The sequence below is a fragment of the Tritonibacter aquimaris genome (assembly GCF_009617595.1).
Classification (GTDB): Bacteria; Pseudomonadota; Alphaproteobacteria; order Rhodobacterales; family Rhodobacteraceae; genus Epibacterium; species Epibacterium aquimaris.
Genome location: NZ_WIXK01000010.1, coordinates 1 through 57,671, shown reverse-complemented (window position 1 = coordinate 57,671; position 57,671 = coordinate 1). Strand labels below are relative to the sequence as shown.

51 protein-coding genes, 3 tRNA genes and 1 riboswitch (1 of these 55 running past the window's edge) are annotated in these 57,671 nt (G+C 55.1%); of the genes, 35 read left to right on the top strand and 19 right to left on the bottom strand.

Going from position 1 to position 57,671, the window contains the following annotated elements:
• Nucleotides 1–1,508, top strand: partial view of a class I SAM-dependent methyltransferase gene (locus GG681_RS15585; protein ID WP_153548959.1) — the 3' portion only. Its footprint begins 37 nt before the window's first position; the window shows 1,508 of its 1,545 coding nt (coding positions 38–1,545); its start codon lies beyond the left edge, outside the window; the stop codon is at nucleotides 1,506–1,508.
• A 67-nt stretch (nucleotides 1,509–1,575) separates the two neighbouring features.
• Here GG681_RS15585 and gap read toward each other — a convergent pair whose 3' ends face one another.
• Nucleotides 1,576–2,580, bottom strand: a complete 1,005-nt coding sequence (gap, locus tag GG681_RS15580; RefSeq protein WP_153548958.1) for a type I glyceraldehyde-3-phosphate dehydrogenase — start codon at nucleotides 2,578–2,580, stop codon at nucleotides 1,576–1,578.
• Between the two features lie 154 nt (nucleotides 2,581–2,734).
• Between gap and GG681_RS15575 the strand changes: the two genes are divergently transcribed.
• Complete coding sequence (locus GG681_RS15575) at nucleotides 2,735–3,739, top strand: LacI family DNA-binding transcriptional regulator (RefSeq protein ID WP_153548957.1); 1,005 nt, start codon at nucleotides 2,735–2,737, stop codon at nucleotides 3,737–3,739.
• A 51-nt stretch (nucleotides 3,740–3,790) separates the two neighbouring features.
• Here the strand turns inward: GG681_RS15575 and GG681_RS15570 are convergent, their stop codons facing one another.
• From GG681_RS15570 to GG681_RS15540, 7 genes are all read right to left on the bottom strand, one after another.
• Nucleotides 3,791–4,936 carry an iron-containing alcohol dehydrogenase gene (locus tag GG681_RS15570; protein ID WP_153548956.1) on the bottom strand — a complete coding sequence of 382 codons (1,146 nt, stop codon included), beginning with the start codon at nucleotides 4,934–4,936 and terminating at the stop codon, nucleotides 3,791–3,793.
• Nucleotides 4,933–6,312, bottom strand: coding sequence for an aldehyde dehydrogenase family protein (locus GG681_RS15565; protein WP_153548955.1), 1,380 nt, complete (start codon nucleotides 6,310–6,312; stop codon nucleotides 4,933–4,935). The genes GG681_RS15570 and GG681_RS15565 overlap by 4 nt, the downstream gene beginning before the upstream one ends.
• Nucleotides 6,309–7,670: a glutamine synthetase family protein gene (locus GG681_RS15560; protein WP_153548954.1), complete on the bottom strand. Its 1,362-nt coding sequence runs from the start codon at nucleotides 7,668–7,670 to the stop codon at nucleotides 6,309–6,311. Before GG681_RS15560 ends, GG681_RS15565 begins: the two co-directional genes overlap by 4 nt.
• A 108-nt stretch (nucleotides 7,671–7,778) precedes the next feature.
• Nucleotides 7,779–8,813, bottom strand: a complete 1,035-nt coding sequence (locus GG681_RS15555; RefSeq protein WP_153548953.1) for a TRAP transporter substrate-binding protein — start codon at nucleotides 8,811–8,813, stop codon at nucleotides 7,779–7,781.
• 50 nt (nucleotides 8,814–8,863) lie between these two features.
• Complete coding sequence (locus tag GG681_RS15550) at nucleotides 8,864–10,186, bottom strand: TRAP transporter large permease (protein WP_153548952.1); 1,323 nt, start codon at nucleotides 10,184–10,186, stop codon at nucleotides 8,864–8,866.
• Nucleotides 10,186–10,782 (bottom strand): TRAP transporter small permease subunit, encoded by a 597-nt coding sequence (locus GG681_RS15545; RefSeq protein WP_153548951.1) that lies wholly within the window; start codon nucleotides 10,780–10,782, stop codon nucleotides 10,186–10,188. The genes GG681_RS15550 and GG681_RS15545 overlap by 1 nt, the downstream gene beginning before the upstream one ends.
• Complete coding sequence (locus GG681_RS15540) at nucleotides 10,775–11,551, bottom strand: N-formylglutamate amidohydrolase (RefSeq protein ID WP_153548950.1); 777 nt, start codon at nucleotides 11,549–11,551, stop codon at nucleotides 10,775–10,777. The genes GG681_RS15545 and GG681_RS15540 overlap by 8 nt, the downstream gene beginning before the upstream one ends.
• Nucleotides 11,552–11,707: 156 nt before the next feature.
• On the opposite strand from GG681_RS15540, the gene GG681_RS15535 reads away from it, so the two are divergent.
• Complete coding sequence (locus GG681_RS15535; RefSeq protein ID WP_328593416.1) at nucleotides 11,708–12,577, top strand: MurR/RpiR family transcriptional regulator; 870 nt, start codon at nucleotides 11,708–11,710, stop codon at nucleotides 12,575–12,577.
• Nucleotides 12,578–12,768: 191 nt separating this feature from the next.
• Here the strand turns inward: GG681_RS15535 and GG681_RS15530 are convergent.
• A tRNA-Thr gene (locus GG681_RS15530) sits at nucleotides 12,769–12,843 on the bottom strand.
• A gap of 85 nt (nucleotides 12,844–12,928) precedes the next feature.
• Here GG681_RS15530 and GG681_RS17720 point away from each other — a divergent pair.
• The 11 genes from GG681_RS17720 to GG681_RS15480 all read left to right on the top strand — a co-directional run bounded on the left by GG681_RS17720 (nucleotide 12,929) and on the right by GG681_RS15480 (nucleotide 19,752).
• Complete coding sequence (locus tag GG681_RS17720; protein ID WP_194287202.1) at nucleotides 12,929–13,084, top strand: hypothetical protein; 156 nt, start codon at nucleotides 12,929–12,931, stop codon at nucleotides 13,082–13,084.
• A gap of 6 nt (nucleotides 13,085–13,090) precedes the next feature.
• Nucleotides 13,091–14,365: a UDP-N-acetylglucosamine 1-carboxyvinyltransferase gene (murA, locus tag GG681_RS15525; protein WP_153548948.1), complete on the top strand. Its 1,275-nt coding sequence runs from the start codon at nucleotides 13,091–13,093 to the stop codon at nucleotides 14,363–14,365.
• Nucleotides 14,362–14,841 carry a DUF2948 family protein gene (locus GG681_RS15520; protein WP_153548947.1) on the top strand — a complete coding sequence of 160 codons (480 nt, stop codon included), beginning with the start codon at nucleotides 14,362–14,364 and terminating at the stop codon, nucleotides 14,839–14,841. Before murA ends, GG681_RS15520 begins: the two co-directional genes overlap by 4 nt.
• A gap of 68 nt (nucleotides 14,842–14,909) precedes the next feature.
• On the top strand, nucleotides 14,910–16,211 hold the full coding sequence (gene hisD / locus GG681_RS15515; RefSeq protein ID WP_153548946.1) for a histidinol dehydrogenase: 1,302 nt from the start codon (nucleotides 14,910–14,912) through the stop codon (nucleotides 16,209–16,211).
• A 123-nt stretch (nucleotides 16,212–16,334) separates the two neighbouring features.
• The gene (locus tag GG681_RS15510; protein WP_153548945.1) at nucleotides 16,335–16,814 is read left to right on the top strand and encodes a UPF0262 family protein; all 480 of its coding nucleotides are present in this window, start codon (nucleotides 16,335–16,337) and stop codon (nucleotides 16,812–16,814) included.
• Between the two features lie 2 nt (nucleotides 16,815–16,816).
• Nucleotides 16,817–17,275 carry an arsenate-mycothiol transferase ArsC gene (locus tag GG681_RS15505; protein ID WP_153548944.1) on the top strand — a complete coding sequence of 153 codons (459 nt, stop codon included), beginning with the start codon at nucleotides 16,817–16,819 and terminating at the stop codon, nucleotides 17,273–17,275.
• A 217-nt stretch (nucleotides 17,276–17,492) separates the two neighbouring features.
• Nucleotides 17,493–17,711 (top strand): translation initiation factor IF-1, encoded by a 219-nt coding sequence (infA, locus tag GG681_RS15500; protein ID WP_005620785.1) that lies wholly within the window; start codon nucleotides 17,493–17,495, stop codon nucleotides 17,709–17,711.
• Between the two features lie 100 nt (nucleotides 17,712–17,811).
• Nucleotides 17,812–18,396 (top strand): Maf family protein, encoded by a 585-nt coding sequence (locus GG681_RS15495; RefSeq protein ID WP_153548943.1) that lies wholly within the window; start codon nucleotides 17,812–17,814, stop codon nucleotides 18,394–18,396.
• A complete protein-coding gene (locus GG681_RS15490; RefSeq protein ID WP_153548942.1) occupies nucleotides 18,393–19,415 on the top strand; it encodes a ribonuclease E/G in 1,023 nt (340 codons plus the stop codon). Before GG681_RS15495 ends, GG681_RS15490 begins: the two co-directional genes overlap by 4 nt.
• Entirely contained in the window at nucleotides 19,412–19,597 is a 186-nt protein-coding gene (locus GG681_RS15485) for a DNA gyrase inhibitor YacG (RefSeq protein ID WP_153548941.1), read from the top strand. The genes GG681_RS15490 and GG681_RS15485 overlap by 4 nt, the downstream gene beginning before the upstream one ends.
• 80 nt (nucleotides 19,598–19,677) lie before the next feature.
• Nucleotides 19,678–19,752: transfer RNA gene (locus tag GG681_RS15480), tRNA-Phe, on the top strand.
• A gap of 158 nt (nucleotides 19,753–19,910) precedes the next feature.
• Here the strand turns inward: GG681_RS15480 and GG681_RS15475 are convergent.
• Nucleotides 19,911–20,096: a hypothetical protein gene (locus GG681_RS15475; protein ID WP_153548940.1), complete on the bottom strand. Its 186-nt coding sequence runs from the start codon at nucleotides 20,094–20,096 to the stop codon at nucleotides 19,911–19,913.
• A 303-nt stretch (nucleotides 20,097–20,399) separates the two neighbouring features.
• A riboswitch (cobalamin riboswitch) is annotated at nucleotides 20,400–20,604 on the top strand.
• Between the two features lie 111 nt (nucleotides 20,605–20,715).
• Between GG681_RS15475 and GG681_RS15470 the strand changes: the two genes are divergently transcribed.
• Entirely contained in the window at nucleotides 20,716–21,945 is a 1,230-nt protein-coding gene (locus GG681_RS15470) for an aromatic ring-hydroxylating oxygenase subunit alpha (protein ID WP_153548939.1), read from the top strand.
• 4 nt (nucleotides 21,946–21,949) lie between these two features.
• Nucleotides 21,950–23,035, top strand: coding sequence for a hybrid-cluster NAD(P)-dependent oxidoreductase (locus tag GG681_RS15465; RefSeq protein WP_153548938.1), 1,086 nt, complete (start codon nucleotides 21,950–21,952; stop codon nucleotides 23,033–23,035).
• Between the two features lie 172 nt (nucleotides 23,036–23,207).
• Here the strand turns inward: GG681_RS15465 and cynS are convergent, their stop codons facing one another.
• The 3 genes from cynS to GG681_RS15450 all read right to left on the bottom strand — a co-directional run bounded on the left by cynS (nucleotide 23,208) and on the right by GG681_RS15450 (nucleotide 26,319).
• Nucleotides 23,208–23,660 (bottom strand): cyanase, encoded by a 453-nt coding sequence (gene cynS / locus GG681_RS15460; protein ID WP_194287201.1) that lies wholly within the window; start codon nucleotides 23,658–23,660, stop codon nucleotides 23,208–23,210.
• A 28-nt stretch (nucleotides 23,661–23,688) separates the two neighbouring features.
• Complete coding sequence (locus GG681_RS15455) at nucleotides 23,689–25,416, bottom strand: protein kinase domain-containing protein (RefSeq protein WP_214645155.1); 1,728 nt, start codon at nucleotides 25,414–25,416, stop codon at nucleotides 23,689–23,691.
• Between the two features lie 63 nt (nucleotides 25,417–25,479).
• A complete protein-coding gene (locus tag GG681_RS15450; protein WP_153548936.1) occupies nucleotides 25,480–26,319 on the bottom strand; it encodes a formate/nitrite transporter family protein in 840 nt (279 codons plus the stop codon).
• An 835-nt stretch (nucleotides 26,320–27,154) separates the two neighbouring features.
• Between GG681_RS15450 and GG681_RS15445 the strand changes: the two genes are divergently transcribed.
• Together GG681_RS15445 and GG681_RS15440 are read left to right on the top strand one after the other, a co-directional pair.
• Entirely contained in the window at nucleotides 27,155–28,900 is a 1,746-nt protein-coding gene (locus GG681_RS15445) for a NirA family protein (protein ID WP_194287200.1), read from the top strand.
• Between the two features lie 29 nt (nucleotides 28,901–28,929).
• Nucleotides 28,930–30,687 (top strand): diflavin oxidoreductase, encoded by a 1,758-nt coding sequence (locus GG681_RS15440; RefSeq protein ID WP_153548934.1) that lies wholly within the window; start codon nucleotides 28,930–28,932, stop codon nucleotides 30,685–30,687.
• Between the two features lie 332 nt (nucleotides 30,688–31,019).
• On the opposite strand, the gene GG681_RS15435 is transcribed toward GG681_RS15440, so the two are convergent.
• Nucleotides 31,020–32,843: a BCCT family transporter gene (locus GG681_RS15435; protein ID WP_153548933.1), complete on the bottom strand. Its 1,824-nt coding sequence runs from the start codon at nucleotides 32,841–32,843 to the stop codon at nucleotides 31,020–31,022.
• Nucleotides 32,844–33,127: 284 nt separating this feature from the next.
• Between GG681_RS15435 and GG681_RS15430 the strand changes: the two genes are divergently transcribed.
• The 6 genes from GG681_RS15430 to GG681_RS15405 all read left to right on the top strand — a co-directional run bounded on the left by GG681_RS15430 (nucleotide 33,128) and on the right by GG681_RS15405 (nucleotide 39,106).
• A complete protein-coding gene (locus GG681_RS15430) occupies nucleotides 33,128–33,862 on the top strand; it encodes a GntR family transcriptional regulator (protein ID WP_153548932.1) in 735 nt (244 codons plus the stop codon).
• Nucleotides 33,863–33,989: 127 nt separating this feature from the next.
• A complete protein-coding gene (locus GG681_RS15425) occupies nucleotides 33,990–35,264 on the top strand; it encodes an ABC transporter substrate-binding protein (RefSeq protein WP_194287199.1) in 1,275 nt (424 codons plus the stop codon).
• A gap of 59 nt (nucleotides 35,265–35,323) precedes the next feature.
• Complete coding sequence (locus GG681_RS15420; protein WP_153548930.1) at nucleotides 35,324–36,511, top strand: ABC transporter ATP-binding protein; 1,188 nt, start codon at nucleotides 35,324–35,326, stop codon at nucleotides 36,509–36,511.
• Nucleotides 36,511–37,398, top strand: a complete 888-nt coding sequence (locus tag GG681_RS15415; RefSeq protein WP_153548929.1) for a carbohydrate ABC transporter permease — start codon at nucleotides 36,511–36,513, stop codon at nucleotides 37,396–37,398. Before GG681_RS15420 ends, GG681_RS15415 begins: the two co-directional genes overlap by 1 nt.
• Entirely contained in the window at nucleotides 37,398–38,267 is an 870-nt protein-coding gene (locus GG681_RS15410; protein ID WP_153548928.1) for a carbohydrate ABC transporter permease, read from the top strand. The genes GG681_RS15415 and GG681_RS15410 overlap by 1 nt, the downstream gene beginning before the upstream one ends.
• Nucleotides 38,267–39,106, top strand: coding sequence for a phosphodiesterase (locus GG681_RS15405; RefSeq protein ID WP_153548927.1), 840 nt, complete (start codon nucleotides 38,267–38,269; stop codon nucleotides 39,104–39,106). The genes GG681_RS15410 and GG681_RS15405 overlap by 1 nt, the downstream gene beginning before the upstream one ends.
• Nucleotides 39,107–39,127: 21 nt before the next feature.
• On the opposite strand, the gene GG681_RS15400 is transcribed toward GG681_RS15405, so the two are convergent.
• From GG681_RS15400 to GG681_RS15390, 3 genes are read right to left on the bottom strand one after another with little or no spacing between them, the layout of a single operon-like run.
• Nucleotides 39,128–42,460, bottom strand: a complete 3,333-nt coding sequence (locus GG681_RS15400) for an error-prone DNA polymerase (RefSeq protein ID WP_235900011.1) — start codon at nucleotides 42,458–42,460, stop codon at nucleotides 39,128–39,130.
• 5 nt (nucleotides 42,461–42,465) lie between these two features.
• Nucleotides 42,466–43,920 (bottom strand): Y-family DNA polymerase, encoded by a 1,455-nt coding sequence (locus GG681_RS15395; RefSeq protein WP_153548925.1) that lies wholly within the window; start codon nucleotides 43,918–43,920, stop codon nucleotides 42,466–42,468.
• Nucleotides 43,835–44,413, bottom strand: coding sequence for an ImuA family protein (locus tag GG681_RS15390; protein WP_194287198.1), 579 nt, complete (start codon nucleotides 44,411–44,413; stop codon nucleotides 43,835–43,837). Before GG681_RS15390 ends, GG681_RS15395 begins: the two co-directional genes overlap by 86 nt.
• Before the next feature lie 672 nt (nucleotides 44,414–45,085).
• On the opposite strand from GG681_RS15390, the gene dctP reads away from it, so the two are divergent.
• The 7 genes from dctP to GG681_RS15355 all read left to right on the top strand — a co-directional run bounded on the left by dctP (nucleotide 45,086) and on the right by GG681_RS15355 (nucleotide 52,762).
• Nucleotides 45,086–46,084 (top strand): TRAP transporter substrate-binding protein DctP, encoded by a 999-nt coding sequence (dctP, locus tag GG681_RS15385; RefSeq protein WP_153548924.1) that lies wholly within the window; start codon nucleotides 45,086–45,088, stop codon nucleotides 46,082–46,084.
• A gap of 174 nt (nucleotides 46,085–46,258) precedes the next feature.
• Complete coding sequence (locus GG681_RS15380) at nucleotides 46,259–46,816, top strand: TRAP transporter small permease (protein ID WP_153548923.1); 558 nt, start codon at nucleotides 46,259–46,261, stop codon at nucleotides 46,814–46,816.
• Complete coding sequence (locus GG681_RS15375; protein WP_328593414.1) at nucleotides 46,813–48,102, top strand: TRAP transporter large permease; 1,290 nt, start codon at nucleotides 46,813–46,815, stop codon at nucleotides 48,100–48,102. The genes GG681_RS15380 and GG681_RS15375 overlap by 4 nt, the downstream gene beginning before the upstream one ends.
• A gap of 444 nt (nucleotides 48,103–48,546) precedes the next feature.
• Complete coding sequence (locus GG681_RS15370; protein ID WP_153548922.1) at nucleotides 48,547–49,506, top strand: dihydrodipicolinate synthase family protein; 960 nt, start codon at nucleotides 48,547–48,549, stop codon at nucleotides 49,504–49,506.
• Nucleotides 49,497–50,426: a 4-hydroxyproline epimerase gene (locus GG681_RS15365; protein ID WP_153548921.1), complete on the top strand. Its 930-nt coding sequence runs from the start codon at nucleotides 49,497–49,499 to the stop codon at nucleotides 50,424–50,426. Before GG681_RS15370 ends, GG681_RS15365 begins: the two co-directional genes overlap by 10 nt.
• A gap of 60 nt (nucleotides 50,427–50,486) precedes the next feature.
• Nucleotides 50,487–51,725, top strand: a complete 1,239-nt coding sequence (locus tag GG681_RS15360; RefSeq protein WP_153548920.1) for an NAD(P)/FAD-dependent oxidoreductase — start codon at nucleotides 50,487–50,489, stop codon at nucleotides 51,723–51,725.
• A gap of 11 nt (nucleotides 51,726–51,736) precedes the next feature.
• Nucleotides 51,737–52,762 carry a trans-3-hydroxy-L-proline dehydratase gene (locus GG681_RS15355; RefSeq protein WP_153548919.1) on the top strand — a complete coding sequence of 342 codons (1,026 nt, stop codon included), beginning with the start codon at nucleotides 51,737–51,739 and terminating at the stop codon, nucleotides 52,760–52,762.
• Between the two features lie 32 nt (nucleotides 52,763–52,794).
• Here GG681_RS15355 and GG681_RS15350 read toward each other — a convergent pair whose 3' ends face one another.
• Entirely contained in the window at nucleotides 52,795–53,811 is a 1,017-nt protein-coding gene (locus tag GG681_RS15350) for an Ldh family oxidoreductase (protein ID WP_328593413.1), read from the bottom strand.
• A gap of 151 nt (nucleotides 53,812–53,962) precedes the next feature.
• Between GG681_RS15350 and GG681_RS15345 the strand changes: the two genes are divergently transcribed.
• From GG681_RS15345 to GG681_RS15330, 4 genes are all read left to right on the top strand, one after another.
• Nucleotides 53,963–54,643: a GntR family transcriptional regulator gene (locus tag GG681_RS15345; RefSeq protein WP_153548994.1), complete on the top strand. Its 681-nt coding sequence runs from the start codon at nucleotides 53,963–53,965 to the stop codon at nucleotides 54,641–54,643.
• A gap of 86 nt (nucleotides 54,644–54,729) precedes the next feature.
• A complete protein-coding gene (locus GG681_RS15340; protein ID WP_153548918.1) occupies nucleotides 54,730–56,241 on the top strand; it encodes an aldehyde dehydrogenase (NADP(+)) in 1,512 nt (503 codons plus the stop codon).
• 527 nt (nucleotides 56,242–56,768) lie between these two features.
• A tRNA-Cys gene (locus GG681_RS15335) sits at nucleotides 56,769–56,842 on the top strand.
• 292 nt (nucleotides 56,843–57,134) lie between these two features.
• Nucleotides 57,135–57,299: a LamB/YcsF family protein gene (locus tag GG681_RS15330; protein WP_328593420.1), complete on the top strand. Its 165-nt coding sequence runs from the start codon at nucleotides 57,135–57,137 to the stop codon at nucleotides 57,297–57,299.
• A gap of 142 nt (nucleotides 57,300–57,441) precedes the next feature.
• Here GG681_RS15330 and GG681_RS17785 read toward each other — a convergent pair.
• Nucleotides 57,442–57,671, bottom strand: a 230-nt coding sequence (locus GG681_RS17785) for a hypothetical protein (RefSeq protein WP_214645154.1), incomplete at its 5' end; no start/stop codon positions are given.

Below are 57,671 nucleotides of genomic sequence, written 5' to 3'. Positions count from 1 at the left end.
ATTACACATTTGATTTTCAAAGAGAACTGACACCATCCTTTTTGCAGTTCTGCGCAACGTCAAAAGGGGCCAAACATCCATTCGACCGCAAGGATGTAACCTATTGTGAGTTGGGCTGCGGCTATGGCATGGCAGCAAATCTTTTGGCTGCGGCCAATCCCCATATCGATTTCTACGCTATGGATTTTAACCCAGCGCATATTGCCAACGCAGATGAGCTGGCGCAGGAAGCCGGGCTGGAGAATTTGAAATTCTACGAACAGTCCTTTGAAGAGTTTCAGACCGAGCCGTCTTTGCCAGATCAATTTGACGTGATCTCGCTGCATGGTGTGTACACGTGGGTGTCAAAGGAAAATCAGGACATCCTGATCAACTTTATCAGCAAACGCCTGAAGCCGGGTGGTTTTGTCTATGTGAGCTACAATACGCTGCCGGGCTGGGCATCGGCCTTTCCACTGAGCCGTTTGTTTGGTGACAAAATCGAAGCTGGCCAAGGCACCATCGAAGAGCGGATTGAAGCGGCATTGGAGTTCTGCGAAAAACTGCAGGCGTCAGGTGCAAAGTACTTTGTTGACAATCCCGGTCTGGAAAAGCGTCTGAAGAAGATGCGTTCCATGTCCAAAAACTATCTGGCGCATGAATATCTGGCACAGGATTGGCGCCCGATGCATTTCGCCGATATGGCGGCGGATATGGGGCAGGCCAAACTGTCCTTCCTCGGCTCAGCCAACCCAATTGATCATGTGGATGTTGTCAATTTGACTGAGGCGCAACAGGGGCTTTTGGCGCTTGAGGTTGATCCGATACGTCGTGAAGGCCTGCGCGATGTCTTGGTGAATGAGCAGTTCCGCACCGATATTTTCTCACGCGGGCATCTGCAACATACCGAACGCGGTGCTGTTGGGGCGTGGTTCAACACCACCTTTGCGTTGACGCGGCCCTTTGATGGTGAAGCGCCCAAGATCAGCTGGCGACTGGGTGAAGTTCCCGTTGATGTGGCAGACTGCGGCCCGATCCTGCGCGCATTGTCACAAGGTCCGGCCAGCGTCAAAACGCTGTTGGATCAGGGCGTATTTGGTGAGATGACCTTGATTGAGATCACCACGATGCTGACCATTCTGGCAAGTGCGACCCACATCACTCCGTGCCTGCCCCTAGAGGGCCTGAACGAGCGGGTCGAGAGCTGCCGCGCGATGAATGCGGCGGTGGCAAAGCGCGCCGAAGACAGCGAGAACATTCATTTCCTAGCATCGCCGGTGACAGGTGGTGGCATACAGGTCAATCGTTTCGAACAGCTGTTCCTGATTGCGCTTAGCGAAGGGCGTCAGAGCCCGGCGGAGTGGGCCGATCTCGCCTGGACCATTTTGGCGCCGCAGGGGCAGCGGGTGCTGAAAGACGGTCGTCATTTGGAAACGCCTGAGGAAAACCTGCGAGAGCTTGCTGCACAGGCAGAAGAATTTGCAGTGCTTCGCCTGCCCATTCTGAAAACTCTGGGTGTTCCGTTTTAAGGCATCGACATAGAAATACAAAAGGCCGCGCAAACGCGCGGCCTTTTGTGGTTTTGGGCAAGGTCGTTTAGGACAGGAATTGCCCCATCGCGCGACCAGTGTCGAGCATGCGGTTTGAGAAGCCCCATTCGTTATCATACCAGCTGACCACACGTACCAGGCCTTCGGAGGTGACAGATGTCTGCGCCGCCGCATAGGTGGAAGAGTGGCTGTCGTGGTTGAAATCGATCGAGACCAGCGGTGCATCGCTGTAGGCCAGAACACCTTTCAGCGCACCCTCTGCAGCGGTTTTCACGGCTGCATCAATCGCGTCCACGGATGTCGCACGTTCTGGCATGAAGGTGAAATCCACCAGAGAGACATTCGGTGTTGGCACACGGATTGCAGAGCCTTCCAAACGGCCTTTCAGGTGAGGGAGAACCTCTGAAATAGCGCGTGCGGCACCAGTTGAGGTGGGGATCATCGACATGGCGGCTGCGCGCGCGCGGTAGAGATCCTTGTGGCTGGTGTCATGGGTTGGCTGATCGCCGGTGTAGGCATGGATCGTGGTCATGTAACCAGTTTTGATGCCAAAGGCGTCGTCCAGAACCTTTGCAAGCGGTGCCAGACAGTTGGTGGTGCAAGAGGCGTTGGAAACGATCACATCGGATGCGGTCAGATCCGTATGGTTCACCCCGTAGACAACGGTGCGGTCACTGTCTTTACCGGGCGCGGAAATCAGAACCCGCTTGGAGCCATTTTTGAGGTGCAGCGCAGCCTTGTCACGCGCGGTGAATAGCCCGGTGCATTCATAGGCGATGTCAACGTCACCCCAGGGCAGCTCTTCGGGATTGCGGATCGCTGTCAGGCGAATGGACTGATTGCCTACAGTCAAAACATCGCCTTCGACGCTGACCTGGGCGTTCAGCCGGCCATGAATACTGTCGTATTGCAGCAGGTGCGCCAATGTTTCCGGCGGCGACAGATCGTTGATGGCAACAACGTCGATGTCTTGAATGTCATTTTCCAGAATCGCGCGCAGTACATTGCGGCCGATACGGCCAAAACCGTTGATAGCAATTTTTAGGGTCATGGAGCCTCCTCCGGTCTTTTACCGGGCAAAACACACTCTGGATGAGCGGTTGTTGTATCGATTGCGGTACCGGTAGCGTTAACATAGAGGAAAATCAAGTCCTGAAATTTTGCGTTAGTTGTCGCATTATGGGGAAAATCGGGTATGAACAGGCATGGCCAAGAAGCTTGTACTAAAAGATATTGCACGTCTGGCGGGGGTTAGTGAGATGACCGCATCACGCGCTTTGCGTGATGCGCCTGATGTGTCAAAAGCTACGAAGGCCAAAGTAGAACAGATCGCTGCAGCCAATGGCTATGTGCCAAACCGAATAGCAGGATCACTTTCGTCACAGTCCGTGAACCTTGTTGCGGTTGTGGTTCCTTCGTTGAACAGCTTTGTGTTTCCTGAGGTTTTGTCCGGTGTCTCAGCAACCTTGGCTGCAAGCCCGTTGAAACCAGTGGTTGGCATCACCGGATACGACCTTGAAGAAGAGGAAGAGGTCATACGGGAGATGCTCAGCTGGCGACCATCCGGTTTGATCGTTGCAGGGCTTGAGCACACCGATACCACACGACGGATGATGGAACAGGCCTCTTGCCCGGTGGTTGAGGTAATGGATACCGATGGTGATCCGGTCAGCCATTGCGTTGGGATTTCCCACCATCTGGCCGGCTATGAAATGGGACAGGCCATTCTAGCCCGCAATTACACGCGTATCGGTTTTATTGGAACAAAGCTGCCGCGGGATTTTCGGGCGGCGAAGCGGATGCAGGGCTTTGTTCAGGCTCTAAAAGAAGCCGATGTCGCGCTGGTGGAACAGGTCACCTACTCAGGAGATTCATCGATCCATACCGGGCGGGAACTGACGGCGCAGATCCTCGGAGATCATCCAGATATCGAATGTCTGTATTACTCAAGTGATGTGATGTCGGTTGGCGGGTTGATGCATTGTCTGGCCACAGGGCTTTCGGTGCCCCAAGATATTGCATTGGCCGGTTTTAACAATCTTGAGATTTTGCAGGGCCTGCCCCTTGCGCTGGCAACAACGGATGCGCGGCGGCGCGAAATCGGAGAGCGAGCGGCTCAGATCGTGCTCAAAGCGCGAGAAGCGCGCAGCCCGCTTGCGCCGATCCTTGAGGTCCTGTCTCCAACCACCAACCTGGGGCAGACACTATAAAGCCCCCTCCAGTGGCTGGAAGGGGCTCGGATTACATGCGGGTCTGGTTGATCAGAGTGCTGCGTTAAAGAGACCGGTTAGGTTTTCTTTCGTCAGCTCAATCGGGTTACCACCACAAGATGGATCAATCAGCGCGCCTTTTACCAATTCCGGGATGGCTGCCGTCGTGACACCCAGTTCGGACAGTTTACGTGGAATACCAAGGCTATCGTTGAGTTCCTGCACATAGGTACGGAAACCTTCAAATCCGCCCTCGATTCCCAGATAGGCGGCTGCCTGATCAAAGCGTGCGGCAATTTCCGGCGCGTTGAATTCCAACACCGCAGGCATACAGACCGCGTTGGTGGTGCCGTGGTGGGTGTTGAACACTGCACCAATCGGGTGGCTCATGGCGTGAATGGCACCGAGGCCTTTTTGAAATGCGGTTGCACCCATGGCCGCTGCCGACATCATGTGGGCGCGGGCTTCAAGGTCGCTGCCATTTTCATAGGCGCGGGGCAGGTATTCTTTGACCAGACGCATACCTTCGAGCGCGATACCCTGTGACATCGGGTGATAAAACGGCGAGGAATAGGCCTCAACACAATGGGCAAAAGCATCAAGCCCTGTGCCTGCGGTGATGAACTTCGGCATGCCCACGGTCAGTTCGGGGTCGCAGATCACAATGGTTGGCAGCACCTTGGGGTGAAAGATGATTTTCTTCACATGGGTTTCGGAATTGGTGATGACGCTTGCGCGACCCACTTCAGACCCGGTGCCCGCAGTGGTCGGTACGGCGATAATTGGCGCAATTGCATCCGCGTCTGCACGGGTCCACCAATCGCCTACATCTTCGAAATCCCAGATCGGGCGGGTTTGACCGGCCATAAAGGCCACCATTTTACCCAAATCAAGCCCTGAGCCGCCGCCAAAGGCAATCACACCATCATGGCCGCCTGCATTATAGGCCTCAACACCTGCTGCGAGGTTCAGTTCGTTTGGGTTCGGGTCCACATCTGAAAACAGGCCACGACCGAGGCCAGCAGCCTCTAAGATATCAAGCGTGGCTGCGGTGATCGGTAGATCGGCCAGGCCTTTGTCTGTGACCAGCAGCGGTTTTTTGATTCCGGCGGTTGCACAGGCCTCAGCCAGTTCCTTGATCCGACCGGCGCCAAATTTCATTGCGGTGGGATAGCTCCAGTTTCCAACAAGGTTCATGATGTCACCTTTTTCAGATGGTAAGATTTCGGACGTGTAAGGTTTTGGTAGCCGATGACAGACAAGCCGCCCCCGCGCCCGGTGTTTTTACAGCCGGTCCAGCACAGACCAGGATCAAGGTAGTCGGCCCGGTTCATAAATACGGTGCCGGTTTCGATCTGATCGCCGACGGTGATGGCGCGGTCGAGATCTTTGGTCCAAAGCGAGGCAGTCAGGCCAAACTCGCTGTCGTTCATCAGCTGAATGGCTTCTTCGTCCGAGGAGACCTTCATGATGCCAACAACCGGACCAAAGCTTTCATCGCGCATCACCCGCATGTCGTGGGTGACATTTGTCAGGATCTGGGGCGTGAGATAGGCGCCACCGTCATCTTCCGCGAACGGGTCAATATGGGCGCTGGCGCCAGCTGCAACCGCCTCGCGGATCTGGGCGCGGACTTCTTCGGCAAAGCGCACATTGGCCATTGGGCCCATGGTGGTTTCCTCATCAAGCGGGTTGCCCAGCTTGTAGGAACTGACCACTGCAACCGCTTTGGCAACGAAATCGCTATAGATGCTTTCATGCACATAAATGCGTTCAATTCCGCAGCAACATTGGCCTGCGTTGAACATGGCACCATCGATCAGAGTGTCGACCGCAGCGTCAAGATCTGCGTCTTCCATAACGTAGCCCGGATCTTTGCCGCCCAATTCGGTGCCAACCCCGGTGAAAGTGCCTGCTGCTGCGCGTTCCATGGCCTGACCACCGCCAACTGAGCCGGTGAAATTGACAAAGTCAAAGGCATTGCCTGCAATCAATTCACTGGTGGTGTCGTGATCAAGGAACAGATTTTGGAACACATCCGTAGGCACGCCAGCGGATTTAAACGCCTTGGCCATACGTTCCCCAACCAAAAGGGTTTGGGTTGCGTGTTTCAGCACAACGGTGTTGCCTGCAATCAGGGCAGGGGCGACGGTGTTGATTGCGGTCATATAGGGGTAGTTCCAGGGCGCAACCACCAGCACCACACCATGTGGCACGCGTTTGATATAGCGTTTGAAGGTGGCATCTTCACCAACTTCGATATCGGCGAGTGCCTCGGATGCGATGGTTGCCATATGGGACGCGCGCTCATTAAAGCCGCCAAATTCGCCGCCATAACGCACCGGGCGGCCCATCATATGGGCGAGCTCTGGCACAATCTCATCGTTCATTGCGCCAACGGCGGCAACGCCTGCCATCACCAGATCAATACGTTCCTGCAGCGGGCGTGCGGCCCAGGATTTTTGCGCGTTGCGGGCGGTGGCGACGGCATCACGTGCTGCCTCTGGCGACAGCGTTTCACGCTCGGCAAAAACCGATCCATCAATCGGAGAGATACATTTGAGGGTGCTCATGCTTTTTCCAAACCTCGTGCAATTTCGTAGTCGGTGACCACGCGGTTGAATTCTTCGATTTCCCATTCGGCCGCGCGGGCATAGTGGGTGATGACATCTTCGCCCATGGCTTCTTTGAGCATGTCAGATGCCAAGAGCGCCTCACGGGCGTCGCGTAAGCTGCGCGGAATATGGAGCGCGTCGTCATCGCTATAAGCGTCGCCAGTATAGGGTGTGGGCAGTTCCAGCTGTTCTTCGATACCTTTGAGACCAGCGGCAAGCATCGCGGCCTGGGCCAGATAGGGGTTCATATCAGCACCGGGCACGCGGCATTCCACCCGCACTGCTTTGGTGCCAGCTCCACAGAGGCGGAAGGCGGCGGTGCGATTGTCCACGGACCACACGGTTTGTGTGGGGGCAAAGGAACCTTTGGCAAAGCGTTTATAGCTGTTGATGTAGGGTGCCATGAAATAGGTGTAATCAGCAGCGTATTTCAGCAGCCCTGCCATATAGTGCTCCATCAGGCGGGATTTACCCAGGGGCTGCTCAGCATCAAAAAACGCATTTTGGCCGTTTTTCCAAAGCGACTGATGCACATGGGCGGCAGAGCCGACGCGATCCTGATGCCATTTGGGCAGAAAGCTTGCAGCAAAGCCCTGCTGATGGGCGATTTCTTTGATGCCGTGTTTGGACAGCGTGTGGTGATCCGCAGTTGCAAGCGCTTCGGCGTATTTGACGTTCAGCTCTTCCTGACCGGCTTCTGCCTCACCTTTGGAGCCTTCAACAGGAATACCCATGGCGCGCAGGTGATTGCGGATCGGGCGCATCACCGGCTCTTCCTTGGAGGTTTGAAAGATGTGGTAGTCTTCGTTGTAGTTTGAAATCGGCTGCAGCTTGAAGTCGTTTCGCGCGATTTCATCATGGGTGCCCTGAAACAGGAAAAACTCAAGCTCTGTTGCCATGATCGGCGTGAGCCCCAAAGCCTCAGCGCGTTTGATCTGTTTTTTCAGCATTTCGCGCGGGGCAAAGGGCACGGGCTTATGGTGGTGATGGTCAAGCACATCACAAAGCACCATCGCGGTGCCTTCAAGCCAGGGCACCGGGCGGATGGTGGCAAGATCCGGTTTCATCACATAATCGCCATAGCCGCTCTCCCAGCTGGTGGAGGCAAAGCCATCGGGCGTGGCCATCGCGAGGTCGGTTGCCAGCAAATAGTTGCAGCAATGGGTTTCGTCTTCAGCCATTTCAAGAAAGGCTTCGGCGTGGAACCGTTTGCCCATAAGGCGGCCCTGCATGTCGATCATGCAGGTCAGGACGGTGTCGATCTGGCCGTTTTGGACTTCGGCGCGCAGGGCATCAAGACTGAGGGTGCCGGACATGAGCGGGATCTCTTTTGTTATCAAGCGGAGACCAAGCCAGGGGATAAATCCCCCGGCTTGATCGCAGGTTGAGCCCTGCAATCCCATGGGGGATTGCAGGCAGTTTCATCAGCCGTAGCGGTAGGGGCGCCCGGCCTTCTGCATATCGGCGTTGTATCTTTTGAAGATTTCAACAACGCGGGCCTTTGTGGGGCTTTCTGCGGCCACTTCATCCCAGAATTTTATGGCTGCGTCTTCGACCTGCTTCCACTCATTGTCTGGAATGGTGGTGAGCTTCATATCGCTTCCGTTCACACGCAACGCGGCCTCGCCGCCCCAGTACCACCACTGGCGATAATAGTGCGATTGATCACAGCAGACCCGGAACAGGGTTTGCAGATCCTCTGGCAGCTCGTTCCAGCGACCCTGATTGGCAAAGAAAGAACCAGCCCATGCGCCAGAGATGTTATTGGTGAGGAAGTAATCCGTCACTTTGGACCAGCCAACGGTGTAATCTTCAGTAATGCCAGACCAGGCGATCCCGTCGAGTTCACCGGTTTGAACCGCAACTTCGATGTCTTCCCACGGCAGGGTAACAGGCACCACACCGAACTGGCTGAGGAAACGGCCAGCCGTTGGGAAGGTAAAGACGCGTTTGCCTTTCAGGTCCGCCAGAGAGTTGATCGGATCCTTGGTGGCAAAGTGGCAGGGATCCCAGGCGCCGGCGGAGATGTGTTTGACACCAACTTTGGAATATTCTTCGTCCCAGATTTCGTTCAGGCCGTACTGGTTGAACAGCACAGGCACATCTAGGCTGTAGCGTGAGGCAAAGGGGAAGTAGCCGCCAAAGACGGTCACCTCGGTCGGGGAGGCCATGGAGTCATCGTCTGACTGCACCGCATCAATGGTGCCGCGCTGCATCGCGCGGAACAGTTCGCCAGTGGGGACCAGCTGGTCGGCGTAAAACAGCTCGATCTGCATGCGGTCGCCTGCGATCTTGTTGAACATATCGATGGCGGGTTTCACCACATGTTCGGCCAGCGCAGCCCCGGCATAGGTCTGCATACGCCATTTGATGGTAGATTGCGCCAGCGCAGGTGTTGCCAATGGCGCGGCCATGGCCCCAACACCGGCGGTTTGCAGAAACTTACGTCTTGATGTCATTTCCATACTCCTTGTTGAAGGTTAGGCCCATTGGTTGGGCTCTTTTTGGGTTATTTTCCGTAGACATATTCCGGCAGCCACAGGGCGATCTGCGGGAAGATCATAATCAGGGCGAGCGCCACAACCATCACCGCTGCAAAGGGGATGATTGAGATATAGATATCCTTGAGGCCAATTTCCGGTGGCGCCATTGCCCGCATCAGGAAGAGGTTGTAGCCAAAAGGCGGCGTCATATAGGCGATCTGGGTCGTAATTGTATAAAGCACCCCATACCAGATCAGATCAAAACCAAGCGCGCCCACCAGCGGTACATAAAGCGGGGCAACGATCACCAGCATCGCGGTGTCATCAAGGAATGTGCCCATGATGATGAAGCTGAGCTGCATCAGGATCAGGATCATCCAGGGGCTGAGGCCCAATTGATCGGTGAACAGATCTTCAATCGCTTTGACCGCACCGAGGCCATCAAAAATTGCCCCAAAACCAAGCGCCGCCAGAATGATCCACATGAACATGCAGGAAATGCCCAATGTGGAGCGCACCGAAGTTTCAAACACCTCTTTGGTCATACGACCTTTGAGAATTGCAGCAAGAAAGGCGGTCATGGCACCGATCGCTGAACTTTCGACAAGCGAGGTCCAGCCATTGACAAAAGGCACCATCATTGCGGCAAAGATACCAATTGGCAGCAGGCCCGCGCGCAGCAGGCGTAGTTTTTCTGCGGTGGGTACATTGCGCTCATGTTCGGGCAAGGTGGGGCCAAGTTCAGGCTGAATGCGGCAGCGCACGTAGATGTAGATGATGAACATCGTGGCCATCAGTAGCCCCGGAACCACACCCGCAAGCCAAAGCTGGCCCACCGGTTGCCGGGCGATCATCGCATAGAGCACCAACACAACAGAGGGTGGCACCAGAATGCCCAATGAGGATCCGGCCTGAATAACGCCGGTCACCATGATCTTATCGTAGCCACGGCGCAATAGCTCAGGCAGTGCGATGGTTGCGCCAATCGCCATGCCCGCCACGCTGAGCCCGTTCATTGCGGAAATCAGCACCATCAGGCCGATGGTGCCAATGGCAAGGCCACCGCGCACCGGACCCATCCAGACATGGAACATCTTATACAGATCATCCGCGATCTTTGATTCCGACAGGATGTAGCCCATGAAAATAAACATCGGCAGGGTCAGAAGCGGATACCATTTCATCAGCTTCATTGCGGCCGAAAATGGAATTTCCGACCCGCCCGTACCCCAAAGCAGCAAGCCCGCAAGCGCACCGATAAAGCCAATTGCACCAAAAACGCGCTGACCGGTCATTAGCATCAACATCATGCCCGAAAACATGAGGATCGCGATCATTTCGTATGACATCAGAGGTGCACTCCACGCAGGCGACCGATGTCGCGAAATAGTTCAGCAAGGCACTGCAACAGCATCATAAAGACACCAAAACAGAGAATGGTTTTGACTGGCCACAGGAAGGGGCGCCAGGCGGTGGAGGATCTTTCGAGATAGCCGATCTTGTCCTGCGCGCCGCTGAGGCCTTCGGTCAGCAGCGTTTTGAATAGCTCCCAGAAGAACTGGAACGGCTCCATTCCGAAGTAGCCCAATGAGTAGGCGGTTGAGCTGACGGCGCCCATGAACAGCACACCGAGATAGAACATCAAAAACAGCACGGTGAATGCGTCAAACAACGCCTTGGTGCGCAAAGACCATGACCCGTAAAACAGGTCCATCCGTACGTTGGATCCCATCTGAATGGAGTAGGGGCCGCCCAGCACATAATAGGCAACCATTACAAATTGAGCGGTTTCTAAGGTCCAATGAGACGGGTTGAAAAACGTCTTCGAGATGGAGGACCATAGTAATACCCCAATCAGCGCAAAGATCAGATACATGGCAACGCGACCAATCCAGCGGTTCATGGTATCGATGGCGCGCACATAGGCGCGGATCCAACTAGGCATCTTTTGCCTCCCCATCTGACAGCGCGTTCAAAGCTGGGCGCAGCATGCTCAGCAGCTCATCAGCGATGGCGCGGATATCTTTTGGCGTCTTTAGTAAGTCATTGCGCACTTCGATCATCACATTTGGCAGACCGTTTTGAATGCCGTGCAGCTTTAGCGAATGGGTCACGCCATCTTCTGGCCCATAGGGGGCGTTTCGTTGAATGCAGCGGTGAGGCAGATTGGCCGCATTGGCCAGCATCAGATCCACCATTTGGCTGTCGCTGTCGTGGAGTAGCCCAATTTCAACCTCACGCGTCGCGCCAAAGTAAACCGGGGTGAAGCTGTGTATGGTCACAAGCGCGACCGGGGGGTCGGCACGTTTGGAAAGGACGTCTGAAACTTTGGTGCAAAACGGGACGTAGACTGTTTGAACCCGCTCGGTGCGGGCAGCGTCAGACAGGTTGCGATTGCCGGGGATCTCGATCAGTTCCGATTTCTCTGGCATTGCGCTTTTGGCGCTGGGCGGGCGATTGCAATCATAAACCAAGCGCGAAACGCAGCTACAGACAAAGGCTGCATCAAGTTCATTGGCCAAAATAAGGCCCAATTCCCGCGCGCCTGGATCCCAAGCAGCGTGGCTTTTGGTGTCTTTGTCATCAAGTCCCAATCCGTTGTAGCGCTCTGGAATGTGACTGCTGGCATGTTCGCACAGCAAAACGACATTTCCCGAACCCAATGGGTTGATGATCTCAACAGCAGTGCCGCTCGCGTTAGAATCGGCTGGCATGCCTGTTCTCCCCGTTTGTTTGGATAAATGTTTCCACGGGTCGAAATTTCTGTCAATATATTTCCAGAATTATTGTTTCAGAACGTTGGGCTTTGAAAATATCTGTTCAATGGATAATCACTGAGCTGAGCGAAATGCGCCAAGAGGAAACTGACCGTGTCTAAACCCGCAGCCACAGTGCGCGAATTGATTCGCCAACATTACGCTTCGTTGACACAGAGCGAGCGCAAGTTTGCGCAGGCGTTGTTGGACAATTACCCGGTGGCTGGATTGGCATCGATCACCATCGTTGCGCAAAGCGCAGATGTATCTACGCCAACCGTTGCGCGCACAGTGCAAAAGCTTGGGTTTAAAGGATATCCTCAGTTTCATCAGGCCCTGCGCGAAGAGCTGGAGGCCAAGGTTTCTGGCCCTACACAACGTCGCGATAATTGGATCTCTGAGGTGCCAGAGGGCCATATGCTCAATCGGTTTTCTGAGGCTGTGACCAACAATCTTGGGCAGACGCTTTCTAATCTGGATACCGAAGCGTTTGATCAGGCGGTTGAGCATCTGGCCGACACCAAGGGGCGTCTTTATGTTGTTGGTGGTCGTATCACGCGTGCTTTGGCTGATTATGCCTTTACCCATTTTCAAGCGGTGCGCCAAAGAGTGACGCATATGACATCGTCATCGGCGACTTGGCCACACTATGTGCTGGATATGGTGGAAGGCGATACTTTGCTTATGTTTGATGTGCGCCGATATGAAACCAATTTGCAAAGGTTGGCTGAGCTTGCGCGCGAACGAGGTATCTATGTGATCCTGCTGACCGATCAATGGGGCAGCCCCATTGGTGAGGTTGCGGATCAGAAGTTCAATTGCTGGGTTGAGATTCCCTCGGCGTGGGATTCCAATATTTCCACCATGATGTTGCTGGAAGCGATGATTGCGGCCACACAAGAAAAAAGCTGGGATGAAACTCGGACCCGATATGAACGGCTAGACGATCTGTTTGATCTGACGAAATTGTTCCGAAAGTTCTGAGATTTAACGCAAAGCCGAAACCAATGTTTGCCCCTAATCGTGAGCGGTCAGTGGTGGACTTTATGGGAATGGCTAGGGTGCGCGAATTCGCGTTTGACCTGTGTGCGATCTTCAGAACATGCCGAGCTCGATCGACCAGGGGGAGGCGACGCCCAAGTCTATGTTATCACTACATCTATTCGGGATTTTACTGGTGCTGCTGGAGAGAATCGAACTCTCGACCTCTCCCTTACCAAGGGAGTGCTCTACCTCTGAGCTACAGCAGCGCCGGTGAAGGGGCTTTTATGCAGAAATGATTTCGGGTGCAAGAGCAATCTGGACGGTTTTTTCGCATTCCGATACAGAAGTTTTATGGCAGATCCAAAAACACCAAAAAAACAAGACGCGGCGACCCAGCGCGAAGACCGATTGAAGGCGGCGCTAAAGGCGAATATGGCGCGACGCAAGGCTCAGGCGAAGGCGCGGGTCGCTAAAAAAGATGATTCAACAGGCAATTCTGAAGGGTAGTTAATTATGGATTCGATTCTTGTAACAGGTAATGGCCCGCTGAATGGCCAGATCGCAATCGCAGGCGCAAAAAACGCCTGTCTGACGTTGATGCCTGCAACTTTGCTCACCGAAGAGCCGTTGACACTGACCAATGCGCCCCGGCTGAGCGACATTCGCACCATGACCGTTTTGTTGCAGTCGCTTGGCGCGGAGGTCTCGGCGCTGCAGGATGGTAAAGTGCTGGCGATGTCGAGCCACGATATCAACAACCATGTGGCTGAATATGACATCGTGCGCAAAATGCGCGCGTCTATTCTGGTGTTGGGGCCGATGCTTGCGCGTGACGGGCACGCTGTGGTGTCCTTGCCCGGTGGCTGTGCCATTGGCGCGCGTCCGGTTGATCTGCACCTCAAGGCGCTTGAAGCGTTGGGTGCGGAACTTGAGCTGAAAGAAGGCTATGTGCACGCCAAAGCGCCGGGTGGGCGCCTTAAGGGTGGGGTGATTGAATTTCCTTTTGTCTCTGTTGGGGCTACGGAAAATGCGCTGCTGGCAGCGGTTCTTGCCAAGGGCACGACTACGATTAAGAACGCGGCCCGCGAGCCAGAGATTGTCGACCTCGTTGAATGCCTGCGCAAAATGGGTGCTCATATTGAAGGCGAGGGTAGCGATACGATCCTGATTGAGGGGGTTGATCGCCTGAATGGCGCGACACACCCTGTTGTCACCGACCGCATCGAGCTGGGCACTTATATGCTGGCACCCGCGATCTGTGGCGGTGAAGTTGAGCTTCTGGGTGGGCGACGGTCGCTTATTGGGGCCTTTGTTGAAAAGCTCGAAGAAGCAGGCGTGACAGTTGAAGACACCGAGAACGGATTGCGTGTAGCCCGCAACAATGGGCGTGTACGTGCCGTGGATGTTACGACCGAGCCGTTCCCCGGCTTCCCGACCGACCTGCAGGCCCAGATGATGGCGCTGCTGTGTACCGCCGAAGGTACGAGCGTGCTGGAAGAAAAAATCTTTGAGAATCGCTTTATGCATGCGCCAGAATTGATACGCATGGGGGCAAATATTGATGTCTCCGGTGGCACGGCTAAAGTGACCGGGACCGAAAAGCTTAAGGGCGCGCCGGTGATGGCAACGGATCTGCGCGCGTCTGTTTCGCTGATTCTTGCGGGTCTCGCAGCCGAAGGGGAAACCACAGTCAGCCGGGTGTATCATCTGGATCGCGGATATGAGCACGTGGTGCGCAAATTGTCCGGGGTTGGCGCAAAGATCGAACGGATCAAGGGGGACGGATGAGCGACGCCAGTTTTGAAGACGGCCGTGAAGCGCCGCTGAACATAGGTGCCGTAGATGCTGAGGATCTGAATGTGATCTCATCTTTGGTGCAGGACGCGGTGTTTCCGATTACGGAAATGTCCTGGCGCGCCAAAGAGCGGCGTTTTGTGATCTTGTTGAATCGGTTTCGCTGGGAAGATCAGACCGCAGCCGAACGTCGCGGCCGTGCCTTTGAACGGGTGCGGTCAATTCTGGCCGTCGACAACGTGCTGGGCGTGGCGTCGCAGGGGGTGGATCGATCAGACAAGGATCTGATTCTTTCGCTGCTTTCGGTGAACTTTGAAGCAGGGGCCGATGGCGAAGGCTTCTTGCTGCTTACCTTTGCGGGGGATGGCGTGCTGCGACTTCATGTCGAAGCGTTGGAAGTCTCGCTGAAAGATGTGACGCGCCCCTACAAGGCTCCATCGGGGCAGATGCCGCAACACGACAACGCATAACACGCGTTTCTGCCATACCTTGAGCCTTTTGTCGCTGACAGGTATGGCAGCATCAAAGGAGATCCAGCATGCCCGTTTTTCTGAATTCATCTGACGTCGATTTCGAAACGCAGTTCACGGCTTTGTTGGGTGCAAAGCGTGAGGATAGCCCGGATGTGGATGCAACTGTTGCAGCCATTATTGCGGATGTGCGCGCGCGCGGCGATGAAGCTGTTGTGGAACTGACCAATCGTTTTGACCGGGTCACACTAACGGCGGATCAATTGCGGTTCAGCGCGGACGAAATCGATGCGGCGATTGCTGAGGTTTCAGACAAGGATCGCGCGGCGCTGGAGCTCGCAGCAGAACGCATCCGCGCATATCACGAACGCCAGATGCCTGCAGATGATCAATGGACCGATGCGGCAGGGGCAACTTTGGGCTGGCGCTGGTCTGCTGTGTCTGCTGCCGGCCTTTATGTGCCTGGCGGGCTGGCCACCTATCCCTCATCGGTTTTGATGAATGCAATCCCCGCCAAGGTCGCGGGAGTTGAACGGCTTGCGATCACCGTGCCTACGCCTGATATGCAGGTGAACCCATTGGTGTTGTTCGCTGCCAGGCTTTCGGGGGTGGATGAAATCTATCGGGTTGGTGGTGCGCAAGCCGTGGCAGCCCTGGCCTATGGCACCGAGAGCATTCCTGCGGTGGATAAGATCACCGGCCCCGGCAACGCCTTTGTTGCAGCCGCCAAACGGCGTGTGTTTGGTAAAGTTGGCATCGATATGATCGCCGGGCCTTCTGAAATTCTGGTAATTGCTGACAAAGACAATACCCCAGATTGGATCGCCCTGGATCTGTTGAGCCAAGCTGAACACGACGAAAGTGCGCAATCCATCCTGATTACCGATGATGCTGACTTTGGTCGTGCGGTTGCAGATGCGGTCGAAAAGCGTTTGGAAACACTGGAACGCCGTGAAATCGCAGGTAAAAGCTGGCGCGATTATGGTGCAGTTGTAACGGTGCGTGATCTGGATGAAGCGGCGGCCCTGTCGAATCGGATCGCGCCTGAACACTTGGAACTCTGCGTGGCAGATCCCGTGGCGCTTAGCGAAAAAACCGTACATGCTGGTGCGATCTTCCTTGGCCAATATACGCCCGAAGCCATTGGGGATTATGTTGGTGGTCCAAACCACGTGTTGCCCACCGCGCGTTCCGCGCGTTTCTCTTCCGGGTTGTCGGTGATGGATTTCCTCAAGCGCACCACGTTGAGCCAAATGACTCCTGCGGCGCTGAAAGCCATCGGGCCTGCGGCCGAATCCCTGGCGATCAGTGAAAGCCTTGAGGCGCATGGCTTGTCGGTACGGGCGCGATTGGATGCGTTGAACGAATAAGTTGATCACAGCGTGCCACCCGTTCTAACACCTAGGGTGGATTGTGCTGCGCTGCAGCATGATGTATCTACCAATGATCAGTGACCGCCGTGTTAAGGTCCATCATGTGATGAGGTCCACAAAATGAGCTACATTAGTCAAATTGAACTGGACGACCGCAATCTGCCTGCGCCGACACCTGAAATCGCGCAGGAGCGCAAAGTGGCGATCTTCGATCTGATCGAAGAGAACAGCTTTGTGCTGCCGGAACGGGAAGGGCGTGAAAACGTCGATGGCCCCTATCGGCTTGGGCTTGCCATTCGTGACAAGCGCCTGGTGTTTGATGTGAACAACGAGGCTGGCGAACCCGCGGCTGAGTTTCACCTGTCGCTTTCGCCGTTTCGGCAGGTGGTGAAGGATTACTACCAGATCTGCGAAAGCTATTTTAACGCTGTGAAAAATTTGCCGCCGAGCCAGATCGAAACCATCGACATGGCGCGTCGGGGCATCCACAATGAAGGCAGTCGCGTGTTGCAGGAACGACTGGATGGGAAGGCTGAGATCGATACCGATACTGCCCGCCGCCTGTTCACGCTTATTTGTGTTCTGCATTTTGGAGCTTAATTTTGGATAAGTTACCGCAGTCGGTCCTGTTTTGTTGTGACCACAACGCGGTCCGGTCCCCGATGGCCGAAGGGATCATGAAGCGTTTTTACGGCGCAGGCACCTATGTGCAGTCTGTTGGTGTGAAAAACGATATGGAGATCGACGGTTTCTCCATCGCGGTTTGCCAAGAGATGGACGTGGAACTGAGTCGCCATCGCTCGCGATCCTTTGATGAAATGGAGCAATGGGGTGATGACTTGTCATCTTTTGATCTTGTCATTGCCCTGTCTCCAGCAAGTCAGCGTCGTGCCCTGGAATTGACCCGTTTTTTTCACCTCGATGTGGAGTATTGGCCCATCATGGATCCGACGGGTATGGGTGAAACACGTGAGGCCAAACTTAGTATGTATCGCCAATCACGCGACCAGATCATTGAACGCCTGAAGGCGCGTTGGGGCGAACCTCTTTCCGTTTCCTGAAATATTGCACATGGCTGGCGTAGACGCCCACGCACTTGTGCGATTCGCAAGTTGCGAAAAAAAACGCTCAGCTTGGGCTTGGATTCGCGACGAGATGCAGTGGTTTATGTGACAAAGTCGTCGCTTAGCCTGAATGCGCCCTTGAAAAAAAGGCAAAAAGCCCTCATTTAAGCGCACGTCCCACGAATTGTGTGGGAAGTTGTGTAAAGGAGAGACCATGGCCAAGGAAGATACGCTCGAATTTCCCGGTGTCGTAAAGGAACTCCTGCCGAATGCGACGTTTCGGGTCGAGCTGGAAAACGGCCATGAGATCATCGCACATACGGCAGGTAAAATGCGCAAAAACCGCATCCGCGTTCTGGCTGGCGACCGGGTTCAGGTGGAAATGACCCCCTATGACCTGACAAAAGGTCGGATCAACTACCGCTTCAAGTAAGCGCGATCCGCACCCATCACAGAGCCCGGCCAATGCCGGGCTTTTGTTTTTTGGTGGGGCCGCGTATCACCGTTTCAAATAGAGTTGCGAAGGGAACGATATGGCGTTCATTCTTGGATCGGGCAGCCCGCGTCGGCTGGAACTGTTGCGCCAGTTGGGGGTTGAGCCTTCTTCGGTGCGCCCGCCAGATGTGGATGAAAGCCCGCTCAAGAATGAACAGCCACGCCCTTATTGCCGCCGCGTGACCCGCGCCAAAGTGGAAGCGGTTGAGGCACGTGCGGAAGATGTTGTGCTGTGTGCCGATACCACCGTTGCGCTTGGCCGTCGCATTCTGGGAAAACCCCGTGATGCGGGCGAGGCGGCTGAATTTCTTCTGGCGCTATCGGGGCGGCGGCATCGGGTGATCACTGCGGTTGCTGTACGTAAGGGCGATCAGATCTGGGACTGTGATGTGGTCAGCCAAGTAAAGATGAAGCGCTTGTCCGACGAAGAACTGAACGTCTATCTCGCGAGCAATGACTGGGATGGCAAAGCGGGCGCCTATGCAATTCAGGGGCCTGCGAGCGCGTTCATTCCATGGATTAGCGGCTCGTTTACCGGAATCGTTGGTCTCCCCCTGGCAGAGACCGCCAATTTGTTGCGCGCAGCTGGCGTGCCAATCTTTCAGCAGGAGGCCGCACAATGAAGGGGCGTATGATTATTCTGGACCATCTGGGTGACCGCGAGGCTGCGGCTCTTATGGTTGATGGGGTCCTCGAAGACTTCTTGGTTGAGGGAGAGGCCCCTGCACCGGGCACAATCTACCGCGCCCGTGCTGATCGTCCGGTCAAAGGTCAGGGCGGCATGTTCCTGACCACTCCGGATGGACCGGCGTTTTTGCGCCAGGTTAAGGGTCTGTCGCCTGGGCAGATGCTGCTTGTGCAGGTCACAGGTTACGCCGAACCCGGAAAAGCAATTCCAGTCACGCAGAAGCTGCTGTTTAAAAGCCGCTATGCCATTGTCACACCCGATGCGCCGGGCCTGAATATCTCTCGCAGCATTCGCGATGATGACGAACGCGATCGCCTGCTTGAAGTCGCCCATGAAACGATGGGGGATCTGCCTTACGGGCTGATATTGCGTTCCGTTTGTGCGGGAGCGGAGCCTGATGACATCGCCGAAGATATCGCTGCGATGTGCGATCTCGCGCAGCAAGTTATGGATGACAGCGGAGACAGCCCCGAGGTGCTCTCAGAAGGGGACGCGCCTCACCTGTTGGCTTGGCGCGATTGGGCTGAACCCGCCAGTATCGAACAGGATGCGGATGGGTTTGAACGTCACGGCGTGCTGGATGCATTGGATATCGCGCGCACAATCAAAGAACCTTTGACTGGTGGTGCTTTCCTGTTTGTGGAGCCAACTCGCGCCTTTGTGGCCGTGGATGTGAACACGGGGCAGGACACTTCGCTGGCTGCGGGCGTCAAAGCAAACATCGCTTGCGCCAAAGCATTGCCGCGAATCCTGCGTGTGCGCGGACTTGGCGGGCAGATCGTGCTTGATCTGGCTCCGATGCCCAAGAAAGACCGCCGCATGTTTGAAAGCAGTCTGCGGGCTGCGTTGAGATCTGACAGCGAAGAAACCATCATGCTGGGCTGGACCAATCTTGGCCATTTCGAACTGCAACGCAAACGCGGCCGTGTTGCACTGATGGATGTTTCAAGATGAGCTGCCCAATCTGCAGTGAAAATACCCAGCCAGCATTTCGCCCTTTCTGTTCAAAGCGATGCGCAGATATCGACCTGGGTCGCTGGATGACAGGAGCGTATGCGGTACCGGCCGCAGAGGCTCCTGATGGGGATGAATTCGACGGGTTTGAGGTGGAGAAGAGTTTTGACAAACAAAATTGAAAAAACCCGCAAAAAGCCTCTGGACACCACCCAGCGGACAGCATAGAACGCCTCCACCCAAGGCGATAAGCCGAACCCGTGCCCGGGTAGCTCAGGGGTAGAGCAGTGGATTGAAAATCCTCGTGTCGGTGGTTCGATTCCGCCCCCGGGCACCACTTCCTTTAAGGAAGAAATCATCAACCAAATGTAGTGCTTGCCCCTGTCGGATTGGTGAGCTGAATTTGAGCAGCCTCATCTGAACTGACCTCAGCCAATACCGACGGCGCGACGTGCTCACCTAGGCAGCGTAGCCTGACCGGCAACAGCCCGACGGTCAGGACGAGCAGGTCCGCCACCAAGGCGGAAAGAAACGTTTGATCTTGTATATGATAGCCTCCAGCAACACCTGGAACAATCCGCAGATCAGTGCAATTTCGAACATTGCGACCGTGCCGATGGTATCGCCGATAAAGACCAGAACCGGGATGAAGCCCAAACGGCTGCCCTGAAACACGAGCAATCACGCGTCAATTGGGCCAACGCCCACCGTCTGGATCACGGTCGCAGCCCCGACCGTCAGCGTGCAGATCTGGATCAGCAGGAAATATTCACCCGGGGCCGAAAGAGCTTAAAAACGCCTGTCATGGTGAACAGCACCGTGACGTTGTTCGCAAATATCGCCAGCACATGCTGCAGACCCAGCTGTTCCGGCTACAGGACTGGAGTGTGTGCCGCTAGAATGTCGGCGTGAAAGGTTTCCTGGGTTTGGTGCGTTTTCTGATCATGTGATGTCGCTTGCATTCTAGCGGCAGCGCATGGCTTTCTTATCATCTCCCTGTAAGGTGCTACTGCTCGCTTTGTGAGTGGTGGAGAATTGGGAAGCCGGTGTGAAACCGGCACTGCCCCCGCAACGGTGACGAAGATGCGACGCGGCTCAGGGCCACTGGAAGGAAGGTTCCGGGAAGGTGCAGCGTCAAAGGTGAAAACCTCTTCCAAGTCCGGAAACCAGCCTTGCAACTATGTCAAACCGCGGGTGGCCGTGGGGGCCTGATTGGCGGAGACGTGCCTTCCACGTTTCCGAACAGCTCCCTCTTGCCAGTCGCACCAGCCAAGATCGCCGGATCCGGTAGGAGAGCTAGATGGTGAGCAAGATAAACACTTTGTTGGCACGCAGAACACGTGGCCATGCGTTGGAACAGGCCTTTTATACAGATCCGGAGGTGTTTCAGGCAGATCTTGAATCAATTTTCTACCGTGAATGGTTGTTTGCGGCTGCTGCCTGTGAGCTTGAGAAAGCCGGTAGCTATGTTTCGCATAAGGTCGGTGAGTATCGCGTGATTATTATCCGCGGTGCAGATGGCCAAATTCGCGCGTTCCACAACACATGCAGACACCGTGGATCCATTTTGTGCAAAGCGGCAAAAGGCCATGTGCCCAAACTGGTTTGCCCTTACCACCAATGGACCTATGAGCTGGATGGATCCCTCATGTGGGCGCGGGATATGGGGCCAGACTTTAACCCAAAAGATCATGGGCTAAAGACCGTACATTGCCGTGAAATCGCGGGTTTGATCTACATTTGCTTGGCCGATGACGCGCCGGATTTTGACGCTTATGCCAATCGCGTCGGGCCCTATCTGGAGCCTCATGATCTCAGCAATGCGAAGGTGGCCTATGAGAGTACGATTGTCGAAAACGGCAATTGGAAGCTTGTTTGGGAAAACAACCGCGAATGCTATCACTGTGGCGGCAATCACCCGTCTTTGTGCCGAACATATCCGGATGACCCCAGCGTCACAGGCGTTGGTGAAGGCGGCGAGACGCCGGATCACCTTCAAGCACATTTTGACCGCTGCGAGGCCGCGGGTTTGCCGGCGAATTTCCACCTCAGCGAAGACGGCCAGTACCGTGTTGCACGTATGCCGCTGAAGGAAGGAGCCGAGAGCTATACAATGGATGGCAAGGCAGCTGTGCGTCGCTGGCTTGGGCGTGTGCCCTTTGCTGATGCGGGTGCATTGCTCCAATTCCATTACCCAACAACGTGGAACCATTTCATGACCGATCATTCGATCGTGTTCCGTGTGACCCCGATCAGCCCAACAGAAACCGAAGTGACCACAAAATGGCTGGTCCACAAGGATGCAGTTGAGGGCGTTGACTATGATCTGAAGCGTCTCACCGAAGTCTGGGTCGCCACCAATGACGAAGACCGCGAGGTGGTCGAGGATAACCAGATGGGCATCAATAGCCCCAGCTATGTTCCTGGACCTTATTCGCCGATCCAGGAAAGTGGCGTTTTGCAATTCGTAGACTGGTACTGCGAGACCATTGCAGATCGCCAGGAACCCCAACCTTTGGCAGCGGAATAAGAATATGAGCGCACTTGATTCAAACGTTTCCTCCGCGATTTGGAAAGACAGTGAAATGCTTGAATGCGTTTCTGTCGTACCAGAGGTGCCGGACACTGCAAGCTTCAGCTTTCGCGCACTTTCTGGTGCGCTTTTCTCCTATGAGCCCGGCCAGTTTCTGACGCTCGAGATCCCCGCGCCCGGTCAACCCGGTGGGGTGGTACATCGTACCTATACAATCTCTTCGTCTCCGTCGCGGCCAAGGTCCATCACCATCACCGCCAAAGCGCAGGCGGATAGTATCGGCACGCGCTGGATGCTGGACAATCTGCAGCCTGGTATGCGCATGAAAGCGATCGGGCCTGCCGGGCTTTTTACCAATGCGGGCAGCTCAGCGAAGAAATACCTTTTCATCTCAGCGGGTTCTGGCATCACGCCGATGATGTCGATGACCACATGTATGTGGGATGAAGGGCGCGACCTTGATATTGTATTTATCAATTGTGCCAAACGCCCTTCTGAGATCATCTTCCGCCAGCGGCTTGAACATATGGCGAGCCGAACGCCAGGTCTGGATCTGAAATTTGTTGTTGAACAACCAGATCTCTACCGCCCTTGGACAGGTTATCAGGGTCAATTTAACCAGTTGATGCTTGGCCTGATGGCGCCTGATTACCTGGATCGCGAAGTGTATTGCTGTGGTCCTGAACCGTTTATGCAAGCGGTGCGAGAGGCGCTTGCAGGTCTCGGCTTTGATATGGAGCAGTATAATCAGGAGAGCTTTGGTGCGCCTGTTGAAAAAGAATCAGAGCAGCCGCCACTTGATGACGTTGTGCCTGATGATGATGCAAAGGCCGAAGTTGTATTTGCCTCATCAGGTGTCACGGTAAAGGTCGCGGAGACAGAGACGATCCTGGCTGCAGCGCGCAGTTCTGGTCTCAATATTCCGTCCGGCTGTACCTTTGGTGTCTGCGGCACCTGTAAGGTCAAAAAGACCAAGGGTGAGGTGCATATGGTGCACAACGGCGGCATCACCGAAGATGATATCGAAGCGGGCTATATTCTTGCCTGTTGCTCAAACCCGATCGGCAATGTCGAAGTCGAAGTTTGACGAAGAGATCGAGAGCGCCCTTAGGGCGCTCTCATGTTTTCTAAAGGCTTTATTGAGCGCAGTTCGACCTGCGGGACCGCGATCCGAAACACTACCTAAGCTGGGTCAGTGATGCGTTTGGCGGGAGGATCTGATTGCCCCGCCAAGCGACGTAAAATGACCCAAGGTCCGGTTACCAAGCGTTGTAAGAGAGATATTTCCCGGACATTTCCACCTTCACACGGTCCCCTTTGGGGTGTTCAACGCGGGTGACCTGCATATCGAAATCGATTGCAGACATAATTCCATCGCCAAATTTCTCCTGGATCAGGGCTTTGAGGGTTGGGCCATAAACGCCAACGATTTCATAGAACCGATAAATGCAGGGGTCTGTGGGCACGGATTGTTCCCAGATTTTTGTCGGACTTTCCTCCAGAACTGCGGCCGCCTCTTGTGGGAGGGCAAGCGCCTGAACCAGTGCCTGGGCTTTGTCTGCTGGCATTGCGTTCATGCCCATTGCGGCGGAATGTGTCCAAACCGGTGACATATCAATGCTTTGTGCAATGCCCTCCCATGTCAGCCCGGCCTGTTTTTTGGCAGATAAGATCATCGCGGTGACGTCTTCTTTGGTCATCTCAGTGGTCATGTGTTGGTTCCTTTTGATGGAGGGGGGATCAATTGGCGAGCACAGCAATCAGGATCAGTGCTAAAATGGCAGATAGCGCTTGCCAGAAACGCAGTGGATCGCGCTTGATCAACGGAGTTGGCCCCTGAGCGCTCAGGTGTTGCGGGGGCGCGCGCAAGGCCTCTTCAAATTCAGAGAAGGCGCCGAAACGTTTGGCTGGATCCGGGTGCGTGGCCCGTTTCAGGGCGTGGTCGATCCAATAGGGAATGGTGTTGGAGCCATCGCGCGCGTCGCGGTAGCTCAACCGGGCTACATCGCGCCTCGTTTCAACCCGAGCCGCATCCGCGCGATAGGGCAGGCGACCCGTGAGCATTTCGTAGATCACAAGGCCTAGCGAAAACTGATCAGATGCCGCGGTGGGAATGTCGCCAACAATATACTCCGGTGCGGAGTATTGCAGCGTGCCAAGCATCTGTTCCAACTCTGAAGGGCCTGCCTCCTGTACGCCTGCGATCCGGGTTGAGCCGAGGTCGATGATTTTTACAGTGCCATCAGTCGTGATCATGATGTTTTCAGGGCGAAAGTCCTGATGAAGCATGTCTTTTCGGTGAAAAGCACGTAGCCCTTTGATCATCTGTTGGGCGATGTCGCGCACCAGGTTGATTGGCGGGTTCGGATTGTCTGCCATCCATTGTCGCAGTGTCTGTCCATCGATAAATTCGGAGACCACATAAAGGCTGGAACGCGTTTCTGGTGTTTCGGCAGCTTTTATCACATGGGGGGAGTTGAGCCGCCTCGCGATCCATTCCTCCATTATAAAACGGCGCATGTAGACAGGATCTTTTTGGGTTTCGGTCGCTGGAAATTTAAGAGCTACACGCTGTCCGTTTGCGCCTTCAGCCAGATAGATATGGCTGCGGTTGTTGGAATGGATCAGACGGATAATACGAAACCCATCCACCATCGCGCCTTCGCTTTGATGTTGCAGAATGGGCAGATCACTGTTGAGCCCAAGTGCAACAGGGCCCAAAGTTTCAGGGAGCTGCTCAATTCTGACGATTTGCAGTGTTAGATTGTCTGTACTGCCAGCGTTTAGCGCATCAGCGACGATATGATCCGCTGCGGCTTGAAGATCGGGTGCCGCTTTGATCGTTGCGACGGCCTGTTGAATATTCCAGAAGTCGTGAACACCGTCGCTCGTTAACAGAAAAATATCGCCTCGTGTGAGGTTCAATTTTTGATAGTCGGGCTCAATTTGATCATAGAGCCCAAGTGCGCGCTTTAAGACGGTCTCACCGATTGAAGAGCGCGCCACATGATCTTGCGTCAGGGGCTCCAGTGTTTCTCCTGAGACGCGCCAAATGCGGCTGTCACCCACGTGCAGGATATGGGCAAAGCCTCCCTTCAAGATAAGCGCTGAAAGCGTGCAAATGCGCCCATGATCGGCGGTGTCAAGCAACGCGCGCCGGTTGGCGGCATAGAGCCAGGCATTTATGGCTGAGATTACCCGCGAGGCTGCAGCGCGAACCGCCCATGCATCAGACGTGTGGTAATAGTCTTCCAGCATTGCACGCACCGAAAGCTCTGCAGCTTCGCGGCTAACGGGGCTGCTGGAAATACCATCGGCCACGGCCAGGGTAATCCCTTTCAGTGTAAGGGCCTTACCCTCAGGGATCAGCGCACCGTGAAAGTCTTGGTTTTCGGCCTTGATCCCAGTGTGAGAGCATTGAGCGATCGAAACCCTGAGACCTTGATGAGAGGAGCGTTGAACGTTCACGGGGAAACTCTTTGCCAGGACAGAGGGGGGATGGGGCCAACTTTTTGGCTGGCCCCGATTGGCTTATTCGCCCGGTACGCCAACACCGTCTGATTTCACAGAACGCGATGGCGAGGTTTTGTAGTAGGTTGTGTAGAGCATTGCGCCCACAAAGGTCAGACCACCCACGAGGTTGCCCAGAACGGTTGGGATCTCATTGTACAGCAGGTAGTCACCCCAGGTGAAATCCGCACCAAGAAGCAGGCCGATTGGGAACAGGAACATATTCACGATCGAATGTTCAAAACCCATGTAGAAGAAGATCAGAATCGGCATCCACATCGCCATGATCTTACCAGATGTCGAGGTCGACATCATTGCGGCAACGACACCGGTGGAAACCATCCAGTTACACATGACAGCACGTACAAAAAGCGTCAGCATGCCACCGCCGCCTGCTTCGGCGTAGCCAACTGTTCTTGCGTGCCCAATATCCATGAGCTTTTGCCCCACCGCATTGGGTTCAAGCGTGAAGCCCATGGTGAGAATCGTGGACATGAAAATAGCTGTGGTCATTGCGCCAGCAAAATTGCCGAGGAACACGAGCCCCCAATTGCGCCACAGCGCTTTCATATCGACGCCGGGGCGTTTGTCGATCAATGCCAATGGGACAAGAGTGAACACCCCGGTGAGAAGGTCGTACCCCAACAGATACAGGGTGCAAAAACCAACCGGGAACAGCAGCGCACCAATGATGAAATGGCCGGTGTTGACGGCGACGGTCACAGCAAATGCGGCGGCAAGCGCCAGAATAGCCCCGGCCATATAGGCGCGGATGAGCGTATCTTTGGTCGACATCAAGGCTTTTTTAGCGCCCGCGTCGACCATCTGAGCTGAGAACTCTGGTGGGGTTACATATGACATTTCGGTTCCTTTGAAGACTCTGGAGGGAAGAGGTTTTCAGGTGCGCACCGAACACAAAGTGACGGCGCAGCGGCAACGGAGAGAAGGGGCAAGCCAAGGCAAGTCGATCAAAAACAAGGTGTTTTTTCACGGTCTTTGTGAATTCCAACCTAGGTTTTCACACTGCTGTGGATGTGTTCTCATGCTGTGCAGCACCGTTGCTGCGCCTTTTTGCTGACGGTCATGCAGAGCGCGGCAAAAAGGTGGTGTGACGCAGGCAGCTTCATCGCTGCGTGCTACTCAAACGCAGCCGGAGGGGCGCGCTGAGTCAACTTTTAAACGAAATCAGTGCGAGCCTCGGATGCTTTGCCTAAAAACGCAGCGGAGTTTTCTGCACCTGCACAAAAACAAACCGCCTAATGCGCGGCGGATGCGCAGGCGTGGTCAATCTATGGCTCGCGGTCATGATGACCCGGCACGCCGCGCCCACATGCTGTGACGGTACAGGAAGCGACAAAAAAAGCGGCGAATGCCTAGTTTTTTGACTCTTGATAGAGATTGGCGCTGTTCATTGGCGCAAATGCCGCCCAGCCCTTGCTTGCTGAGATAGCCGACGCATTAATGACTGCAAAAGCTATCCGCTTATCTGTGCAATGGTCCGGCAATGGCGTCGGGCTTGGACATTGTCCAAGGCACAATCTGGGCAATGTAGTTCAGAAAACGTTCGGTGATGACTGTCTTTGGGCATCAGCCGTTTCGCACTTTATCTCCCCATTATCCGTGCAGACGCACGGGACACATGTCTGAGCGAGCCTTTTCGCGATGGGGCAAGCCAAAATACACAGGATGTACGCACATGTCACATACAGACGCAGGGTTTACCGCTGAACAGCAAGAGTATCTGATCGGCGTTTTGACCAAGCTCAACTTGCATCGGGCATTCACCGGCGGCGCAAATGGCGCGGCCTCCGAGCCCGAAACTGTATATGGCGTACCGCTGGAAGATCTCTGCAAAGAGGAAGTGGCAAAGCATAATTTGCACCCCGTGGATATGTGGCGCCAGGTTGAACAATGGGAAGCAGAAGGGCATTTGGCGGCAGGCTTGGACCAGTTTCTGTTGCGCCATCTGGGGTTTTTCAATGTGGAACCAGCGAGCGCTGGATACATGATGCGACTGCGCTGTCCCGGCAATATCATGCGCGGTGATCAGATGTCGGTCTTTGGGGCTATTTCTGAAGACCACGCGGGTGGATATGCCCATGTTACGACCCGCGGCAGCTTGCAACTGCGTGAGATCATGCCGGGCAACATAATCCCCATCGTTGAAAAGCTTCAGGAAGTTGGGCTGACGGCACAGGGTACGGGTGCAGATTCCGCGCGCAATCTTACCTGCTCACCTACTGCGGGCGTGGATCCGCAAGAATTGCTCGACACCCGTCCGATGGCCAGCCGTTTGTCGCTGCGTATTCTGCGCACCAAAGAGCTGCAGGCGATCCCTCGGAAGTTCAATATTTCCTTTGACGGTGGTGGCGTGATTTCCTGCGTATCAGATACCAATGACATCGCGTTTCAGGCGGTGGATGTGCCGCAAAACGATCAAGGCATTGAACCGGGCGTATGGTTCCGCATCGCGTTGGGCGGTATCACCGGCCACAAGGATTTTGCCAAAGACACCGGTCTGGCCTGCCGTCCTGATCAGGCCGTCGACGTTGCCGAAGCCATGATGAGGGTCTTTGTGGATCACGGCAATCGGACCAATCGCGGCAAGGCGCGACTGAAATACCTGCTCGACTCTAAAGGAGCGGATTGGTTCTGCGCCCGCGCTCAAGAGAAGCTGGATGGTTTTGGTACTGAGGTTGTGCTTGCAAGTTTGCCCAAGGGTATTGAAGCACCACGAGCGCCAATCGATCGCCAGGGTCACATTGGTGTGCAGCCGCAAAAACAGGATGGCCTGAACTATATCGGTGTGGCGCTTGAACTGGGACGGCTGAGCCCCGAGCAGATGCGTGGCTTGGGCCGAATTGCCATGATGTATGGCAGCAATGATATTCGTCTTACAGTTTGGCAAAACCCTCTGATCCTTGGCGTGCCCGATGAGCTGATTGCAACGGTTCAGGGTGAGCTTGACGCGCTTGGACTGGGCACGCGTGCGACTGCCTTTGCTGCCGGGGCTGTGGCATGTACCGGCAAATGGGCGTGCAAACTTGGACTGGCCTACACCAAACAGGACGCTCTGGGCATTGTGCGTCATCTCGAAAGCAAGTTCACGCTGGATCACCCGATTAACATCCATCTAACCGGCTGTCCGAACTCCTGTGCGCAGCACTATATCGGGGATATCGGGCTTGTTGGCACCACCGCACCGGGCGGGGGCGAGGGCTATAATATCGTGCTGGGTGGTGGATCTGACCAAGATCAGGGGTTGGCACGCCCTTTGTGTGGTCCCGTTGCTTCCGAGGATGTTTTGCCAATCCTTGAGCACGTTGTGGGCACTTATCTTTCAAAGCGGGCACCCGATCAGACCTTCCTTGCATTCAGCCGAAGCCTCGAAGACGAGGCGCTAAAGGCACTCCTGCCAGCTGAGCTGGTGCTTGCTGCTTAACCAATGACATCGATGAACCGGACTAAATCATGACCGCACAAGATCCAAATATCCTCAAAAACCTCGCCGTGGCCATCGGTCAGAGCCATGGGGGAGCGCCAGCGGCTTTTATCACCGAAGATGCCCCGTTTGATCCATCCCAGCGACACTGGCTGAATGGGTTGCTCAGCGGGCTGCATGCCATAGCAAGCGCAGCAACGGCAGAAGATGCCTCTGAGGTTGGGACTGCATTGACCATTCTATACGGATCGCAGTCGGGTAATGCCGAGGCGCTATCAAAAGACCTGCGCAAATTTGCCAAGACACAGGGGTTTGAAGCGAGCGTGGCCGCATTGGATGATGTGCAGCTTTCTGATCTGTCAGCTATCAACCATCTATTGATTGTGACCGCGACATTTGGCGAAGGTGAACCCACGGATAACGCAGCAAAATTCTACGCTGCCTTGATGGATGAAAATGCGCCAGCATTGCCCGAAACATTGAATTTCAGCATCTGTGGCTTGGGCGATTCAAGCTATGCGGAGTTCAACAAAGCTGCGATGGACATTGATGCACGTCTTGCAGAGCTCGGGGCGTTGCGTGCGAACGATCCGGTATTTTGCGATGTGGATTTTGAGGATGACTATGCAGAATGGAAAACAGCTGCGTTTGACAGCGAAGCATTTAAATCTGCCGCTGGAGTAGGTTCCGCGCCTGAGCCAGCCGGTGCCGCACCAGGTTTTGACAAAAATCATCCCTTCATGGCGACATTGATGGCGTCTGAGCGTTTGAGCGGTGAAGATTCTGCTAAATGTGTCAATCATATTGAACTGTCGCTGGCTGGAGGAGGAGAAGATCTCGACTATGCGGTTGGTGATGCGCTTGGAGTTTGGCCGCTCAATTGTCAGAACGAAGTGAGCGCGATCTTGGCGGCCTGTGGATTTTCCGGGAAAGAATCGATTGAGCTCAAATCTGGCCCTGCGCGTCTGAAATCTGCTCTTCTTACTCGACTGGACCTGACAACGGTTACTCCCAAAACGCTGGAGGCCTGGGGGATAGAAGGTGTTTCCCAAGATATGCAGATCATTGATGTGCTGCGCAGCGGAGACGTTGCAGAGTTGAACCCGCAGGTCTTGGTTGATGGCTTGCGTCCATTGCAGCCGCGGCTCTACTCGATATCCTCCAGCCCGAAAAAACACCCCGGAGAAGTGCATTTGACCGTTGGTGAGGTGCGCTACAATCTAAATGAAACTGCGCGAAAAGGGGTCGCGTCGACCTATCTGGGGGAGCGGCTGGGCGACGGCGGGATGGTTGGTGTTTATGTTCAAAAATCAGCTCATTTCCATATTCCTGCCGATGATGCTGCACCGTTGATCATGATTGGGCCGGGCACAGGTATCGCGCCGTTTCGCGCCTTTCTCGAAGAGCGGGAAATGCGCGAGGCACCTGGCAAAAACTGGCTGTTTTTTGGCGACCAACACGAAGCTTGTGATTATCTCTACCGCGAACAAATTGAAACGTGGCAACAGTCGGGTCTTTTGAACAAAGCAAGCCTCGCCTGGTCGCGAGATGGCGCAGACAAGGTCTATGTTCAGACGCTTTTGAAACAAGATGGGCAGGAGATCTTCCAATGGCTCGAAGATGGAGCTGCGATCTATATCTGTGGTGATGCCAGCCGAATGGCCGCTGATGTCGACAAAGCGCTGCGAGACATCCTTCAGCTCAACGGTGGTAAGAGCAAAGAAGAGGCAGATGCCTATATGGACATGCTGGTGGCAACACACCGATACCAGCGCGACGTATACTGATCCCAATTTCTGCGCATTCTGCCTGAATGCAGTGCGCGTGGATCAAGATAGCCCTCGGTGCGATGAAGCGCCGGGGGGACGTTTAGAACCTGATACTACTTGTGATTCTGCTACTTTGTGTCGACGAAGGGGCGATCGCGCCCACTGGAAAAGGTGTAATACCTTAGGCCCTGGGCGTGGTGCTAAAACCATCCCTTGCAGGGCTGCCATTCGACCTGTCGGGTGAGTTTATACGGTTTCAGCAAACCGACAATCTAAATTTTGAACAGGCTGATCGTTTTGTTGAAAGGTCGCATCCAGCGCAAAGGCGCTGGATGCCGTTTTATGATCCGTTAGGTGGTTTTTTCCTGCAGGTATTTTTCACGCATGCTGTCGCGGATGATTGCTTTTGCCAGAGAGACGCACATCAATCCCATTACCATGGTGAATGGCAGCGCCCCGATGATCATCGCGCTCTTCAACGCTTCCATTGGGTCTGCACCACCGTTGGTTTTCCCAGCAAAGAGCAGAGTACCGATGACTGCCGTCAGAACCAGGCCCCAAACGATCTTGTGCTTGTTGCCAACGTCCTGATCACCACCCGACATGATGGTGTTCATAACCAAAATGCCAGAGTCAGCGGATGTGACGAGGAAGGTCAATGTCAGCACAACACACATTACGGCGATAATGCTAAAGAATGGGCCGCTGAGCATTTGGCTCAGAGTGACGAACAGTTTTGCCGTGTTTGACGCACCGATGATGGCACCATCTGCATTGCCTGTCAGCTCAAGGTCGATGGCTGTCCCACCCAGAATAGTCATCCAGGCAAAACACACCAACGTGGGCGCAATAACACAGCCCAGGATGAACTCACGTACTGTACGTCCGCGGGAAATACGCGCCAGGAACAGACCAACAAAGGGAGAGAACGCAATCCACCAGGCCCAGTAGAATGTGGTCCAACCTGCTTGCCAGCCAAACTGGCGTGCGGGTTCACCTGCGGCATAGGCCGCTTGAAGCACAGCGTCATCCAGCTGTGCGGCTTCACCGGTCAAGCCAGATTTAAAACCATCAAACGAGCCCCAGGCATTGGTTGCACCACCTTTAAGCGCGTCGGCAAATGGTGCGGCCTCTTGCGGCAAGGCCTGCGCAAAAGCATCTGCGGATTGTGGGCCATAGGCATTAAAGCTGAGGCTCACGAAGTGCATCAGATAGTCCACCAGCGCGCTGGCATAGGTGGTTGCTGCGAACAGGAAAGAGCCAAAGATGATGAAGACACTCAGAAGAATGACCGAAAGAACAAGGTTGATATTGGAGAGGTATTTGACACCGCGGCCAACGCCGGAAACCGCAGAAATGATCGACAGCGCCATGATCATCATCAGGCCTGTGATCAAACCAACTGTGTTGGGTACAGGTGCATCGCCGCTCAGATCCATGATCCATTCGATACCGGTCACGGCATAAAGCCCGTCAACCAGCTGAGACACACCAAAGCCGATGGTTACCGACACGCCCAGAATGGTTGCGACCACGCCGAGCACATCTACGATGTGGCCCAGAAAGCCATTCATCAGCGAACCAAACAGTGGGGTCAGCGCCGAGCGAATGGTCAGTGGCATACCGCGAGTATAAGCATAATAGGCCAGCGACAAGCCGGTCACGACATAGATTGCCCATGCGTGAATGCCATAATGTGCAAAGGTCCAGATATAGGCCGAGCTCAGTGCTTCTGGCGAATTGGCCTCAACCGCACCGGAGAGAACAACCGGGTTCGATCCCCAAAGCCCCAAAGGTTCTGCGGTCGCAAAGACCATCAGTCCGACGCCAAGGCCTGCACCAAACATCATCGAGAACCATGAGAAGTTCGAGAACTCTTTTTTCTCCCCTGGTTGTCCCATAACTTTGCGGCCGGTCGCGGGGATCAGAGCGAGTGCCAGCAAGAAAAAGACAAACGCGCCAACGATGATAATGTAGAATGCATTGAAGTCTTCAAGAAGACGCCAGTTCAAGCTCCCCAAGACACCGTTTGCATTTGCGGGCCAGATCAGAGCCCATAGAACCAGTGCAACCATGATGGTTTTGCTGAGGAGGGCAATGATCACGCTGTGGCCCTCGTAGAAGCCTGATTGGGCGCGTTCGACGTCCACATCTTTGAAAGGTGGCTTTAGCATCCTAGTTTTCCCATTCCCTGTTGAGTTATCTTCCTATGTTTCAGTCTGCACCCCATGCACTGTTGGCAAATAGCGTCAAGAAAAGGGCTATAAGCGACAATGAAGGGCGAGCTCGGCCATTGAAACACTGCCAGCGTGTTAACTGTTGTTGAGGCTCTCTCCAAGGTGTGCTGATTTAATTTCTCGGTCTTCCGATTTTCATTACTTTCGCGGATGAGCGAAAAGCCGTGTTTTCGGGAAGCTGTTACACAGTGGCTGTACTCTTTATTTGGAGGGTTGAGCCGATGTCGCGTGAACAAAATTGGAAAGATGTCTATCAGGCGTTGGTTGCTGATCTGCGCGCAGCGACATTCCCAAATGGGAGTAAACTGCCGTCTCAGAGAGAGCTGTGCCAACGGTATATGTCTTCGCGCCATGCGGTGCGGCGCGCGCTCAAGAACCTTGAGGACGAAGGCGCGATTTCGTCGTGGCAGGGGCGCGAAGCGGTCGTGGTGGGACAACCGATTTTATATCGCATCGATCGCAAGACACGTTTTGCCACCTGCGTCAGAGAGCAAGGCCGCGATGTGAAAGTGAGCGTTGTGCGGATCAGTGAGCGCGAACGGTTTCCTGCGCGGGTTGCGGCACAGCTTCAGCTGGCACCGGGGTCTCGCGGCGCGTTTGCGGAATTCATGCATCACGTTGATGGTGTGCCAACGGCTCTTGGGCGCCATTTCTTCAATTCCCACCGGTTCCCGGATATTTTGCATGAGGCGGCGAAATCGCAACCGTCGGTTCCCACGGCGTTTCGTAATAGCGGTGTAACGGACTATTTCCGATCATCAACATTGGTCGAGGTGCGCCAGCCCACCGCGCCGGAAGCCATGGCGCTTGAAATTCCGCCCACCCAATCTGTGCTGAATCTTTGGGGGCAGAATGTTGATGAGCGCGGAGCCCCCATTGAAGTGACCGAGGCCGTGGTGCGCACCGATACTGTTCGGCTGGAAATTAACGCGCACCAAGTGGCGGACTTGGTGTGAAGAGTCGGTGACATGCTTCTGTGTGCCGAGTTGCGTCAAACTCCCTTCACATATCAGTGATTAGCCATGCAACGAACCCTGCGGCCGGGGGTGAGACCTATTTGAAGATGTACCAATGGAGATTCCGATGATCCGCTTTACTCTGGCAGCAGCCGCTGCGCTGACGCTTGCTGGTGCGGCTGCTGAAGCCAAGGTGACAATCACCTGCCTCACCAATGCCGGCCACCTGACCCGTCAGCACGAGCCGCTGATGAAAGAATTCAATGCCATGCAGGACGAGATCGAAGTCCAGTATGCCGCGCCAGCCAAAAACTATGGCGACACGCACCTGAAACTGTTCCGCGGCTCGGCCACCAACACCCTGCCGGATTGCGCATTTCAGGCCTATAACCAGTTGCCCTCGCTGGCACGTGCACTGGCAAAACGTGGCCAGATCGTTGACATGGGGCCTCTGATGGCAGGCGAAGGCGAAGGCTGGAGTGCCGAGAACTATTCGCCCGCGATGCTCGATCTTGGCCGTGTTGATGGGGTGCAGTATGGCATGCCGTTCAACGCGTCTGTTATCCAGTGGTACTACAATGCCGATCTGTTCAAACAGGCTGGTCTGAACCCCGACGAATTCCCCAGCGATTGGGACGGCTTGATTGACGCGGCGCAAAAAATTGATGGCCTTGGCGATGATATCCTGCCGATGTTCATGTGGCTGATCAATGGCGATGACTGGGGTTTCCAGACGCTGATCCTGCAGCAGGGTGGCCGTATGATGTCCGAAGACGGGCAGGACGTTGCATTCCACGAAAAAGATCACGCGCTGGAAGCCATGAAGATGGCCAAACGCCTGCATGATGAAGGTGGTCTGCGTACCGATCTGGATCGCGAAACCCAGTTTGCTGCCTTCACCGAGGGTCGTATGGGGCTTTGGGGTCTGTCCCCTGCCGGCGCGCGCAACATGCAGGAACGTGTTGGTGGTGCCTTTGATCTGCGCTCGCACCCGTTCACCGTATGGAATGATGCCGACGGCAAACTGCCCACCGGTGGCAATGCGGCGATTATCACTGCTTCAGATCCCGAAAAAGCTGCGGCGGCTTGGGAATATATCAAATTTGTCACCGGCCCGCGCGGGCAGCAGGTTACGGCTGAGATCACCGGTTACCTGCCGACCAACCGTCAGGTGCTTAAGACCGAATACATGGGCGCTTTCTACGAGGCAGAGCCTTATTATGCGACGCCGGTCAAACAGTATGATCGCGCAGGCCCATGGTCCGGCTACCCTGGCACCCAGTCCGAAAAGATCTGGCGTGAACAGGCTTCGACCATTCGTGCGGTGATGGAAGGTGAGGTCAGCCCTGAAGACGGCGCAACCGAGCTGAAAGCAATCGCTGAAAAACTGATGCAGCGCTAAGGCGCAACGTTGCCCCGGACTGGAATGGTCCGGGGCATTCTTATTTCCCGAGGCACGATATGGCGCGGCTAGAGCTTAAAAACATCAAGAAGTCCTTTGGCGACACACCGGTTTTGCATGATATCTCTTTGGACGTGCAGGATGGGGAGTTTGTTTCGCTTGTGGGCCAATCCGGTTGCGGTAAATCCACTTTGCTGCGGATCATTGCCGGGCTGGAAACCCCAGACAGTGGCGATATTCTGATTGACGGTCGATCCAAACTCAACAGCGCGCCCAAGGATCGCAATATTGCGATGGTGTTTCAGGATTACGCGCTTTACCCGCATATGAGCGTGGGTGAAAACATGGCCATGCCGCTGGTGATGGCGCGGCTGCCGCTTTATGCGCGTTTGCCGGGGATGCGAGCGATTACCTCAGCTGGGCGGCGTGCCCAGCCGGAGATCCGTGCAGAGGTCGCCAAAGTGGCCAGCCAGCTGAAAATCGATCACTTACTGGACCGCAGACCGGCACAGCTTTCGGGTGGGCAGCGACAGCGGGTGGCGCTGGGCCGTGCGTTGGTGCGCAATCCACAAGTGTTTTTGATGGATGAACCGCTGTCTAACCTGGACGCCAAGCTGCGGGTTCAGGTGCGTTCCGAAATTACCGAATTACACGCAAGCTCTGGTCTGACCTTTATCTATGTCACCCACGATCAGGTTGAAGCGATGACCATGTCGGATCGTGTTGCCTTGCTCCAGGCGGGGCATCTTTTGCAGGTCGGTCGTCCGAATGCGCTTTTTTCTGATCCTGCCAATCTGGACGTGGCAAGATTTATTGGCAGCCCTGAAATCAATGTGGCTGCGGGTGAGCGTTCTGCGCATGGCATCGAGCTTGGTGATGTAATGCTGCCGATGTACCAAGATGGCAACGGGCCGGTTCAGATCGGTATTCGTCCGGAGGCGATCACAGTCTTAAATCACGCAGAACTTTTGGTTCTGGACCAGTCTTCCAATGGGCCCGTGCTGAATTTTAGCAAACGTATGATTGAAGATCTTGGTCCTGAAGTGCTGATCCATGGGCATTTCACCCATGCCCCGGAGGCTTTGATCCGAATTCGGGCCCCCAAAAGCAACCGTTACGGCACCACCGGGGCATTGGCCGAGGCCAAAACTCTGCAGGTGATGCTGAACATTGAGCAGCTGTTGCTGTTTGATGCTACGGGAAATCGCCTGCCTGTGCGCTTGCTTGAAACCGCGGGGGCTGTGTAATGGCAAAAATTGCGACTCAGCGCGGTCAAGCGCGGCTCGCTTACCTTTTGGTTTTGCCTGCCACCGTTTTGATCCTTGCAATCTACATCGTGCCAATCTTGCTGGTCTTTTGGGCCAGTCTCACAGATTACACGTTGGTCAGCGACTACTACGAGTTTGTTGGGCTCGATAATTACCGCAAGATGTTTGCGGATGAAGCGTTTGCCAATGCGCTGGGCAATACGTTTTTCTATGCCGTCCTGTTTCTGCCCGGGGCCTTTGTGATCAGTCTGGTTCTTGCGATTGCCATCCAGGAGCAGAAACAATTCCGTTCGGTGCTGGAAGTTTTATATTTTCTGCCTGTCACCTCAACGCTGGCGGCAATGGCGCTGGTCTGGGCTGCGCTGATGGACAGTGGTCAAGGGGTGATTAACAACTCGCTAGAGGCCATTGGCATTCCTGGCATCAACTGGTTCGGTAGCGACGAAGTTGTGCTTTACTCCCTCGCCATTATTTCGCTCTGGAGCATTATCGGCTTCAATATGGTGTTGTTTCTGGCAGGGCTGACGGCGATCCCAAAGAACCTCTATGAGGCTGCAGCAATGGATGGGGCTGATGGAGCGTTTGATAAGTTCTTTCGCGTCACCTGGCCGATGCTGGGGCCAACAGCGATGTTTGTGGCAGTTACCTCATCGATCACCGCGTTCAAATTGTTTGATACCGTTGCGATCCTTACTCAGGGCGGGCCCGATCGCGCCTCTGAAGTGTTCCTCTACCTCGCGTTTCTGGAAGGGTTTGAATATTTCAATATGGGCTATTCCTCAGCTCTGTCGCTCTTCTTCCTTGTCATCATCTTCCTATTTGCGCTGATCCAGGCGCTCTTTTCTGACCGGAATGTGCATTACTGATGGCTGATTTATCCACTCCCACCGTCTCATGGTCTGACCGCCTGCGCGCACAATATCTTGGCCGCGGGCTCACCACAGTGCTGCTCTTTTTGGGTGCCTGGGTGATGGTCTTCCCGTTTATCTGGATGATCTCGTCCAGCCTAAAACCCACCGACGAGGTCTATGACAGAGATTTCTCGTTTATTCCCAAAACCTTCAAGGGTTGGGAAAACTACTATGGCGTGATCTTTGAGCAGCCCTATCTGATCTTTCTCATGAACTCGATGATCGTCTGTGTGGGGATTTTGCTGATCCAGCTCATCACGGCAATTCCGGCGGCTTATGCGCTGGCCAAACTGAAATTTCGCGGCTCTAGCATTCTTTTTGGCACAGTGATCGCCGCTATCACCATTCCAATCAATGTGACCTCCATTCCGCTTTACATTGGTTTGGTGCGTGTTGGGCTGCTCGACACTTATTTTGCGATGATGTTCCCGTTCATCGTGTCGGTCTTTGCTATCTTCCTGTTTCGCCAGTTCTTTCGTGGCTTCCCTGACAGCATCATTCAGGCGGCGCGCGTTGACGGTATGACTGAAATTGAGATCATCCTGCGGCTCATTTTGCCCGCAGCGGTGCCTGCCATTGCGGCCTTTAGCGTGTTCAGCTTTGTGGCGCATTGGAACGATCTCTACTGGCCACTGATTGTGGTGCAGAGCCAGGACAAGATGACCGCAACCCTTTCGATGATGCAGTACCAGTCGGCCTTTGACACGGATTACGGGCGTACCTACGCCTCTGCCACCGTGGTCACTGCCCCGATGGTTATTGCATTCCTCTTTGCCCGCCGCCTGTTCATACGCGGCATCACCATGACCGGAGTAAAAGGCTAATGCTGAAATTTGTTGTTCTGGCGGACATTCATCTTGTCCCTGAGGGAAAGCTGAGCCACGGGCTCGATACCTATGATCGGCTTGAGCAGGCGGTTTCATACGTCAACGAGGTCCATGGGGACGCTGATTTTGTGGTTTTTGCCGGAGATCTTGCGGATCGGGGCGAGGCGGAAGCCTATGCGCGGTTCAAAACGGCCATTTCCCCCTTCGCGATGCCAACCTATCTGACATTGGGAAATCACGACCAGCGGCCCACGTTTCTTGAGGTGTTTCCAGGCACTGAGAATAGTGAAACCGGCTGCATGGATCATGTGATTGATCAGGACGGGCAGCGCATTATTGTTCTGGACAGTTCCGAGCCAGATCTGTGGGGATCCGGGCAGTTGAGCGCGGCGCAGATCAGCTGGCTGCGTGCGCGATTGGCTGAGGTGCCAGATACGCCGGTTGTCATTGTACTGCACCACAATATCACGCCCTTTTCGGTTCAGACCGATTTTATCATTCTGGAAGAGAACGCAGCTTTTGCTGAGGCCGTGCTCAGCCAGGGCAATGTGCGTCAGGTCATTTCAGGCCATGTGCATATGACAACTTCTGGCAATTACCGCGGCGTGCCGTTTTGCACCTTTGCGGGGGCGCACTATAATATCGATCCGATGATGGTGGATAAATCCGGCCCTGTGCCCACCGAGCCTGGCCGCTATGTCAGCCCGGTTCCCCGTCGCGAAGGTCCTGGGCAGCTTGCCGTAGTGCTCTGCGATGCTGACAGTGTTGTTGTGCACATGGAAAACTTTCTCGACCGGCATCTGGTTCTGGCCCCTGATCTTTTTGCCTGGTCCTGAGATCTGGCGGCCTGCTTGCGGTTAATGGAAATCGCGGCTTGGAAATAATCGCTTTGCCTGCTCGCGCGGATGTCTTGCACGTGGCGCGGGTGGGCAGGGCGTCTGTTCGCCGCAGGTATCTTTGGGGCGTCCTAAATCAGAGAGGAGATGCGACGCGTCTTCGATCTCTTGTGCGATCAGATGCACAACAATGCCTTCTCTTTGTAATGGGCCTCTGACACGTAACAGCCGCCCCCCCATGGCGGCACGGCGGTAACGCTCAAACACCTTTTTCCAGATGACAATATTGCTGACACCGGTTTCGTCTTCGAGAGTCAGAAACACCACGCCAGAGGCGGTTCCCGGACGTTGCCTGGTAATCACAAGACCACAGACCGTAGTGGTTTTTAGCGGTGCATCTACCAGTGCATTATGCGGGGTTAACCCCGGCATGGATGGGCGGAGCAGCTCCATTGGGTGCGCCCGAAGTGTCAGCCGGGTTGAAACATAATCTTCAACCACTTCTTCGCCAATGTGCATTTTTGGCAGCTGAACATTGGGTTCTTTGATCATCTCACCATCAATGGGGTCGTTAAACAGTGGCAATGTGGACGGGGTTCGGATGGCGCGCACTTTCCACAGGGCCTCACGTCGGTTGAGCCCGATATTTGAAAACGCATCCGCTTCTGCCAAACGCTCCAAGGCGGCGGTGTGAAGACCTGCACGCCTCCAGATACTTTCGGGATCGCCATAGCCGTTCCCACGCGCCGCAATGAGCCAGTCGGCGTCGTCTTTTTTAAATCCTTTGATTTGGCGAAAGCCCAATCGCAGCGCCAAGGCCCCATCCGTGCGGCGTTCCAGCGTGTTGTCCCAGGCGCTGTGGTTGATACAGATAGAGCGCACCTCCACCTGATGCTCGCGTGCGTCGCGCACAATCTGGGCAGGTGCATAAAAGCCCATGGGCTGACTGTTGAGCAGGGCACAGGCAAAAATTGCTGGGTGGTGTCGTTTGAGCCAGGCAGAGACATAGACCAGCAAGGCAAAAGCGGCGGCGTGGCTTTCGGGGAAACCGTAATCTGCAAAGCCCTCGATCTGAGAGAAGCAGCGCTCAGCGACGTCTTGATCGTAGCCCTTGTTGCGCATGCCTGCGATGAATTTCTCGCGATGTGCTCCAATGGTTCCCATCCGACGGAAAGACGCGAGGGATCGGCGCAAGTGATCGGCCTCTTCGGCGCTATAGCCTGCGCCTGCCACCGCAATCTGTAAGGCTTGTTCCTGAAATAGGGGAACGCCCAACGTGCGGCGGGTGACTTTTTCCAATTCCGGCCCAAAGGGTTCAGCTTTTTCCAGCCCCTGCCGCCGTTTGATATAGGGCTGCACCATGCCGCCCTGGATTGGACCTGGCCGGACAATCGCGACTTCAATGACCAGATCATAAAACTCACGCGGCTGCATTCGTGGTAAAAAGTTCATTTGCGCGCGGCTTTCGACCTGAAACACCCCAATGGCATCAGCCTGACAAAGCATCTCATAGGTTGCGGGGTCTTCTTTGGGGAGGGTGTCGATTGCGAAGTTTTGGCGCTCGTGCCCTTTAAGTAATTCAAAAGACTTGCGAATGCAGGTCAACATGCCGAGCCCCAGTATATCCACCTTGAGTATTTTCAGGGTGTCGATGTCATCTTTGTCCCACTCGATTATGGTGCGATTTTCCATCGCGGCATTTTCAATGGGTGCGATTTCATCAAGGCGTCCCTTGGTAATGACAAATCCCCCAACATGTTGCGACAGGTGACGGGGGAAGCCGATGATCTCACCGATCAGTCGCAGGGTCTGCGCCAGCCTTCGATCTGATGGGTCCAGACCCAGCTCCCGGACACGGTCCATGTCAGGCCCATTGTTGGAAGATCCCCAGATCTGTCCCGAAAGGCAGGCGGTTACGTCTTGCGACAGGCCCATAACCTTGCCGACTTCGCGGATGGCGGCACGTGAGCGGAAATGGATCACCGTGGCGCAGAGACCCGCACGGCTGCGGCCGTATTTTTCGTATATCCACTGGATCACCTCTTCGCGCCGCTCGTGTTCGAAATCCACATCAATATCAGGCGGTTCCTTGCGGTGCCGTGAGACGAAACGTTCAAACACCATCCCAATGCTTTCCGGGCTGACATCGGTAATGCCAAGCAGGTAACAGAGGATCGAATTGGCGGCGGATCCACGCCCCTGGCACAGGATGCCTTGGGAGCGGGCGTATTGCACAATGTCATGCACCGTCAGAAAATAGGCTGAAAAATTCAGCTCGTTTACCACAGCAAGCTCTTTGTTCATGAGCTTTTGCGCTTTGGTTGTGGCACCTTTGGGATAGCGGCGTGTCAGACCTTCTTGGGCCAACCGGGTCAGTCGCGCCATTGGAGTTTCGCCGCCGACGCTGACTTCATCTGGGTATTGATAGCTCAGCTGCGAGAGATCAAAACCGCAGCGTGCGGCAATGTCCAACGTGCGTTGCAGCGCGTCGGGATAGCGGTAAAACAGGCGGGCCATATCATCATACCCCTTGAGCCGCCGTTCGGCATTGGGCAGGGCTTGGCTGCCAATTTGATCAATGCTGCAGCCAAGGCGCAGGCATGTCAGCACATCCGCCAATTGTCGCCGGGCTGCTTTGTGCATCAAAACATCACCAACCGCGACCATGGGGGCAGATGTTCGGTGCGCCAGCTCTGCACAGCGATCCAGCCATACCCGATCAGAGCCGTCATAACGCGGTGCGGCGCCAACACAGACCATGCCAGAATAACATCTTGCAAGGGCTGTGATTGCTTGGGACGTCTCTGGGCAGTCATCTTTGGGCAATGCTATCAGGATCATTCCCTCGCAGCGTTCAGACAGATCCGCCATATCCAGATGGCATTGCCCTTTGTCGGCGCGGCGTTTTCCCAAAGTGAGCAGGCGTGTCAGCCGTTGATAGGCTGCAAGATCTGTGGGCAGTGCCAGCCACTCAACCGCGCTGTCGCGCAGCACCAGGCGACAGCCTACGATCAGCTTGGGGAGTTGGATCTTGTCTGGGCACGGGATGTCTTCTGGATGGCCAACGGGCTGCCGGGAACAGCTGTCAATTCGGTGCTGTGATCGAATTGGGATGTTGTTTTGGTTTTCCTCTTTGAGGATCTGTAACGCGCGATAGGCGCGCACGACACCGGCCAATGAATTGCGATCGGTAACCGCAATGGCATGCAGGCCAAGTTCAGCGGCGCGGGTGATCAGCTCTTCGGGGTGGGACGCACCGGTGAGAAACGTGAAGTTGGTGGTGACACAGAGTTCTGCATATCCTTGCGCTGTGTTTCCCATGGGAATGTTTTTATGTGTGCTATCGGGCCGCATCTGGCTCATGCGAATTCTCCCTGCACAAACCAGCCGGGGTTCTGAGGGGTGTAAAACACCCAAAGCCGTCTGCCTTGCCGTGTCTCCAGCAGCCAATAATCGCGTAAGCCGCTGCGCCAGTTTGGATCGTCCAGCCACCATTCCGGTGCGATACGTTCCGGCCCTGTTGCGCGTCCGGTGGTAAGGTCCATGCGCCGCCAGCGGAAGTTCAGCGGCGGGCGATTGCTGGTGGCCGCGATGGGCTCTGGCGGAAAGAGCAGGGCAGGGCGTGGGCGCAGCGTGCTCCAGCCGCTTTGCGGTTCGCTATAAGCTGCGGGGGCTGTGATAAAACTGCGCTCGGGGATGTGGCTGTCTGCAGGCAAAAAACGCTGAATATTGTCCAGGCCGATCCGCGTGCCGATCCGGGTGATCAGATCTTCCAGCCGTCCGGGATTGCGTGGATGATGGTGAACGATCTGTTCGGTTGGCAGCTTTTCCACCTGGGCTGCGTGCAGCCGTATCTGATCAATGCCAAAGCCAGCATCCACATCCGATATGCCACGTTGAAACAAGGACAGCAGGCGGTGCGGATCGCGCAGAGGGCGCGCCAGACGCAATTCCACATCCTGTGCGCCCTGATCCACGCGATATAGGGTGAGGCTGAGCACACGTGCGCCCATCTGCTGTTGTTTGAGTTTGAGGCACAGTTGGTCGATCAGGCGTGCGGTGATCCCTAACACATCCTCTTCCAAGCCGATCGGGTTCGGCAAGGTCATGCGCAGCCCGTAATGTGGCGGATCGGCCAGCGGCATGATGGGCTCTGGTTGGTTGCCCAGAATTTGGTCCAGACGCATGGTCAGCGCGGCACCAAACCGCCGCGCCAATGGCCCACGCGGCGCATGTGCGAGCTGACCAATGGTGCGTAGCCCCATGCGGTGCAAGCCTGTGACGGTTTCTGCCTCTAGGCGTAATGCCGCAACAGGGAGACCGGTGAGCTGCGCATCCTCACCGTAATGCGCACGTGCCCAGGCTGCTCCGCGTGTTTCGCCAGCTCCGATACTGGCCGATAACCCAGAAGCGGCGAAGCGTTGCCGCATAGAGCTCCGCATTGCATCTTCTCCGCCAAAAAGATGCGCGCAGCCGGTGATGTCAAGGATTAACCCATCGCGACCATCAAGCCCAACCCAGGGACACCAGCGCGTTGCCCAGCGGCGTAGGCGCATCAGAAACTGTTGATCCTGCGCGGGTGATGCGGTTGCGCTGATCAGATTGGGGCAAAAAGCACGGGCGTCAGAGAATGACATGCCAGCATAAAGCCCCCGCGCTTCGGCGGTTGTGTTCAGGCAGTAAATGCGATTGGCGTTGTGTTCCTGAAGCGTCAGGACAAAGGGGCCTTCAACCGGGCGCGCACGCAGGGCCCGGTCGCTTGCCAACCGGGGAAACCACACTGATACGATGTGCCGCTGCATCCCATCGAACATGCCAGAATCCCAATGTTCCTGATTTGTTCTTTTTAAGGTCCCAAAATTGCAGAGTCGAGTCCTCTGTGCTGAAGACCGGCGCGCAATGCCAGCGCGTTTCAGTCGCATTAGAACCCATGCCGGTGGGGGTTAAACATAGACCTGTGGTGCTCCCGGCCTTGGCGGCCAGTTGTAACCGCCGCCCAGCCGTCAGCGAAATCGGGGCGCTGATTTCCAATACGACAAAGGGGATCGCCCCATCACGCAGAGCTTCTTCGGCAATTGCAAGCGTGTCGATTTGCGTGTTGGTTTTGGCCACAATCAGCTGCGCGGGGTCCAGACTGTCAAAGCCGTTGGGGTTGAGATTGTGACTGCTCCACCGTTCCTGGATCCACAAGACAGCTTTGTTCATATGGGCTGCATTCCACAGTGCAAAACTGACTGCGGCCGGGCCAGAGGCTTCGTGAACGCGGTGTGGTTTAAGGTGATGTGGGCCTGAACGTATCATGAACATAAGGTACTTCAGACGATGAGAAATGCAAAGTGGCTGTCTTGTTTATGGTGAAGGCCAGCTGATCGCGATTGCCCGGCGCAAGAGGTTGTAACAGCTGCGCAGATCAAAGGCCTATTCTGAATATGCGAAGCTCGATCTTCGCAAAAGAATATAGAGCGTTTCTTTTATGGTTGCGCGAATGCTTTCACAGGCCAGAAGTTGGTGCGCAACTTTTGAAGCTTGTGGCAGGCCGATGCGTGCACACGATACCGAAGGTAGTTTTCGAAACTCTCCAATCCGTTGAATTCTGTTGCAGGATTTGTGCCGAAGCAGCGCGGTTGCACCGATTTCAATACGTTTTTGACGCATGAGACGGTGCTTAAATTGTTTTAATTCAAGTGTTTGGTCGATTTTTGGAGGGCGCGATTGAAAATATTGGATTTTGGATATTATTTACCTTACTAAGGTGTAAGTGCATTCTGGAGGGGAGGCATTGGGGGGCTGAAGGAATGGTTTGCGCGCGTCAAACCGATTGTGTACACGCGGGCACACTTAGGAATCGGGGCTGCCAATACCGGCGCTGATCTCGGATTCTGGACCCTAGATTTTGATCCCGGTGAACCCTTTTCGAATAGTCACAAGGTCGATGAAACGACTTTGGAAAATAAGCTTGGCAATCAGGAGTCATGAAAGATGAAAACTCTGTTTAAAACCGTAGCAGCAAGTGCCCTTGCACTGCAGCTCGCTGCGCCCGCTTTCGCTGAGGACATCAAGCTGCGCTTTGCAGGTGTGTTTCCCACCGACCACCAGGGGACCAAAATGATGGAGCAGGTCGCAGCAGATGTGAACGCAGCTGGTGTTGGTCTGGAAATGACCGTTTTCCCGGCAAACCAGCTGGGTTCGGGCGAGGCGCTGTTTGAAGACGTTGCGCGCGGCAACATCGATTTCGCGTCGGCGTTTATCTATTCAGACACAGACCCGCGTCTGGACTTTCTCAACATGCCGTTCCTGGTCAGCTCATGGGATCAGATCGACAGCGTCATGCTGGACATGTCCTCACCTTACAACCAAATCCTGCAGGACATCACTGATGAGTATGGCATCCGCGTGATGGCTGCAAACCCTGAAGGTTTTGTTGGTATTGTTGCGGCCAAAGAGCCAACCAATTGGAACAATTTTGACGACAAAGGCATGAACATCCGCGTTTGGTCGTCCAACACAGTAAAATCCACGGTTGAGCTGCTGGGCTTCCGGGCCACCACTATGGCATGGGGCGACATCTTCCCAGCGCTGCAGTCTGGTATCGTCGATGGCGCGATCTGCTGCACCAAGACCGCAACCTATTCGATCTTTGCGCAATCCGATGTTGGTTCGCATTTCATCGAGTATAACTCTATCCTCGAGCAGACCTTCTACTACGGTTCCGAGCGCACCCTGGCGAAGCTGAACGACGAGCAGCGTGAAGTGATCCAGGCCGCGATGTCCAAAGCATCCGCAGACTTCTTTGCGTACAATCGTGAGCACGACGCCAAGTTTGGTGAGAAGCTGGTCGAAAAAGGCTACACCATCCTGAAGCCAACTGCAGAGGAGCTGCAGGCGATGGCAGAGCGCGTGCGTGAAGAGATCTGGCCTGCAATGGCAGCAGATGTTGGCCAGGAAACCCTGGACCGCGTAAAAGCTGCAGTCGAATAAGACCTCAAAGTGGGGCTGGCGGTAATGTCGTCAGTCCCATTTATTCATTTCAGGTAGCCCGGATCTGATGCCTGACGGATCAGGGGATATACAAAATGGGCCAATGGTACCCTGTCCTGCTGCGCAATTTCGCCCCAGCGAAGCCACTGAACACCCGGATGTGAGAAGGAAAATATGACACGTATAACGGATGAGCTGCCTAGGATCATCGGCGCGCCGATGAATTGGGCAATGGTTATAATGAAGATCATCGTTGTGTTTTCTGGCGCATTAATGGGCTTAACCTTTGGTGCGGTTGTTGTCGTTCGCTATGGCTTTGGTGGTGACTTGTTTGCCTATGAGGAATGGCTTCTGGCAATCAGTATCGTTGGCTTCTTTGCCGGGGCGGTGCTCGCATCTGAGCGCAAGCTTCACATCAATGCAGATATCTTGGGGATCGTAATTCAGAACCCACGCGCCATCTGGTGGCGTGGCCTGATTGTCCTGTTGATCGAGCTGATAGTGACGCTGTTTATTGTCTACGCGTGCTATATGTCGCTGGCGGATGACTTCTCGTTCCCGCGCCTGCGCGCCACACCTGCCTTGCGTATTCCTTTTGTGTCTTGGCGTATCGCCATCATGATCGCCTTTGGCTTTATGTCCATGTTCTCAGCCGCTTATCTCTATGTTCACATTCGCAAGGGGCTGGGCCTGCCTCTGAAATCAGACCAATCCGAGGAAACCGCGCAGTGATTATTATTGGAAGCCTCGTCATCGTTTGCGCCATGTTGTTGCTGGGCGTTAGCGTCTTTGTTGCCTTTGGCACGGTCCTTATGTTCATCGCGCTGGTGGGGGATCAGTCCATTACCGGCTATTTGCCTACAGGTGCGACGGGTATTCGTTCGCTGGTGCTGTTGGCGATCCCGCTGTTCATGATCGCTGGCGGTGTGATGGAGAAGGGCCGCATTGCAGCGCCGCTTGTGGCTCTGGCTGAGATGTTCATTGGCCACCTCAAAGGGGGGCTAAGCGCGGCAGCTGTGCTGGCTTGTGGCGTGTTTGGCTCTATTTCTGGCGCTGCAAATTCTACGCTGACCTGCATTGGTGGCATTATGATGCCGCACCTCAAGCGGGCGAATTACCCCGAAGGTCAATCTGCCGCGCTTTTGGTCTGCGCTAGCCCGCTTGGCTTGCTTATTCCTCCCAGCTCGTCGCACATTCTGTACGGCTGGGTTGCGCAGCAGCACGTTCTCAAGTGTTTCCTGTCCACGGTGATCCCAGCGATCATTTTGATCACGCTTTTGATTATCACCAACCAATTCATGCTGCGCAAACATGGCGATATTGTCCTCAAGGAACGTCCAAACCCGTTTATGCCCGCATTGAAAGCGCAAGGTCGTGTGGCGGGCCCGGCCTTGATGATGCCGATCATCATTCTTGGTGGTATTTACGGCGGCATCATGACCCCGACCGAGGCGGCGGGTATTGCGGTTGTCTATGCGATCCCGATTGCGATCTACTTTTACAAGGGGCTGACCTGGAAAACCCTTGCGGAGACCATCCAGCGCTCTGGCATTACCATTGGTGTTGTCATGACCATGATCTTTATGGTGCTGATCGTCTCTGACAATCTTATTGCGCAGGGTGCGCCCCAGATCGCCAAGCAGCTGGTTTATTCCGTATCAGAAAACCCAATTGTCATCCTGTTGATGATCAACGTTGTGATGATCCTGATCGGGATGTTGATGGATGATATCTCAGGGTTGTTGCTATCGACCCCGATCCTGCTGCCGATTGCACAAAGCGTTGGTATGGATCCGATCCATTTCGCCGCGGTTATCGGTGTGAACCTTGGTATGGCCAACATCACACCGCCAACCGCACCGCTTTTGTATCTTGGTGCGCAGATTACCGATGTTTCAGTGGCTAAGATGCTGTGGCCAACGCTTGTCTTTATCATCTTTGCATGGCTGCCAACATTAATGCTGACCACATTTGTGCCGTCTCTGGCGCTCTGGTTGCCGGAGCTGTTGCTGGGGTGATCCTCCTGAGCTGTCAGCGGCAATACTCAAAACTGCAGATAAACGAAAGCCGACGTTCAGCGTCGGCTTTTGTGTTTCTATGATGGGTAAGCGATCCCTTTTGAGCTGTGATGGCGAGCGCGCAACTGGCGCTGCGGTACTGCCAAACAACAAGGGGTTGCGCAATTCCACCATGCAGCCCTGTGAAAGCTTGATTGCGAGAGATTGCGCCAAAATCCGCAAGCGCTTGATTTCAAGTCATGAAAAACTTTGCGGGTCTGTGTGAAAAGATATTGGATTTTGGATCCAATAAATATAATGTCAGCCCAACACCAGAGTTTCCCAGAGTCGCGTTGCTTAATGTGCGCTGCTCTGGGGTCATTGATGACGACCACGATTTGCAATCATTCGGGTCCCACTTCGAAATGCCATCCTGCGGGGCGGCACATTCAAACAGGAGCACATATGTCCCAGACTATCTTTACGGGCACCATGCCCGCCCTCATGACCCCATGTAAGGCTGACCGCACACCTGACTTCGACGCGCTGGTCAAAAAAGGCAAAGAGATGATCGCGGCAGGCATGTCAGCAGTTGTCTATTGTGGCTCAATGGGGGATTGGCCACTGCTGAGCGACGAAGAGCGTATGATCGGCGTTGAGCGTCTGGTTGAAGCGGGCGTTCCCGTTGTTGTAGGGACCGGCGCGATCAATTCAAAATCCGCTGTGGCGCTTGCGGCGCATGCGCAGAAAGTGGGTGCCGCTGGCCTGATGGTGATCCCGCGTGTTCTGTCGCGGGGCACATCGATCACCGCACAGAAAAACCACTTCAAAGCGATTTTGGACGCGGCACCCGATGTGCCCGCCATCATCTACAACAGCCCGGTCTATGGCTTTGCAACCCGTGCTGAGCTGTTCTTTGCTCTGCGTGCAGAGCATGACAACCTGGTTGGCTTCAAAGAATTTGGGGGCAAAGACGATCTGCGTTACGCGGCTGAGCATATCACCAGCCAAGATGATCAGGTGACTCTGATGGTCGGCGTCGACACCGAAGTGTATCATGGCTTTGTCAACTGTGGTGCAACCGGCTCCATCACCGGTATCGGCACTGCGCTCCCCAAAGAGGCGTTGCTGCTGGCGGCATTGGCGCAAAAGGCGGCCGCTGGCAATGCCGAAGCGCGTCTGCGGGCGCGTGAGCTGGAGGAAGCCTTTGGCGTGCTGGCCAGCTTTGACGAAGGCACCGATCTGGTTCTGTACTACAAGTACCTTCTGGTTCTGAACGGCGAGGAAGAATATCGCCTGCACTTCAATGAAACAGATGAGCTGACCGATGCGCAGCGCAACTATTGCGAACAGCAATATGCTCTGTTCCGGGCCTGGTTCAAAGATTGGTCCGCACAAGGCGGGATCATTGCTGAATGCATGTAATCGATAGCCATACTGGCGGGATGCCCACCCGGGTGATCCTATCTGGTGGTCCTGACCTCGGGTCAGGGCCATTGGGTGAGCGGGCAAAGATGCTGTCTGGTCAGCAGCAGGCTTTTTGCAACTCTGTTTTGTTTGAGCCACGCGGGCAGGCCGGGATGGTGGGCGCGCTTCTGGTTGAGCCGGTTGATCAAAGCTGCACAACCGGTGTTATCTATTTTGATGCCGACGCGGTTTTGGGCATGTGCGGTCATGGCACCATTGGGTTGGTGGTCACCCTTGCTCATATGGGGCGCATCACCGCAGGCACCCATAAGATTGAAACCCCGGCTGGGGTTGTCACGGTTGAGCTGCATGATGAGAACACGGTTTCTGTTACCAATATTGAAAGCCGCCGCATTCACGCGGGGGTGTCGGTAGAGGTTGATGGCAATGCCCCGATCGTTGGCGATATCGCCTATGGTGGAAACTGGTTCTTTATCGCCGATGCTCCGATTGATGTGTCGCTGGGCAATCTGCGAAATCTGACGGATCTTTCGGTCGCTATTCGTGAAGCTTGCAACGCAAGTGGTATTTGTGGGCCCGAGGGCCAGCCGGTAGATCACGTGATCCTGAGTGCACCATCAACAAACGCGGGCAGCCTGCGGCGCAATTTCGTGCTGTGTCCCGACAATGAATACGATCGCTCTCCTTGTGGCACCGGCAGCTCGGCCTTTGTGGCCTGTCTTGCTGCGGCGAACAAACTGGCCCCCGGTGCTGAAATCACTTTGGAAAGCGTGATTGGTAGCTCTTACCAACTGTCCTACCAAAACGGGCCAACAGGCGGGGTGATCCCAACCCTCACCGGGCAGGCGTTCATCATGGCTGAGAGCACGCTGATTTTTGCTGAAAACGATCCGTTCAAGGACGGTATTGTTTTGTGACATCATGCGGGGCGCAATTCGCGCCCTTGGTAAATTTTATCAGAGAGTTAGGCGCGTCCCATGTCGCAGGATATCATAGTCATTGGTGCGGGTGTTGTTGGCATCAGTATCGCGGTTGAGCTGGTTCGACAGGGGTATAAAGTGCGTGTGCTGGACCGTGAGGGGGTTGCCGCCGGTGCCTCCCAGGGTAACGCTGGCGCTTTTGCCTTTAGTGATGTGATGCCTTTGGCCGCGCCAGGGATTATGCGCAAAGCGCCGAAATGGTTGCTGGATCCGCTTGGCCCGCTGTCTATTCCGCCACGCTATGCGCTGCAGATTACGCCGTGGATGCTGCGGTTCTGGCGCGCCAGCTGGCAAGACCGCCATGATGCATCTGTTGTCGCTCAAAGCACGCTGATGGATCTGGCCAAAGCCGCGCTTGAGCGCCAAATTTCTTCCACTCAGGGTGAGGCCCTGATTCAGCGCGACGGGCAGATGCAGCTCTATGAGGGGGAAAAACAGTTCCGCGCAAGCCTTGCTGGCTGGGAGCTGCGCGGCCAGCACGGCATCAAATATAATCTGCTGCACAGCGCCGATGAGATCGCTGAAATCCAGCCCGGGTTAGATCGCCGCTTTACGCATGCAGGCTTCACCCCCGACTGGATAAATACAACGGATCCCAAAGCCTGGGTTGAACATCTTGCCCGTTGTTTTGAAGCAGCCGGCGGCCAGATTGAGCGCTGTACAGTTCATTCTCTTGCCACCGAGGGCGCGCAGGCATTTGTGCGTCATGAGACAGGAGAGTTTCGCGTTGACAAAGTGGTGCTGTCGGCTGGGGCATGGTCGCATCAACTGGCCCTCACCCTAGGGGATCACATCCCGCTAGAGACTGAGCGCGGCTATAACACAACGCTGCCGGAAGGCGCGTTTGACGTGCGCACCCATCTGACCTTTGGCAACCACGGGTTTGTTGTCAGCCGCATCAACGGCGGCGTTCGTGTAGGGGGCGCGGTTGAACTGGGCGGGCTAAAGCTGCCACCAAACTACAAACGCGCCGATGTCTTGCTGGAAAAAGCTGCCCGTTTTCTGCCCGGCCTTGATGCCAGCGGTGGCACCCAATGGATGGGGTTTCGCCCGTCGCTGCCGGATACTTTGCCGGTTGTTGGTCCTTCGCCACGGGCGCAAAACGTGATCTATGCCTTTGGCCACGGCCATTTGGGTCTGACCCAATCGGCTGCAACCGCCGAACTTGTCGGGGACATGGTCAATTGCAGCACGTGCGCAATCTCTGTTGACGCCTATCGGCCAGACCGTTTTTGAAAGGAAATTATATGCGAAGCACAAAAACCATTCATGTGATTTCGGCCCATGCCGAGGGTGAGGTTGGTGACGTTATTGTTGGCGGCGTTCTGCCACCACCGGGGGAAACCTTGTGGGAGCAACGCAGCTTTATCGCCCAGGATGATACCCTGCGCAAATTTGTGCTGAACGAGCCACGCGGCGGCGTGTTTCGTCATGTCAATCTGCTGGTGCCGCCAAAGCATCCTGATGCCATCGCGGGCTGGATCATTATGGAGCCGGAAGACACGCCGCCAATGTCGGGGTCAAACTCGATCTGTGTCTCTACCGTGCTGCTTGATGGGGGGCTTGTGCCGATGCAGGAGCCGGAAACCCACATGATTCTGGAGGCTCCTGGTGGGCTGGTCAAAGTGCGCGCTGAATGTCGCAACGGCAAGGCCGAGCGTATTTTTGTGCAAAACGTTGCTAGCTTTGCAGATAAGCTTGATGTGCCGCTTGAGGTTGAGGGCCTGGGCACAATCACCGTTGACACCGCCTATGGTGGTGACAGTTTTGTGGTGGTGAATGCGCAGGAGCTTGGTTTTGAAATTGTTGAGGGTGAGGCAAAAGATATTGCCCGACTGGGGGTGAAAATCACCAATGCCGCCAATGAACAACTGGGGTTTTCGCATCCAGAAAACGCGGATTGGGATCACATTTCCTTCTGCGCCTTCTGTGGCCCGTTAAGTGAAACACCCACTGGTCTCACCGGGAAATCTGCGGTTGCGATCCAGCCGGGCAAGGTTGACCGCTCGCCAACCGGAACCGCGGTTTCGGCGCGTATGGCGCTGATGGCGGCGCGGGGACAGATGAAAGCGGGGCAAACCTTTGAGGCCGAGTCGATCATTGGCTCTCGTTTCACCGGCCGTATCGTAGAAATGACCAAACTTGGCGGCCGCGCAGCCATTGTGCCGGAAATCAGCGGCCGTGGCTGGGTTACAGGCATTCATCAGCATATGCTGGATCCCGATGATCCCTGGCCCGGTGGGTATCGGCTGTCAGACACCTGGGGCGCGTAAGCAAAGGGGGGCTTTGGCCCCCCTTATGTGTTTTATGACGTAAGCGCGCGCAGATCAGTATAGAGTGTTTCGGGGATTTCCACATATCCGCGCGCCAGATTGGTGGCGCGTGCCGCAAAACGGCGCTGGGAAGGCAGTCGTGCACCTTGGTCAATGATATCGGCAAACAGGCGTTCGGCCCGGTCATCGTTTGCGGCAACCCGTCCACTGCTAAAGGCTGCGGGATCAAAGGCCAGGATGATTTCGCCGTGATAGGGCGCGCCGCCTTTGCCTTCGGCATGTTCCTTGCTTTCGAGGCTGATCAGATCATCGATCAACGGGCCGGCCATCAATTCGATCATGATTGACAGGGCTGAACCTTTGTAGCCGCCAAAGGTCAGCATGGCCCCATCCAGTGCCGCCTGCGGATCCGTGGTGGGCGCGCCGTTTTTATCGATTGCAACCCCTTCGGGCAGTGGCTTTCCTGCGCGTTTGTAGAGCTCGATCTCACCGCGGGCAAAGCCGCTGGTGGCAAAATCAAAGGTAAACGGATCTTTGCCTGCACGGGGCCAGGAAAACGCAATTGGATTGGTGCCTAGGCTGCCCCGGCTGCCCCCAGCAGGCGCAACCCAGGAATGGCTGGGCACCATCGCCATCGCAGCAAGACCGGCGGATGAAAGCTGCTCTACCTCTGGCCAGAGCGCCGAGAAGTGAAAGCAGTTGTTGATTACCATCGCGGCAATCCCGTGTTTGCGGGTCTTTTCAATCAGAACCGGTGCCGCCTGTTCAAATGCAAGAAGTGACATGCCACCTCTGGCGTTTACCCGAACAATTGCATTTTCTGACGCCTCAATCTCAGGCAGGATTTGGCCGTCGATCTTGCCTGCCTTCATCGTTTCAACACACATGAACAGCCGGAACAGGCCATGGGATTGGCAGTCGTCCAATTGACAGGTGTACAGCATATCAGAGATCGCCGTTGCATGTGCGGTCCCAAAGCCCACGTGGCTTAAGACCGACATGCTCAGATCCTTGATGTCTTGCAGGTCGAGGCGCTTGAATGAGGTCACGGCAAAGTCCTAGATTTATGTAGTTTCGGATTTTGGATACAATGCGCAAAACTCATGTGGCAATCATTTTTTCCATTCTGAAACCACAAGAGTTGCTATAGAAACAGCGAGATGGGTGCGCTGCATCCAAAATACAATGAAAGAGGTGGCCATGGCGGGCAGGCGCGCAGTTAAAAAGCAAAGCTTACCGGAGATAATTGCCGGCGATCTGAGAGAGCGGATCTTGAGCGGAGAACTCTCTGAGGGGGAGGCGATTAGGCAAGAACTGCTGGCGCAGGAATACGATGTTTCCAGAATGCCCGTGCGTGAAGCGCTGAAACGTCTCAGCGCAGAAGGGTTGGTGCAGTGGGAAAATAATCGCGGTGGTTCGGTTATCCGGCATTCTCTGCGCGAGATTGGGGAAATTTTCGACCTGCGTATGCTGATCGAGGTGGATCTGTTCCGGCGCGCCATTCCAAATATGACGGCTGAGAACTTCCAGGCTTGCGAAGAGATTTTGGCTGAGATGGAAGGCTCCTATGACGCGGATGATGTCAGCCATTGGGGGAAGCTCAACTACGATTATCACACCGCACTTTATGAGGCCGCTGACCGCCAGATGTCCAAAAGCATTCTGGAACGGATTAGTCTGCATTCTGATCGCTACGTGCGGCTTCACCTCAGTGTGATGAAGCAGCGTGAACCCGCGAAGGACGAGCATCGCCAGCTTTTGGCATATGCAAAAGAAGGCAACGTTGCTGAGGCCGCAGCGCTGTTGGAGCAGCATATCTCGCGCACAAAAACAGAGCTGCTCGACATGATTTCAACACAGCGTCGCCAAACCAGCGATTGATAGCGTATTTTTGCAGGAGCAACTTGCGTGGCTCGCGATATTGGATACAATATCCACAAAATGAATTACATGAAAGCTGAGCCACTATGACCTTCACCCCCAACGGAAAACATCTCATTGCTGGCAACTGGCTGGCAGGGGATGAAACATTTGGATCTGAACCGGCCCATGGCCCAAGCCACGCCTATGCGATTGGGCGCCTCAGCGATGTTGATGCGGCTGCACAGGCTGCAGAAGAAGCGTTCTGGAGCTACGGCTATTCTTCGCGCCAGTCCCGCGCGCAATTTCTGAATGCAATTGCCGATGAGATCGAAGCACGTGCGGATGCCATTACAGAAATCGGCACCCAGGAAACCGGTCTGCCCGAAGCGCGCCTGCAGGGCGAACGCGGCCGCACAACCGGTCAGCTGCGCTTGTTTGCGTCCCATATCCTCGAAGGCGACTATCTCGATCGCCGCCACGATGTAGCCCTGCCGGACCGTCAGCCATTACCGCGCCCAGATCTGAAAATGGTGCAACGCCCGATTGGTCCGGTCGCGGTGTTTGGCGCATCGAACTTTCCCTTGGCGTTTTCCACAGCGGGTGGTGATACTGCTGCGGCCTTGGCGGCAGGCTGCCCAGTTGTTGTCAAAGGCCACTCTGCACACCCCGGCACTGGTGAAATCATTGCCGAAGCCGTTCATGCCGCGATCCAGAAATGCGGCATCCACCCCGGCGTATTCAGCTTGATCCAGGGTGGTAACCGTCAGGTCGGCTCTGCTTTGGTGCAGCACCCGCTGATCAAGGCGGTTGGATTTACGGGCTCGCTTGCGGGTGGTCGCGCTCTGTTTGATCTGTGCGCTGCGCGTCCAGAACCTATCCCCTTCTTTGGTGAGCTGGGTTCGGTCAACCCTATGTTCATTCTGGATGGCGCGCTTGATGCACGTGGAGAGGCGATTGCACAGGGCTGGGCCGCATCACTGTCGATGGGGGCAGGGCAGTTCTGCACCAACCCCGGTATTGCAATTGTACGCGCAGGCGCGGCGGCTGAGGCCTTTGCTGAAACCGCCAACGCGGCATTGGCAGAAACCGCTGCCCAGACCATGCTGACAGATGGAATTGCATCTGCGTATCGCGACGGCCAAAAGCGTATAGCTGGTGTCGAAGGGGTGCAGGCGCTGCTGACCACTGTTTGTGACCAGCGCGAAGCAACGCCGTATCTTTATCGCACCACTGCGAAGAATTGGTTGGCAAATGAAGCGCTGGCAGAGGAAGTCTTTGGTCCGCTTGGTATTCTTGTTGTGGCTGAAAACGATGAAGACATGCGCAATATCGCATTGTCTCTGCAAGGTCAGCTGACCTGTACGCTGCATCTGGATAATGCGGACACGGCTGCCGCGCAAAACCTGATGCCAATTCTTGAACGTAAGGCGGGGCGCATTCTGGCAAACGGTTTTCCAACCGGCGTCGAGGTGAGCGACACTATGGTTCACGGTGGCCCCTATCCGGCCTCGACCAATTTTGGCGCGACTTCTGTTGGCACGCTCTCGATCAGGCGCTTCCTTCGCCCGGTGTGCTACCAGAACCTGCCAGATGCGCTGGTTCCTGAGCAGGCGTAAATGCACTGCGCCCTTGTGACCTAAATCCGGCTTCACAAGGGCGCGTTTTGTGTTTTGCTAAATCCAGTGAAATGGGCAAATTGCCTGTGCGCTGAAGTAGGTGGAAGCCCGGGCAACGATTGGTGAGATTTGCCATAGGGTAGACATTCCACAGATCCGGCGGTTCAAATGGCTCGAGGGCGGGAGCGGCAAGTTGAATCAGCTGATTGCAGTTCTGACGCTGGACAAGACGGCGTTGCAGGGTGCTTTGCGAATAAAGTGGTGAAGCTGGGCCGTATTCTTTGTCGGAGAGCGCGACGCCGCGCGCATTTGCAGCCCCACTCAGCGACCCCTCAAAGCTCGCCCGAAACGGTGCATGATGCCCAGACCAGAAACGAAGTGACCCCGAGGCCTCCGCGTTCTTCTTTATAGGGGTGAGCCACGTCAAGGCGGGGCAGTTCAGATAATAAGTTTCGTTTCCATTGAAATGTGCTATTTCACTTGCACCCGTCCAGGGAACCACGTAAATGGCTACAAACCACAGGCTAGGCGAGTTGGCGGAGTGGTGACGCAGCGGATTGCAAATCCGTGTACACCGGTTCGATTCCGGTACTCGCCTCCAATACAATCAACACCTTAAAGTTCCGCATTCTATAAGCGCACCTATTTGGGTGTCACTGTGGATGGGCAAAAACTTTGCCCCTTTTTTCACGCCGGATCGTCTAAAAGTGGGTTTGTATCCAGATCAGCTTGTCTGACGTCAGTGCCGATGGTTCCGGTAACTCTGATGCCGGACGCTCGCATGGGTGTCAGCCAGATAAAGTTTAAACATGCTGATCTCGACACCGCACTCATCTGAGCAACACATGAAAAAAGAGCCCACGGGGTGAGAAAAGGTCACGCGGCGGGCAGTTATCTTTGGGAAGGGGGCAAGCAGCGGCCAACGGATCCCTGCGGCGATTGATACGATCTGTTTGCATGGGGACACCCCGGCGGCGGTTGATCTGGCCAGACAGCTGCGTGCTGACCTTGAAGCAGCGGGCTTTCAGATCAAACCTTTCGAGGGGCGTCGGGGCTGACGCACATTTTTTGCACATTGGTCGGTTTTTTCTGAATCTTATCCGACTCGTAGCGGATGAATCGCTTGCAGCGATTCCGCGGTGGCCTTGTGTTCGAGACTTAACATCATACCATATGTAGTGTTTTCCCAGGTGTTGGCGCTTAAAGGGTGCTGATTTCAATAGGGCGCTGGTCTTGCATTTCAGCAGTCTTGCGGGGATTTGAAGGTAAATGTGATGGGCAACGCATTGATTTAAAACGTTTTTGCAAGAAGGTGCGTTTTTTGTGAATTTTTGGGTTGCGGGTGTTTGTTGTTAGCACTAGAACCCCCTTCACCGGCGGCGCTGAGGCGCTACTGAGACACACCGGACGGTGCGGCGGCGACGCTGAGT

Bases quoted from the DNA above. Each gene is read 5' to 3' on its own strand.
- GG681_RS15560 (WP_153548954.1), bottom strand. From the start codon at position 7,670: ATGTCCGGCACCCTCAGTCTTGATGCCCTGCGCGCCGAAGTCCAAAAC.
- hisD (WP_153548946.1), top strand. From the start codon at position 14,910: ATGCCCGTTTTTCTGAATTCATCTGACGTCGATTTCGAAACGCAGTTC.
- murA (WP_153548948.1), top strand. From the start codon at position 13,091: ATGGATTCGATTCTTGTAACAGGTAATGGCCCGCTGAATGGCCAGATC.
- GG681_RS15370 (WP_153548922.1), top strand. From the start codon at position 48,547: ATGTCCCAGACTATCTTTACGGGCACCATGCCCGCCCTCATGACCCCA.
- GG681_RS15545 (WP_153548951.1), bottom strand. From the start codon at position 10,782: ATGCCTAGTTGGATCCGCGCCTATGTGCGCGCCATCGATACCATGAAC.
- GG681_RS15575 (WP_153548957.1), top strand. From the start codon at position 2,735: ATGGCCAAGAAGCTTGTACTAAAAGATATTGCACGTCTGGCGGGGGTT.
- GG681_RS15540 (WP_153548950.1), bottom strand. From the start codon at position 11,551: ATGCCAGCCGATTCTAACGCGAGCGGCACTGCTGTTGAGATCATCAAC.
- gap (WP_153548958.1), bottom strand. From the start codon at position 2,580: ATGACCCTAAAAATTGCTATCAACGGTTTTGGCCGTATCGGCCGCAAT.
- GG681_RS17720 (WP_194287202.1), top strand. From the start codon at position 12,929: ATGGCAGATCCAAAAACACCAAAAAAACAAGACGCGGCGACCCAGCGC.
- GG681_RS15405 (WP_153548927.1), top strand. From the start codon at position 38,267: ATGCTGAAATTTGTTGTTCTGGCGGACATTCATCTTGTCCCTGAGGGA.
- GG681_RS15380 (WP_153548923.1), top strand. From the start codon at position 46,259: ATGACACGTATAACGGATGAGCTGCCTAGGATCATCGGCGCGCCGATG.
- GG681_RS15510 (WP_153548945.1), top strand. From the start codon at position 16,335: ATGAGCTACATTAGTCAAATTGAACTGGACGACCGCAATCTGCCTGCG.
- GG681_RS15565 (WP_153548955.1), bottom strand. From the start codon at position 6,312: ATGAGCACCCTCAAATGTATCTCTCCGATTGATGGATCGGTTTTTGCC.
- GG681_RS15520 (WP_153548947.1), top strand. From the start codon at position 14,362: ATGAGCGACGCCAGTTTTGAAGACGGCCGTGAAGCGCCGCTGAACATA.
- GG681_RS15440 (WP_153548934.1), top strand. From the start codon at position 28,930: ATGACCGCACAAGATCCAAATATCCTCAAAAACCTCGCCGTGGCCATC.
- GG681_RS15435 (WP_153548933.1), bottom strand. From the start codon at position 32,843: ATGCTAAAGCCACCTTTCAAAGATGTGGACGTCGAACGCGCCCAATCA.
- GG681_RS15485 (WP_153548941.1), top strand. From the start codon at position 19,412: ATGAGCTGCCCAATCTGCAGTGAAAATACCCAGCCAGCATTTCGCCCT.
- infA (WP_005620785.1), top strand. From the start codon at position 17,493: ATGGCCAAGGAAGATACGCTCGAATTTCCCGGTGTCGTAAAGGAACTC.
- GG681_RS15465 (WP_153548938.1), top strand. From the start codon at position 21,950: ATGAGCGCACTTGATTCAAACGTTTCCTCCGCGATTTGGAAAGACAGT.
- GG681_RS15360 (WP_153548920.1), top strand. From the start codon at position 50,487: ATGTCGCAGGATATCATAGTCATTGGTGCGGGTGTTGTTGGCATCAGT.
- GG681_RS15550 (WP_153548952.1), bottom strand. From the start codon at position 10,186: ATGTCATACGAAATGATCGCGATCCTCATGTTTTCGGGCATGATGTTG.
- GG681_RS15470 (WP_153548939.1), top strand. From the start codon at position 20,716: ATGGTGAGCAAGATAAACACTTTGTTGGCACGCAGAACACGTGGCCAT.
- GG681_RS15425 (WP_194287199.1), top strand. From the start codon at position 33,990: ATGATCCGCTTTACTCTGGCAGCAGCCGCTGCGCTGACGCTTGCTGGT.
- GG681_RS15345 (WP_153548994.1), top strand. From the start codon at position 53,963: ATGGCGGGCAGGCGCGCAGTTAAAAAGCAAAGCTTACCGGAGATAATT.
- GG681_RS15445 (WP_194287200.1), top strand. From the start codon at position 27,155: ATGTCACATACAGACGCAGGGTTTACCGCTGAACAGCAAGAGTATCTG.
- dctP (WP_153548924.1), top strand. From the start codon at position 45,086: ATGAAAACTCTGTTTAAAACCGTAGCAGCAAGTGCCCTTGCACTGCAG.
- GG681_RS15355 (WP_153548919.1), top strand. From the start codon at position 51,737: ATGCGAAGCACAAAAACCATTCATGTGATTTCGGCCCATGCCGAGGGT.
- GG681_RS15495 (WP_153548943.1), top strand. From the start codon at position 17,812: ATGGCGTTCATTCTTGGATCGGGCAGCCCGCGTCGGCTGGAACTGTTG.
- GG681_RS15555 (WP_153548953.1), bottom strand. From the start codon at position 8,813: ATGACATCAAGACGTAAGTTTCTGCAAACCGCCGGTGTTGGGGCCATG.
- GG681_RS15340 (WP_153548918.1), top strand. From the start codon at position 54,730: ATGACCTTCACCCCCAACGGAAAACATCTCATTGCTGGCAACTGGCTG.
- GG681_RS15430 (WP_153548932.1), top strand. From the start codon at position 33,128: ATGTCGCGTGAACAAAATTGGAAAGATGTCTATCAGGCGTTGGTTGCT.
- GG681_RS15450 (WP_153548936.1), bottom strand. From the start codon at position 26,319: ATGTCATATGTAACCCCACCAGAGTTCTCAGCTCAGATGGTCGACGCG.
- cynS (WP_194287201.1), bottom strand. From the start codon at position 23,660: ATGACCACTGAGATGACCAAAGAAGACGTCACCGCGATGATCTTATCT.
- GG681_RS15420 (WP_153548930.1), top strand. From the start codon at position 35,324: ATGGCGCGGCTAGAGCTTAAAAACATCAAGAAGTCCTTTGGCGACACA.
- GG681_RS15395 (WP_153548925.1), bottom strand. From the start codon at position 43,920: ATGTTCGATGGGATGCAGCGGCACATCGTATCAGTGTGGTTTCCCCGG.
- GG681_RS15390 (WP_194287198.1), bottom strand. From the start codon at position 44,413: ATGTTCATGATACGTTCAGGCCCACATCACCTTAAACCACACCGCGTT.
- GG681_RS15365 (WP_153548921.1), top strand. From the start codon at position 49,497: ATGCATGTAATCGATAGCCATACTGGCGGGATGCCCACCCGGGTGATC.
- GG681_RS15410 (WP_153548928.1), top strand. From the start codon at position 37,398: ATGGCTGATTTATCCACTCCCACCGTCTCATGGTCTGACCGCCTGCGC.
- GG681_RS15570 (WP_153548956.1), bottom strand. From the start codon at position 4,936: ATGAACCTTGTTGGAAACTGGAGCTATCCCACCGCAATGAAATTTGGC.
- GG681_RS15415 (WP_153548929.1), top strand. From the start codon at position 36,511: ATGGCAAAAATTGCGACTCAGCGCGGTCAAGCGCGGCTCGCTTACCTT.
- GG681_RS15400 (WP_235900011.1), bottom strand. From the start codon at position 42,460: ATGCGGCCCGATAGCACACATAAAAACATTCCCATGGGAAACACAGCG.
- GG681_RS15490 (WP_153548942.1), top strand. From the start codon at position 18,393: ATGAAGGGGCGTATGATTATTCTGGACCATCTGGGTGACCGCGAGGCT.